Below are 49,133 nucleotides of genomic sequence, written 5' to 3' on the forward strand. Positions count from 1 at the left end.
GCTTCTTCTACGGCAACCCCGGCGACACCGCCTTCGTCGCCAACTTCCCCTACACCTACGACGACAACCGCCTCGCCGTGACCGGCAAGGGCGTCGACGCCACCATCACCGGTGACGGCATCGGCATCCGCCGCGTCCTCGGCTGACCCTCTGGGTGACGCCGCCGGGCACCCCGCGGGGATGACCCCGGCACCGCAGCACTGAACGACTGGGTCCCCGCCCGGACCTCACAGGTCCGGGCGGGGGCCCAGTCGTTCGCCCACCCAGGCGCCCCGGTACGGCCGACACGCGCGGCCAGATCCGCCTCAGGCGGCCTCGTTACCCTCGACCGCGAGCGCTGCGGACGCGCATCGACGGGGGTGGGGTCAGGTCATGCGCGGGAGAGCCGCTGCGGTGCTCGGCGTCCTCGCGCTCCTCCCCGCGTGCACCTCGTCGAACGGCTCCGAGCCGGCCGCCGAGCCCGCCGGCACGGCCGCCGCGCCCTCGCGGCCGGAGCCCCCGGTGGTCGTCGTCTACGGCGACAGCTACGTCGGCCCCGGCGTGGGGGCGGACCTGCCGAGCGGCTGGCCGGCCCTCGTCGCGGCCGACCTGAACCTCGAGCTGGTCAACCACGGCCACTCGGGGTCCGGGTACACCAACTGGGAAGTGGGCTGGTCCTACCCCTACACCGTCGCCACGGAGACCCCGCCGGAGAACGCCGACGTCGTCGTCGTCTTCGGTGGGTTCAACGACGCCACACTCGACCCGGAGGCCGTGCGGCAGGACGCCGTCGCGACGTACGCCCTCCTCGAGGCGGCGGCCCCGGAGGCGGAACTTCTCGTCATCGGTCCGGAGTGGCCGAGGCAGGAACCGACCGCCGCGCTCTACACCCTGCGCGACGCCCTGGCCTCGGCCGCCGGTGAGGCGGATGCGACCTTCGTCGACGCGAGCGGCTGGCTGCTGGGGCGTCCGGAGCTCATCGCGTCGGACGGGCTGCACCTCAACGAGGCCGGCCACGCCGTCTTCGCCGCGCAGATCGCCCCGACGCTCGCAGGGCTGCTCCCGGACCGCTGAGCAGGCCCCGGGCGGCCTCGCGGTGGGTTTGGGGAGGGGAGTGGCGCCGACGCGCCCGGTTGGTTCCCCGGGCCCCAGCGATCGGAGGGGGCGCCACAGCCGGGGCCCGGGTACCAGCGCGTCCCGGTCGGCGAACCGAACGGGACAGCGCCCACAGTGCGATGGCGGCGCTGAAGCGCGGACCGGCCGTCGTGAACTGGGGACGTGCACACGCTATGCCCTCGGGGGGATCAACCGTCGGAGGTGACCGCGCGTCGCCGGGGAACGATCTCGGCCCGGTCCCTGCGCCCCCGTCAGCCTCAGCCGACCGGCGTCCAGGTGGCGTCGGACTGCAGCCGCATCATCTGCGCGTCGTCCGGGATGCTGAAGCCGAAGGAACCCTGCACCGGGGTGAACGTGCCGTCGGCCTCCAGGCGCCGACCGTTCACGATCGTGCCCACGGCCAGCTGCACGTCAGCACCGGGCTCGGCACCGAGCACGCCCTCGAGGATGCCGCGCAGCCGGAGCGTGCCGCTGCGGGCGAGCACGTTGCCGCGGACGACCGCCTCGATGTCGGCGTGCCCGTCCAGCCGGACCTCGATGGGGCCGTTGCAGGTCCCGATCAGGTCGAGCGTGCCGGTGACCACGGCGCCGCCATGCAGTGTGCCCTCGATCTCCACCGCGCCGTGGACCTCCAGCGGGCCCTGGACGTTGCCGGTCAGCTTCTCGAACATGCCGTGCTCCCTCCGTCGGCCGACGAGCCTACGTCGGTCCCGGGACGTGCCCCCGACCCGCCGGGCATGCCTCGGGCAGCCGAGCAGGGCGCGCCCTTAGCCTGCAGGGCATGAAGGACTTTGAGGTCGCGGCGGTCGTCTCGGGCGGGGCATCAGGGCTGGGGGAGGCGACCACCCGGGCACTGGCGGCCCGCGGGGCCGCCGTCACGATCCTCGACCTGCAGGAGGACAAGGGGCGGGCGCTCGCCGACGAGCTGGGCGGGCACACCACGTTCGTCCGCACCGACGTCACCGACGAGGCCTCCGTGCAGGCCGCGATCGACGACGCGACCGGCAAGGATCGTCCGCTGCGGATCGCGGTCAACTGCGCCGGCATCGCCTGGGTGGAGCGCACCCTGGCCCGGGACGGCTCGCCGCACGACCTCGCGCCGTTCACCCGCACCGTGATGGTCAACCTGGTCGGCACCTTCAACGTGCTCCGGCTGGCCTCGGCGGCGATGGCGCGCACCGAGCCGGGGGAGGACGGCGAGCGCGGCGTCGTCGTCAACACCGCCTCGGTCGCCGCCTACGACGGCCAGATCGGGCAGATCGCCTACGCCGCCTCGAAGGGCGGCATCGTGGGGCTGACGCTGCCGGCCGCGCGTGACCTCGCGGCGGTGGGGGTGCGGGTCTGCACGATCGCCCCCGGCCTCATCGACACGCCGCTGCTGGCGGCTCTGCCCGAGGAGGCCCGCACGAGCCTGGCGGCCAATATCCCGTTCCCGCGGCGCCTGGGCCGGCCGGAGGACTTCGCGCAGCTCGCACTGGACATCGTCGAGCACCCGTACCTCAACGGCGAGGTCATCCGGATGGACGGGGCGCTGCGCATGGCCCCGAAGTGACCCTGGCCGCCCCTCCCCACGAGGAGGCGCTCTCCGTCACGTGGCGGCCGGACTGGCCGCTGGACGTGCGCCGGGTGCTCTCCCGGGACCGGCGGGGCACCGGCGACCCGACGCTCCGCTACGCCGAGGACGGCGTTTGGCGCACCATGTCCAGCGCGGAAGGCCCGGCCACGGTCCGGCTGCGCACCGTGCCCGACGGCATCCGCGTCGACGCCTGGGGGCCCGGTGCGGCCGCCGTGCTGCCGCTCGTGCCGGCCTGGCTCGGCGCCGAGGACGACCCGTCGGGCTTCCCCGCCGAGGCACACCCCCTCGTGGCGCGGGTGCACCGCAGCACCCCGTGGCTGCGGCTCGGGCGCACCGGCCGGGTGTGGGACGCGCTCCTCCCCGCCGTCCTGGAGCAAAAGGTGACCGGCCTCGAGGCGCACCGCACCTTCCGCGAGCTGCTGCGCCTGGCCGGCGACCCGGCACCGGGCCCGGCGCCGGCCGGGATGCGCGTCGTCCCCTCCGCCGAGCGGGTGCTCGCGGTGACCGACTGGCAGTGGCACGCCTGCGGGCTGGACGGCGCCCGCCGCCGGGCCCTGCGCGCCGTGGCGTCGGTGGCCTCCCGGCTGGAGGCCACCGCCCTCGACGACTGCGCGGACCTGCGGCGGCGGCTGCAGTCGGTGCCCGGCATCGGGGTGTGGACGGCGGCGGAGGTCGCCCAGCGTGCCGTCGGCTGCCCGGACTCGGTCAGCGTGGGCGACTACCACCTGAAGAACCTGGTCGGCTGGTCGCTGGCCGGGCGCAAGACCGACGACGCCGGGATGCTCGAGCTGCTCGAGCCCTTCCGCGGCCACCGGCAGCGCGTCGTCCGGCTGCTGGAGGTCGGCGGGTCGATGCCGCCCAAGCGCGGGCCGCGCATGGCGCCCACCGACTACCGCCGCCACTGACCCGTCCGAACGACGGGCGGTTGACACCCTGTCAACCCCTCGCCGGAATTTGTGGATAGCGCTGTGAGCTGGGGATTCACGCTGCGCCGACCTCGTCGCACCGATAAACTTCGTACACACGTTCGAAGCGGTCGGGAGGTGTCGTGGGCGAATTGCCGTCGGCCCTGGACGCGCTGGCGGCCGAGGACCTGTCCGGCCTGTTCGGCCCGCAGCTGCTGGAGGTGCTCGGTGAGGCGCTGCGCGGCCGCAACCGGCTCGATGCGTTCATCGCCCGGGTGGTGCGGGAGTGTGAGAAGGCGGGGGCGGCGGAGTTCGACGGGCTGAAGACCATGCCGGCCTGGCTGCGCGGGCACGCCCGGCTCTCGCCGAGTGCGGCGGGCCGGCTGGTGCGCTCGGGGCGGGCGCTGGAGCACCTGCCCGCCGTCGCCGAGGCCTTCGCCGCGGGGACCATCACCGCCGACCAGGTGAACGTGGTGGCACCTGTCGCGGATGCTGGCGCGCTGGCGGCGGCCGCCGCGCAGCAGGTCGACCTGGGTGAGGGTGGACACCGCGCTGGCGACCGTGGCCGCGACGCAGCCGCATCAGCGGCTGGGGGAGGTGGTGCACCGCTACCTGGACGCCCTGGACCCCGACGGGCCGGAGCCGGACCCGACCGAGGGGCGGCGGCTGACCATCGCCAGGCACGCCGACGGCAGCATCACCGGCCGGTTCGACCTGGACGCCGTCGGCGGAGAGAAGGTGCAGGCGGCGCTGGAGTCCATCGTGCAGGCATCGAGGCCGAAGGGTGACCTCCGGACCAGGGCGCAGCAGCAGGCCGACGCGCTGGTGCAGCTCGCCGACAACGCCCTCGCCTCGGGCGGGCTGCCGTTCCTGCGCCGGGTCAAGCCGCACGTGATCGTGACCATGCACCTGGCGGACCTCACCGACCCCGCCCGCGGGCCGGGCGCGGCGGAGACCGGGTTCGGCGCCACCCTGTCCGCCGCCCGCGCCCGGTGGGTCGCCTGCGACGCGACGCTGACCCGCCTGGTGCTCAACCCCGACGGGCTGCCCCTGGACGTCGGCCGGGAGCAGCGCATCGTCCCGCCGCACCTGCGCAAGGCCGTCGAGCGGCGGGACCGGCACTGCGTGTTCGCCGGCTGCGGCGCCCCCACCCACTGGTGCGACGTCCATCATCTGCTGGAGTGGATCAACGACGGCGAGACCAGCCTGGACAACTCGGCGTTGCTGTGCGAGCGGCACCACACCAAGGTTCACCACGGGTTCCGGGTCGACCGCGACGACACCGCGCCACCGGGCAGCCGATGGCGCACCTACCGCCCCGACGGCACCGAGATCCTCATCCACCCCCGGATGTAGGCGCGCGTCGTCCGGCTGTTCGAGGTCGGCGGGTCGATGCCGCCCGAGCGCGTGCCCCGCACGGCACCCACCGAGTACCGCCGCATCTGAGCCGGATGAAGGGTGCCCGTCAGCCCGACGAGAGCAGGAAGTCGCGGAGCGCCACGGCGTTGTTGTGCTCGACGTCGCGGGAGCTGTAGAGCAGCGTGATGTCCCCGGCGGCCGCGGCATCGCTCAGCACCCGCCAGGTCTCGGGGTGTTGCCGGAGCTCGTCCCGGTAGCGCTGCTGGAACTCCTCCCACCGCTCCGGCCGGTGGTCGAACCACGTCCGGAGATCGGAGCTGGGGCCGACCTCGGGCAGCCAGTCGGTGAGCCGGAGGGCATCCCGGCGGACGCCGCGCGGCCACAGGCGCTCCACCAGGAACCGCGCGCCCTCCCGCCCGTCGTCCGCGTCGTAGACGCGGGCCAGGTTGATCAGTCCCATGGCGTCGTCGGCCCGGGCAGCGGGTCGGTGTGCGCGGGACCGGTGGAGGAGGGAGGCGTGCCGCGCGGCCGGGGCTGCGCCGCGGGGGCGGGCTGCACCGCCATCGGGGCGCCGACCCGACGGAGGAGGCTGCGACAGACGGGCCTGAGCCGCGCGGTCCGCAGGACTCCCCGGGTCCCCGCACCGAGCACGAGGAGCGAGGCGCCGGCGGCCTCCTGGGCCAGGGCGGTCACCGGATCGGCGCGGAGAACCCGCGTCCGGACCGGTACTCGGGCGAACCGGTCACGCCAGGGAGCCAGCAGCCGCTCGAGCTGTTCCTGGGCCCGGCCCTCGGTGACGGCGGGAGGACAGCACACCCCCTCCAGGTCGGCCGGCGCGTCGCCTCCGCAGGCGTGCACGGCGATCAGCGGCACGTCCCGCTGCGCAGCTGCCGCGAAGGCGAGACCGAGGACCCCCGGGCAGCGACCGGGCAGGGAGACCCCCACCACGACCCGCGGTCCGCGCGAGTCGTGCGGCTCGTCCGGCCGCCGGCGGACGGCGACGACGGGGCAGTGCGCATGCGAGACCAGCCAGCCGGCCGTCGAGCGGCCGAGGAGTCCAGGAGCGCCGGTCGGGCAACCCACGACGAGCAGCGTGGCTGCCCCGCTCACGTCCAGCAGCCGTCGGCCGGGCGCCCCGACGAGCAGCTGCGTGGAGACGTCGAGCTCCGGGGCGACCGACGTGGCCCGGTCCACCGCCGCGCGGAGGACCGCCTCGCCCTGGGTTCGGGCGGAGAACGGGTCGTCAGCCGGCGGGAAGGCCCCGGACGGGTCGACCACGAGAACAGGGCGGACCACGGACACGATCCGGAGAGGACGACGTCGGGCCGCGGCCTCCGCAGCGGCCCACTCGACCGCATCGTCGGAGCGGCCGTCGACCGCCACCGCGACCGGAGCGGGGCCCACCGCCATCACTCGAGCCCCTGGATCCAGCGGAGATACCGGGACTGCCACGCTCCACCCACGCGACGGGGCGATGCGCCGCTCCCCGGTCCCGCCGGCATGCGCACCGGGGCCGTGCCGTCGTCGCGCAACGCGGACCAGTAGTGCCACAGAAGCCAGCCGAGGACGCCGGCGGCACCGATCGCGAGTGCCGCGACGATCGCGCCGGTGACGAACAGCAGGCCGAGGAGCGCGCAGCCGATGGTGGCCGCGCGGATCGCCGCGGGCCTGCCCTGCCTGCGCTGCGGTGGTGGGGTGGACAGGCCGGGCCGGTCCGGCTCGTCGGCCAAGGAGCGCTCGAGTTCCTGCAGCACCTGTCGTTCACGCTCACTGAGCACGGCGGCCTCCCAGGTGGCCTCACCCCGGGCGCAGGTGCTCGGGGCCCTGGCGACAGAAGTATCGTAACACGATAATCTGTCCGGGTGATCAGCGGCCGAGATCCGCGACCGGACGGCGAGAACGGGGGAGGGGAGGAGTCCGCGCCGCTCACCAAGGAGGACTTCGAGGCGCTGGCGCGGTTCCGCTTCGGCATCCGGCGGTACCTGCGGTTCAGCGAGGAGACGGTGCGCCATCACGGCGTGACCCCGCAGCAGTACCAGCTCATGCTTGCGCTCAAGGGCTTCCCCGGACGCGACTGGGCCGTGATCCGGGAGCTGGCCGAACGTCTCCAGCTGCGCCACCACAGCGTCGTCGAACTGGTCACCCGGGCGCAGGCCGAGGGACTGGTCCAGCGGCGTCCCGATCCTGACGACGCCCGGGCCGTCCGGGTGGAGCTCACCGAGGACGGCGAACGGCTGCTGGGCCGGCTGAGCGCGCTGCACCGCGACGAGCTGCGCCGGATGGACGCGATCCTGGCGCTGCCCCGCTGGCGCGACTGACCGCCCACCCGGCCGCGCCTGGGGTCAGCCGGCGGGCACCGCCGGCATAGGCGCAGGGTCCTGCTGGTCGCGGAGCCGGCGCAGCAGGCCGGCCACCGCGGCCGCCGTGCCGACGGCGAACGCGGCGATGAGCAGCCAGGCCGGCAGCGGCGGACGCCAGCCCGGCTCGCCGAGGAACCAGAAGCTGTCGATCCCGTGCACGTACCGGTTGAGGTTGCCGATGAAGGCCACCAGGTGCGCGACCCCCGCCGCCACCACCAGGCCCCGGCAGATCCGCCGACCGATCTCGTCGGGGAACCGATCGGCCAGCACGTAACCGGAGAGCACGGTCAGCCCGGCGCTGAACGCCAGGATGTAGCGCCCCTGCCAGGCGAAGGCGCTCTCCCGGTACGAGGACAGCTCCGACACCACGGGCATGACCACGCTGATCGCCACCACGGCAACGAGAGCCAGGCGCTCGCGGCGGGTCCCGACGGCGGCGGCGAGCACGGCCAGCACGGCCACCGCGCCGATCCAGAGGAGCTGCACCAGGCCCGGCGCGGCGTTGTCCAGCCAGCCGAACACGCCGACCATCTCGGCCAGCTCTCCGTCGAGCTTGGAGACCGACACCAGCGCCGCGTCGGGCACCGGCATGTCCACCGGCCGCGACCACTGGCGCAGCGCGTCCCGGGCCAGCACCCAGACAGCGGTCATCGCGACCAGCGCCCCGACGACCAGCCCGCCGATCAGCACCGAGCGGGTGCGCAGCAGGGCGACGAGGCGGCGGCCGGTCGCCCGGGCGAGCAGCACCACCCCCACGATCAGGCCGAGCCAGACCACCGACAGCGGGCGGATGAGCGCGAGCGCGGCCATCGCGGCCAGGCAGCGGACCACTAGTCGCGGGGCGACCCGGAGGACGGCGTCGTCCCGGGCCCCGGCGGGCCCGGGCGGCGGGAACAGCGCCAGCGCCGACGCCCAGAGCGCGATGCCCGCGGCCAGCTCGGGGCCCTGCGGGTTCACCGCGCCGGTGAAGAACAGCACCATCGGGGTGCACGCCAGCACCAGCCCGGTGAGCGGCCACGGCGACCGCCGCTCGCTCACCGAGAGGAACGCCGAGGCCAGCAGTGCCGCGCACACGAGCACGGTGAGGAACCGCATCAGGTAGATGGCGGTCGCCCCGTCGGTGACGAGCGTGGCCGACCCGGCGAACAGGTAGTAGGCCGGCGGGTACCGCCCGGCGGTGGTCACGACCTCCGCCGTCCCCGGCTGGGCGACGAACAGCTCCGCGCAGCCCGCCGGGACGGTGCCGTCGTAGATGAAGCAGGCCGCGGCCGTGCTCGCGTCGGCGTAGGTGGCGGGCACGGTGACCGTCGTGTCGATCCCGGTGGTGGGCGCCCAGAGCTCGCCGCGGACGGCGGCCGCGGCGTACACGGCGTGGGCCGGCTCGTCCGGGACGCTGAACACCGGGTCGGCGAGCGCCCACAGCCCGCCGAGCAGGCCGAGCAGGGCGAACGCCGTCCACCAGCGCCCGCGCGGCGAGGACGGCCGCGCGGCGACGCCGGTCGCCCCGCCGGTCCGCGGCAGCGGCGCGGTGTGCGGCGTCTGGTCGACCCGGCTCATCGGTCGGTCCCCGTGAGCCGGCGCTCCCGCGCCCGGACGAAGAGCACCAGCGTGACGAGCGAGACCAGGGAGCCGGCGAGGAAGGCCGCGCCCACCCGCAGCTCCAGCTCCGAGGGCACCAGCAGGGCCAGCATGAAGACCGCCGACCCGGCCGCCCAGCCGATCAGCGCGGCGGGGTAGGCGCGCAGCGCGATCAGGGTTTGCGCCATGACCTGGGCGACCATGTACAGCGCGGCGGCGACGGCGAGCGGCACCAGCTCGGTGCGGGTGGCGACGAACTCGTCGCCGTAGAGCAGCCGCAGCGCCAGCGGCCCGATCGCCGCCATCGTGAGGACGAATACCCCGCCGACGCCCGACACCAGCAGGACGACCTGGCGCAGCTGCCGGCTGAACCCGTGCCGGTCGCCCACCGCGGCCAGCCCGGCCAGCGAGGGCAGGAAGGCGGCCTGGACGGCGCCGAAGAAGAACAGCGGGATCCGGGTCAGCACCAGGGCCGAGATGAAGATGCCCGCGGCCTCCGCCTCGTCCGGGCGGGCCAGCACCTGGGCGGCGATCGGCGCGGCGTTGATGATCAGCTGCGAGAGCAGCGCCGCGCCGGTGAGCACCAGCAGGTGCGGCGCGATGTCCCGCCAGAGCAGCGGCGGGCCTGGCTGCCCGAGGGTGCCAGGGCGGCCGGCGGTGAGCGCGGCCGCGAGCAGCGGGGCGAGCACGAGGGCGAGCCCGAACGCGCCGACGTCGTGCGCGGCGGCGAGCACCAGCACCAGCGGGCCCACGATGCGCAGGGCGCCGTCCACGCCCAGCTGCGCGCCGTACCGGGAGAACCGCTCGTTCCCGCCGAACACACCGCGCAGCACGTGCTCCGCGGCCAGCCCGACCAGGCCGAGGACCAGCAGCGGCACCAGGACCCCCGCGCCGTTGAACACCCGGTCGGTGAGCAGCTCGGAGAAGGCCAGCACCAGCGCGCCGACCACCGCGGTCGCCCCGACGGCGTAGCCGACCGCCTTCAGCAGGACCGGCCGGCCGCCCTCCCCGAGCGCCCGCCGCGAGGCCGTGGCGCGGCTGAGCTCCTGCTCGATCGGCTGGAACAGCGCCAGGCCCGCGCCGTTGAACAGCACCCACAGCGTCGCCACGGGGGCGAAGGCGGTAGGCCCCAGCGCGCGCCCGGTCACGCTCAGGTACGCGAACGACCCGAGCCCCAGCACGACCAGCCCGAGCGCCACCGGCCCCAGCTGACCGAGCAGCGGCACCGACCGCCACCGGGTGACCAGGCGGGACGCGACGCCTGAGGAGGCCGCTGGTTCGGTGGACATGACGTCCTCTCTCGAAGCGGCCGCTCGGCGGCCGGTCGGCCCACGGACCGGTCGGGGATCGGCTCGGGACGGCTGACCCACCAGGGGGATCGACCCGGTGCCGCGCGGCGGTCCCGGAGACCAGGGAGAAGGCTAGCTCCCGGCGCGGACCGCCCCGCGCAGGCGGTGGGTTCCCGCAGCACCCCCGGCCCACGGCTCCCACCGGACCCGCCGGGGGCGTCCCAGGTGCCCCACCGGCCACTCACGCCCCGTGCGGCGGGAGGTGCCGCGAGCGCCCTCCTATGGTCGAGGCGATGCCCGTTCCGAACCCCGTCGCCCGAGCGGACGACCTGCCCTCCCTGACCGGGGTCCGGGGCATCGCGGCCGGAGCGGTGTTCGTCGACCACCTCGCGCACCTGCTGGGCGCCACGCCGCTCGCCCCGGGGTGGTCGACGGTGCGGGGGATCGGCATCGACGCCGTCCTGCTGTTCTTCGTCCTCAGCGGCTTCCTGCTCGCCCGGCCGGCCGGCCTGCGGGGCGGCGCGCCGAAGTTCCTGCTCCGCCGGGCCGCCCGGATCTACCCGGTCTACCTGCTGGCCCTCGCGCTCGGCGTCGTCGCCGTGCTGCTCCGGAACCCGGCCAGCACGCTGCTGGACCCGGGCAGCCTGCTCGCCAACCTGCTGCTGGTGCAGAGCTGGGACCCCGCGGGCTCCGGGGTGAGCATCTCCCTGCCCGCCTGGTCGCTCAGCATCGAGGCGCTGTTCTACGTGGCGCTGCCGTTCACCCTGCGGCCGGCGACCCGGCTGTTCCGCCGCAGCCCGGCGTGGTCACTGGCCGGGCTGACCGCGCTCGCGGTGCTCGGTGGGGAGGCGCTGCGGCAGGACTGGGTCTGGGCGACCTTCCCGCCGGCCTACCTGCCGGTGTTCTACCTCGGGGTGCACGCCGCGGTGACGGGGGCGCCGGGGCTGCGGTCCGTGCCCGCCGCGGCGGCGCTGGCGCTCGCGTCGGCCGCCGGCTACCTCGGCTTCTCCAACCTCGCCGTCCCGGCGCTGGGCTTCATGGTGCTCGTGGCGTCGCTGGCCGCCCGCGACCGGCGGGGCACACCGGTGCTCGCCGGCCGGGGCTGGCAGCGCGCAGGGGTGTGGTCCTTCGCCTTCTTCCTGATGCACATCCCCGTCCTGCAGGCGATGGGCGCGCTGCTGCCGGAGCGGCCGAGCACCGTCGTCGCCGGCCTCGGGTGGAGCGCCGTCGCGTTCGGGCTGTCCTGGGTGCTGGCGGCCGTCGTCCACCGCCTGTGGGAGGAGCCGGCCCGCCGGGCGGTGCTGCGCCGGGGCACGCCCCGGCGGGGGCTCGCGACGGCGGGCGTCAGCGCGTGCGACGTGCCGCTGCCTGCCACGCCTCGTCGGTGATCAGCCGGCCGACGACGACCGCGGTCTCCGGCGTCGGGTGGACGCCGTCCTGGTCCGCCCCCGGCGCCCAGTCCCCGTTCACGCTGACCGGGCCCCAGGGGTCGGCGAACCGCCAGCCCTGCTGACTGGCGAGCGCGGCGAGCCGGGCGTTGAAGGCCGTGCGGGCGGGCACCTGGCTGCGGACCGGGGGGATGGCGACCAGGAGCGTGTTCCGCGCCCCGATCGTCGCCGAGATCGCCTTCAGGTTCGCCTCCGTCACCTCCCAGGGGAGGTTGTTCAGGTCGTTGGTCCCGCCGAGCAGGACGAGCACGTCCGACGGCGTGGGGACGACGTTGGCCCGCATGTCGCTCGTCGTCTTCGCCGAGACAGCCCAGCCGCCCGCCAGGACCAGCCGCTCCGCGGTCTCCCCGTTCAGCCACGACGACGCGCCGGGGTTGTGGATGCCGGTCGACTCCCCGCCGGGGATGCCCGAGGTGATCGAGTCGCCGACGGCGGCGTAGCTCCGCGGGCCGATGGGCTCGCCGGAGGCACGGGCCGACTCGGTGAGCGGCGCGGACGGGCCGGCCGCGCGGCGCACCGCGAGGCCGTCGCCGTAGACGACGCGCGTGCCGCCGGCGTCCTCGACGCGGCGGGGGAGCGTCGCGACGAAGGCCGTGTCGGTCGGCTCGCCGTAGGCGAAGGCGTCCCGGGTGCGCAGGCCGAAGCCGCTGCGCTGGCCCTCCGCCGTCCACACCTCGTCGGACTGGAAGTACCGGTTGCCCCGCCGGACCAGCAGCTGGGAGGCGTGGTCACCGGACTCCCCACGGGTCGCCCAGTCGCCGACCAGCACCGTGTCGCCGGGGTCGCCGAAGTAGAAGTCGTACTCCGCGACGCCGGTGCTGGTGTCGTTCTTGACGAAGTAGCGGTTGCCGCGGCGGACCATGAGCGTGTCCGTGGTGACCGGGTACTGCGCGTCCGCGCGGCTGCTGTCCCCGTCCCAGTTGCCCACGAGGACGTCGTCGCGGGGCTCGCCGTAGAAGAAGTCCGCGTCGGCGAACCCGGTGCTGATGTCGTTCTTGACGAAGTAGTGGTTGCCCCGCCGGACGGCGAGGGTGTCGGTCCCGTCGCCGTTCCAGTCCCCGACCAGCACGGTGTCGCCCGGGTCGCCGTAGACGAAGGGGCGCTGCTCGGCGCCGCGGATGATGAACGTGCTGCCCCGGCGGACCATCGGCTCGTCCCGCCCGTCGCTGCCCAAGGCGCCGCTCCCGTCGACGAAGTCGCCGAAGTACATGTCGTCGGCGGGATCCCCGTAGTAGTACGCCTCGGTGGCCCAGCCGGTGGTGTTGCCGGCGCCGGCCAGGAAGTAGGCGGGGCCCGAGCCGCCGACCGGCTCGCCCTGGGCCGAGGCGGACGGCGCGGCGGCCAGCGTGAGGCCCAGGCCCAGCACGGTGGTCACGGTGAGCCGGCGGCGTCTGCCCGGACTCGGTACACCCACGTCGTTCCCCCGTCTTCCCCGTGCCGGAACCGCACGGGTGGTGCTGATGTGGTTCCCGTCCCGCCCGGGTATCGACCGGCCAGGGCGGATCTTGAGCTGGATTCAACCGGACGGCGCAGGTCACCGGCGAATCAGTCGTCACAGCAGCCTCCGGCGGCACGGGTCCGGGCGTGTCCCTCGCGGGCATCCCGTCGCGGCTTCCTAACGTCGGTCCCCGTTCCCGCCCGAGCCGGCCGCATCGAGGAGCACCGTGATCCGCTCAGCCACCCGCTCGACCCTCGGCCTGGCCGGGGTCGCCGGTCTGGTCGGTCTCGGGCTGGCGCTCTCCCCGGCTCTCTCCCCGGTGGCGCCGGCCTCCGCCGACGAGACCTGCCGGACGTCGGACGACCGGACCTCGGTCACCTGCACCTGGTCGGCGACCGGCGCGGAGCAGGCGTTCGTCGTCCCCGACGGCGTCACCGTCCTGCAGGCCACCGCCGTCGGCGGGACGGGCGGCCGCGCCGTCGGTGCCGCGTCGGCCGGGCGACCGGTCGTCGTCACCGGCTCGCTGGCGGTGACGCCGGGACAGACGTTGTTCGTCCGGGTCGGCGGGGACGGCGGGGACGCCGTGCCCGCCGGGCCGACGCTCCCCGCACCGGGTGGCGCGGGCGGCTTCAACGGCGGCGCCCCGGGTGGCGCCGCCGGGCCCGACGGCGACGAGCTGCGCACCTCCGGAGCCGGTGGAGGCGGCGCCAGCGACGTCCGGACGGTCAGCGGTGACGCCGAGGGCTCCCTGGACTCCCGCGTGCTCGTGGCCGCGGGCAGCGGCGGGGCCTCCCTGTCCGACGGCGGCTGGGGCGACCCGACCGCCTGGGACACCGGCGCGCCCGAGACCGCCCTCCCGACGTCGGAGGACGACGACCAGACCACCGTCCCGGCGGGTGACGACCTCCCCGCCGGGACGCAGGACGTGCAGGACACCGCACCCCCCGCCCCGCCGTGGGCGCAGTGGCGCGCCGAGGGCCGCTACGGGCAGGGCACCGGCGGGGCCGCCGCGGACGCCGGTACCGGCCACGGCGGGGGCGGCGGTGGAGGCGGCGTCTTCGGCGGGGCCGGCGGTGCGGCCTGGGTGGCCGGCACCGGCGGCACCTCGCTGGTGCCGCCGGGTGGCACCGCGGACTGGACGACCGACCGGTCGTCGGTGACCCTCACCTACGCGGTGATGGCCGAGACGCCGGCCGAGGCCCCGGCTCCGGTCGAGACGCCGGCTCCTGCCGAGATCCCGGCTCCGGTCGAGATCCCGGCTCCGGTCGAGGCCACGGTCCCGGACGAGACACCTGCTCCGGCGGAGACGCCGATCGAGGCCCCGACGGCGGCGCCCGTCGCCGAGCCGTCGCCGGCCGTGGTGCGCGTGGCCGCGTCCGCGGCGCCGACCCCGCCCGCGACCGGGCCGGCGCACAGCCAGGCGGCCGGCACCCCGCTCACGGTGGACACCGCCGCCTCGGAGCGCCCCGTCGGCGCGCTCGACTCCGACGGTGCGGCCGTGCTCGCCGGCGTGCTGCTCGGCGGGATCAGCGTCGCGGTCGGCGTCGCGCTGGTGGTCGCCGTCCGTCGTCCGCGGAGCTGACGCCCGCCGGGCTCCCGCGGCTCAGGGGCCGTCGAGCAGCCCCAGCAGGTAGTCGCCGTACCCGCTCTTCGCCAGCGGCTCGGCGGCGCTGCGCAGGCCGTCGTCGTCCAGCCAGCCGTTCCGCCAGGCGACCTCCTCGATGCAGCCGATCTTCAGTCCCTGGCGCTCCTCGACCACGGAGACGAACTCGGTGGCCTGGCGCAGCGAGGTGAACGTCCCGGTGTCCAGCCAGGCGGTGCCGCGGTCCAGCGCGGTCACGGTGAGCCGGCCCTGGCGCAGGTAGTGGTCGTTCACCGCGGTGATCTCCAGCTCGCCGCGCGCGCTGGGGGTGATGCCCCGGGCGACGTCGACGATGTCGGGTCCGTAGAAGTACAGCCCGGGGACGGCGTAGGAGCTCTTCGGCCGCTCGGGCTTCTCCTCGATCGACAGCACCTGGCCGGCCTCGTCGAACTCCACCACGCCGTAGGCCCGCGGGTTCGCCACGTGGTAGGCGAAGATGTGCCCGCCGTCGGGCTCGGGCTGCTCGCTCAGCGCCGTCCCGAGGCCGGCGCCGTAGAAGATGTTGTCGCCGAGCACCAGCGCGGCGGCCTCGCCGTCGAGGAAGTCCGCGCCGATCAGGAAGGCCTGGGCCAGCCCCTCGGGCTTCGGCTGGACGGCGTACTCGATCTTCATGCCCAGCCGGCTGCCGTCGCCGAGCAGCCGGGCGAAGGCGTCCCGGTCGTCCGGGGTGGTGATGACCAGCACCTCGCGGATGCCGGAGAGCATCAGCGTGGAGAGCGGGTAGTAGATCATCGGCTTGTCGTAGACCGGCATGAGCTGCTTGCTGACACCGAGCGTGATGGGCCACAGGCGACTGCCGGTCCCACCGGCCAGGATGATCCCGCGCATGGGAGCACCGTAGGCGAGGGTCCGGTGGCCGGCGGTGCCCCCGTGGGGAGGTCCTCCTACCGGGTGAACGGTGTTCGGCCCGGCGATTGGCTACGGTTTGCAGTCATGCGCATGCTCATCACCGGTGGAGCGGGGTTCATCGGCTCGCACTACGTCCGCACCCTGCTCTCCGGGGGGTACCCCGGGTACGAGGACGTCGAGGTCACCGTCTTCGACAAGCTGACCTACGCCGGCAACCTGGCGAACCTCGCCCCGGTGGCCGACGACCCACGCTTCCGGTTCGTGCGGGGGGACATCTGCGTCGCCGCCGACCTCGACGCGGCGCTGCCCGAGCACGACGTCGTGGTGCACTTCGCCGCCGAGTCGCACGTGGACCGGTCGATCTCCGGCGCCTCCGGGTTCGTGCTCACCAACGTGCTCGGCACCCAGCAGCTGCTCGAGGCGGCGGTGCGCCACCGGGTCGAGCGCGTCGTCCACGTCTCCACGGACGAGGTGTACGGCTCGATCGACGAGGGCTCGTGGACCGAGGACCACGTGCTGGAGCCGAACTCCCCGTACTCGGCGTCCAAGGCCGGCAGCGACCTCCTCGCCCGGGCGTACGCGCAGACCTACGGGTTGAACGTGTCGATCACCCGGTGCAGCAACAACTACGGGCCGTACCACTTCCCGGAGAAGGTCATCCCGCTGTTCGTGACCAACCTGCTCGACGGGGCGAAGGTCCCGCTGTACGGCGAGGGCGCCAACGTCCGCGACTGGCTGTTCGTCGACGACCACTGCCGCGGCATCCAGCTGGTGCTGGAGAAGGGTGGCCCGGCCGAGATCTACAACATCGGCGGTGGCCGGGAGCTGTCCAACCGGGAGCTCACCGAGATGCTGCTGGACGCCACCGGCCGGGACTGGACCTACGTCGACCACATCGTCGACCCGCGCGGCGGCGGGCACGACCTGCGCTACTCGGTCGACTACTCGAAGACCGCCGCCCTGGGCTACACCCCGCGGATGTCCTTCGAGGAGGGCCTCGCGCTCACCGTCCAGTGGTACCGGGACAACCGGGCCTGGTGGGAGCCGCTGAAGGCCGCCGCCGGGACGGCCCTGGCGTGAGCGAGGGCACCGCCTGGCTGGTCACCGGGGCCACCGGCCAGCTGGGCACCGAGCTGCGGCGGGTGCTCGCCGGGCAGGACGTGACGGCCCTGGGCCGGGCGCAGCTCGACCTGACCGACGAGACCCAGGTGCGCGGCGTGGTCTCCCGCTGGCGCGATGACGCCGTCGCCCGGGGCGCCCGCCCGGTCGTGCTCAACGCCGCCGCGTACACCGCCGTCGACGCCGCCGAGACCGACGAGGAGACCGCAAACCGGGTCAACGGCCAGGCGCCGGGCTGGCTGGCGGAGGAGCTGGCCGGCACCGGCCGCCTGGTGCACGTCTCGACGGACTACGTCTTCGCCGGGGACGCCACCGCGCCGTACACGGTCGACGACGAACCGGCGCCGCGCACCGCCTACGGCCGGACCAAGCTCGCCGGCGAGCAGGCGGTCGCCGCCGTGGGGGACGACGCGGTCGTCGTCCGCACCGCGTGGGTCTACGCCGCGCACGGCAGCAACTTCGTCCGCACCATGCTCCGGCTCGAGGCCGAGCGCGACGAGGTGTCCGTCGTCGACGACCAGACCGGCAGCCCCACCTCCGCCGCCGACCTCGCCGCCGGGCTGGTCGAGGCGGCGCAGGCGCCGGTGCGCGGGGTCCTGCACGGCACCAACACCGGCAGCACCACCTGGTTCGGGTTCGCCCGGCTGGTGTTCGAGCTGGCCGGCGCCGACCCCGAGCGGGTGCGCCCGACCACCACCGACGCGTTCCCCCGCCCCGCGCCGCGGCCGGCCTGGTCGGTGCTCGACCCGGCGAGCTGGGTCGCGGCCGGGCTCACCCCGCTGCCCGCCTGGCAGGAGTCGGTGCGCGCCTGCGTCGCCACCTTGCGCGGCTGACCCTCCCGGGCCTCAGCCGGCGCGCAGCGCGGCGTAGCGCGCGGAGCACTGCTCCATCGTCGGCAGGAGCCCCTGCTCGCGGGCCTCCTCGAGGGTGGGCGCGGCGCTGTCCTTGGCGGAGAGCTCGAACTCGACGTCGGCGGGCCAGGGCAGGTCCAGAACCGGGTCCAGCGGGTGGATGCCGAACTCCCGCGCCGGCGCGTACGGGGACGACAGCAGGTAGGTGACCGAGCTCTGGTCGGTCAGCGCGATGAACGCGTGCCCGAGCCCCTCGGCGAGGTACATCGCGCGCGGCTGCTCGCTGTCGAGCACGACCGCGTCGTGCGCGCCGAACGTCGGCGACCCCACCCGGATGTCGACGACGACGTCGAGGATGCTGCCGACCGGGCAGTAGACGTACTTGGCCTGGCCGGGCGGCACCTGGGCGAAGTGCACCCCGCGCAGCGCGCCGCGGGCCGAGACGCTGTGGTTCGCCTGCGCCAGGGGGAGCGGGAAACCCAGCTCCTCGGCCAGCGCGTCCGCCCGGTACCACTCGGTGAAGCGGCCGCGGCTGTCGCCGTGCGGTACGAGGTCGAACACGTAGCTGTCTGGGACGGCGAGCTCGCGGATCTGCACGGTCCGACGCTAACGAGTCGCCGGGAACGGCCCCGCGCCGCCTCCGGCCTCACCGGGATCGCCGATCCACACCCGGCCGGCCAGCGAGCTGCCGCCGAGCGTGCTCGCCGGCTCCCACCGGGTCGCCCACCCCTCGGCCCGCAGCTGGACCAGCGCCGCGGCGACCACCGCCCCGAGGGCGAGCGCGGTGGTGGGGGTGATCGGGTCGGCGAGGTGCACGTCGACGACGGGGGAGTCGTCGTCCTCGCTGCCGTAGCGGAAGACCACCGGGAACTCCGGGAGCGCGGCCACCGCGACCCGGAACGCCTCGGCGACCGCGGCCGGCCCGCCGGGGCGGGGGGCGAGCACGGCCGGGACGGTCCGCCCGCCCACCACGTCGCGGCTGCCGAGCGGGAAGAGGTCGCCGGCGCCGAGGCGTACGAGCGGCCGGGCGCCGAGGTCGGGGTCCGGGACGGCCGGGGCCAGGCCGCGGACGACGGCCACCGGGACGCCGGCGAGCTTGCCCTTGACCAGGTCCGCCGCGGCGGCGATCTCGTCGACCACCGCGACCTGGGTGGTCTCCAGCACGTTGCCGTGCGCGTCCACCGCGCCCCGGTGGTCGACCAGGGCGGGGAGCCCGGCCGCGCCGATCGCCACGTCGGCCACGCCGTCGCGCCACGGGCGGCCGAAGGTGTCGCTCACCACCACCGCCACCGTCACGCCGAGCAGCTCCCGGAGGCGCTCGCGGAGCCGCCGGGCCGAGGCGTCGGCGTCGGCCGGCAGCAGGACCAGGGCGTCGGACGCCACGTTGGAGGCGTCGATGCCGGCGGCGGCCACGACCCAGCCGTGCCGGGTCTCCACGATGCGCAGCGGCCCGCGCCGGGCCACGACGCGCACCGTCTCGGCGTCGACGGCCCGCAGCCGGGCGGTCTCCCGGTCGGCGCCCGGCTCGACGGCGACGAGGTTGCCCTCGGTCTTGGCCACCACCTTGGACGTGACGACGACGACGTCGTCGTCGGCCAGCCAGGGGGCGGCGCCGGCGATGGCGGCCGCCAGGTCGTCCCCGGGCACGAACTCGGGCAGCCCCGGCACCGGGTGCACCGAGATCCCCTGCGGAGGCTCGGGCCTAGACACGGGCGGCGTCCAGGGCCGCGCGGGCCAGCGCGGTGGTGGCCGCCGGGTCGGTCATGAGCAGGGGAACCGACCGCACCTCGACTCCGGGGACGTCGGCCGCGTCGCCGGTGTGCACCAGCCACGCGTCGAGCAGCCCGTCGGCGGACCGGGCGCCGTAGTGCCGGCCGACGCCCTCCGCGCTGACCTCGACCCCGACGGCGGGCAGGCAGCGGTCGGCCATGCCGCGCACCGCGGCTCCGCCGACGATGGGGGAGACGCCGACCACCCGGCTGCCGGCGGCCCGCACCGCGTCGCGGATGCCGGGCACGCCCAGCACCGTGCCGATGGACACCACGGGGTTGGAGGGGGCCAGCAGCACCGCGTCGGCGGCGGCCAGCGCCTCCAGGACGCCGGGGGCGGGGCGGGCGTCGTCGACGCCGACCTGGACGAAGCGGTGGGCGTCCAGCGCCGCGCGGTGACGGACCCACCACTCCTGGAAGTGGATCGCCCGGGTCCGGCCGGTCTCCGGGTCGGTCACGACGACGTGCGTCTCCACCCGCTGGTCGCTCATCGGGAGCAGCCGGACGCCGGGCTGCCACCGGTCGGCGAGGGCCGCGGTCACCTCGGACAGCGGGTAGCCGGCGTCGAGCATCCGGGTCCGGACCAGATGGGTCGCCAGGTCCCGGTCGCCGAGCCCGAACCAGGTCGGCTCTGCGCCGTAGGCGGCCAGTTCCGTCCGGACGGTCCAGGTCTCGTCCCGGCGACCCCAGCCGCGGTCCTCGTCGATCCCGTCACCGAGCGTGTACATCACGGAGTCCAGGTCGGGACAGATCCGCAGCCCGTGCAGGGTCACGTCGTCCCCGGTGTTGATCACCGCGGTGATGTCCGCGCCGGGTGCGGCGGCGGTCACTCCACGGAGGAACCGGGCGCCGCCGACGCCTCCGGCCAGGACGACAATGTGCACGCGCCCATCCTGCCCGTCGTCACTTGTGCACGGAGAGCCCCGGGCACCCGTTGATGACCTTGATGAAAGCGCTCCGCAGCGTGGGCAGAAGGTGTCGGACGCACCGGCGTGTCGGGGGCTGCTGTGACCACTGCCGAACAACTTGTGAGTGGTGGGACGGGTGGTGCGGGGCGTTACAGCACCCCAACTTGACCTCGACTCAACGACACGCGTGTAATTCCGACGTTGTCATCAGGCGACGGAGCTCCGGAACCGCCGGGGGACGAACGCTGGGAACGAGCCGGAGAGGACGCATCGTGATGACCGAGGTGTCGTGGTTGAGCGAGTACAAGTCGGCCGCCGCGGGGGCCGCGCCCCCCGGGCCGGCCCGGGACGTCCTAGGCCTGCCGGGTGGGTTCGACGCGGCCCTGCCGGGCCTGGACGACGAGCAGGGGTGGCAGGACCGCGCGCTGTGCGCCGAGACCGACCCCGAGGCGTTCTTCCCGGAGAAGGGCGGCTCCACCCGCGAGGCGAAGAAGATCTGCACCGGCTGCGAGGTGCGCGCCGAGTGCCTGGAGTTCGCGCTGGCCAACGACGAGCGCTTCGGCATCTGGGGCGGGCTCTCCGAGCGGGAGCGTCGCCGGCTGCGCCGCCGCGCCTTCTGAGCTCCTCCGCAGGACCCAGCCGGCGCGCGGGCTGAGCAGCTGCCGCACCGCCCCGGCCGACCGACGACCCACCAGGTCCCCGCGCCGTTCCTCTCCCGGAGCGGAGACCAGCCCCCCGTCCCCGGGCGCACGTGTGGTCGACTGGGGCACGTGTCCATCCGGATCGCCGACGGACGCGCTCGCGTGGTCCGGGAGATCCGGGCCGCCGCGCCCCTGATGTCCCGTCTCGCCGTTCCCCTCACCTCCCGCGGTCCGTGGCTGACCGCCGCGCTGAACGCGCAGCCCGCCCGGGTCCGCGCGCGGGCGGTGGTGGTCGAGCCGCACCTGCAGGGCCGCCCCGACGGGCTCGCCCTGCTGGCCCTCCGCCGGCGCGGGCCGGCCACCGCGGTGACCCTGCTCGGCACCGGGCCCGGCCCGCTGCCCGAGGGCCGGCCGCAGTGCCGGCTGTACGCGCCGGACCCCGAGACCGCCGGCCGGCTCGCCGACGGCGTGCTCGACCTGCTGGCCGGCCTCCGCGGTCCGTGGACGCTCCGGCTGGCCGGTCTCCCCCTGGGCGACCCGACGCTCGGTCGCCTGGCCGCGGGCCTGCCGGACGCCACCACCGCGACCACCCGCAGCCGTCGCCTGGTCGACGAGCTGGACGCCGTCGGCGAGGTCTACCGCAGCACCGACCCCGCGGCCCTCGAGCGGGTCCTCCCGGCGCTGCTCTGCCGGGTCCCCGCCGACCAGCGCTCCTTCGTCCGCGCCGCGGCCCGGCTGCACGCGGCGATCGGCTGGCTGGAGGTCGCCGTCGTGCGCCGCGGCGACGACGTCGCCGCCCTCCTGCTCACCCTGCTGGACCGCGGTCCGGACGGGACCGACCGCTGGCCCTGGTGGGGCTGGAGCGACGGCGGCGGGCTGCGCCGCAAGCTGGGCTCGCCCTGGGCGTCGTTGACCGCCTCCGGCGGTCTGGTGTCGCTGACCCGGCGGGGTGTCCACCGGGCCGGGGTCAGCCGGGGAACTGCAGCAGGTTGACCCCGCGACCGGTGGCGGTCGGCGCGCTGTCCAGGCCGAGGCGGACGACGCCGGTGGCCGGCGCCTGCCCGTTCCGCTCCGCCCCCTCGGCGCTGACCGCCGCGGTCAGCCGGTAGGCCCGCCCGGTGTAGGCCGGCGCCGTCCCGTTGGGGCGGGTGTAGGTGGGGAAGAGGCCGACGAGCTCGATCCGGCCGGCCTCCCGGGTGACCTGCAGGTGGGGGGTGGCCAGGTCGGCGTACTCGGTGATCGAGCGCGCGCACCCGGCGGTGAGCGGGTCGGCGGGGGGTTCGTCGGTCAGGCAGTTGAACGTGGGGAACCGGACGTGGGCCAGGGCCTGCTCCCCGTCGGTGGACAGGCTGACCGCGGGATAGGTGACCGTGAGCCCCACGGCCCGCTGCTCGAGCAGCACGCCGTCGAAGACCACGCTGGCCGCCACGCCGTCCTCCCCCAGGGGCACCGAGGCGAAGGCCAGGTCGCCGGCGGCGGTCCCGGTCGCGGTCGGCGGCGCGGCCGTCGTCGCCACCGGCGCGTCCGGCTCCGGGGTGGCGGAGCCGGACGGCGTGAAGGGTGCGGCTGCCGGCGCGGGGGCGGCGGACCTGTCGCGGCCGACCGCGACCGCCAGCGCGACCGTGCTGAGCACGAGGGAGGTCACGACCGCGGCGCCGACGGCCCGGCGGCCGAGCAGCCCGGAGGTGGGCCGGTGGCCGTTCGCCGACTCCGGCGGCCGCGGCGCGGGCACGGTGGCGGGGACCAGGACGGGGGGCGCCGGCGCGGCCGCGGGTGGGGACCCCGGCGGGTTCTCCAGGAAACCGGGCAGGTCGTCGTGCAGGAACGCGCCACCGGCTCCCGGCTCGACCGCCGCGGGCTCCTGCGTAGGCGTGGGCGGGGGAGGGGCGCCCGGCCCGCGTCGGCCCGTCGCCCGCGCGACGACCGCCGCCGCCAGCCCGCTGACCAGGGCGAGCAGCAGCCCGCCGATGGTCCAGGGCACCCGGTCGGGGTGGGTGTCGGCCCGGCCGGCCGACGCCTCGGCGCCCGGGTCGACATCGACCAGCTCCTCGTCCGCGCCGGTCTCCACCAGGGCGCTGACGACGGCGTTCGCCGCGGCGGCCGCCGCGTCGGCGTCGGGCAGCGTCACCCGCACGGTGATCGTCGCGCCGGCCGGGCTCCGTTCCACCTCCGTGCCCTCCGCCAGCCGGCCCACGGGGACGGCGGCGAGCGCCGGCTCGCGTTCCTGCGCCGCGCGCAGCGTGTCCGTGGCCCCGGCCAGGGTGGTGTACCGGTCCGCGAGCAGCAGGGCGGCGTCCGCGCCGTCCGCCGAGCGGGGGGTGACGGTGAGGCTGGCGGCGGCCGTGGCGCCGCCGGGTCGCAGTGCCCAGGCCAGGGCCACGACCGCGAGGACGAGCGCCGCGACCGCAGCCCCCACGACCCACGGCCGGCGTGCCCCCAGGCTGTCGATCGGTGCGCTCATCTCGCCACCCAATATGTCAGTGGCGCCGGAACGGCCCCCTCGCCCCCGGGGTCAGGTGGGGTGGGACGGCCCGGCCGCCGGGTCCTACCGCGGTCCGCGCTGCGAGTGAGCAGTTGTGACCGCCACGTACGGCGTGCCGGCGCGTGTCGCTGACCGCACCTGCGCATTCAGCACCCGCGAGCGGAGTGAGCAGGACGGGGGTCCTTCTCGGGGAGGAGCAGGTCCTTCCTCAGGTGGGGTCGATCTCCTCCGGGTCCCGCCCGAGCAGCACCGCCACCTGGTCGACGACGACGTCGCGGACGAGGTCGGCGAGGTCCTCGCGGTCGGCGGCCCGGATCTCCAGGGGACGCCGGTAGACCACGATCCGCGCCGGGTGGTCCTGGCCGTCCTCGCGGTGCGCGGGCAGGACGCGGGCGAGGGGCACGCTGCCGTCGTCCAGGACGTCGGAGTCCAGCACCACCTCGTCGGGACTGCTGTGATCCACCCACGGCACGTCCTCGACCGCGAACTCCACGCCGGCCAGCTCGCGCTCCCAGCGGCGCTCCAGGTCCTCGACCGCGTCGAGCACCAGGTCGTCGAACTGCTCGGCGCGGCTGCGGGACAGCGGCAGGGTCGGGGGCACCAGGCGCCCACGGAGACCTCGGCCGTGGCGGTCGCGCCGGCTGCGCCGGGCGCGGGGAGGAGGACGGTCCATCGCGCAGGCAGCCTACGTCTCCCCGGCTCCCGCGGCGGACCGCCGGGCGCGTCCGGCGGGCCCGTTCGGTGCGCCTCCTCCCGGAGAGGCGCATTGGCCGTTAGTGTGCCCGGCGTGAGGAACCGGTGGTGAGGCAGTCACGTCGCTGCTCGCGCAGCGGCTGCGCGCAACCGGCTGCGGCGACCCTGACCTACGTGTACGCGGAGTCCACGGCCGTCGTCGGCCCGTTGGCGACCTACTCGGAGCCGCACAGCTACGACCTGTGCGAGTTCCACGCCCAGCGGCTGACCGTGCCGCGGGGGTGGGAGGTCGTGCGTCACGAGATCGACGCCGAGGACACCGGGCCGACCGGTGACGACCTGCTGGCGCTGGCCGACGCGGTCCGCGAGGCCGCGCGTCCCGAGCCCCCGCGCGACCCCGCCGACGACGGCCGGGGCACGCGCCGCGGGCACCTGCGGGTGCTCCCCGACCTCACCTGACCCGGACGAGCGGCACGGACCGGCTCGGCGCGCTGCGCTCCGGTCCCCGCCACTAGGGTCGCGTGCGTGCCGGTCCCGGCGCGGCGAGCGCGAGTGTGAGGGTGTGCAGTTGTCCGACCTGACGTCGATCATCAAGGCCTACGACGTCCGTGGGCTGGTCCCCGAGCAGTGGGACGAGTCCGTGGCCCGGGCCATCGGGGCGGCGTTCGCCGAGTTCGTGCACGGCGAGACCGGCGCGACCGCGGTCGTGACCGCGCACGACATGCGGGACTCCTCGATCCCGCTCTCCCGGGCCTTCGCCGAGGGGGTGCTCGCCTGCGGCCTGGACGTCGTCGAGGCCGGGCTGGGCTCCACGGACATGCTCTACTTCGCCGCCGGCTCCCTGGAGCTGCCCGGCGCGATGTTCACCGCCAGCCACAACCCGGCCCAGTACAACGGCATCAAGCTGTGCCGCGCCGGCGCCGCCCCCATCGGCCAGGACTCCGGGCTGGTGGAGATCCGCACGTGGGCCGAGCAGGAGATCGACGAGCCCGGCAGTGCCTTCTCCCGGCAGCCCGAGCGGGTGGGCACGGTCACCAGCCGCGACCTGGTCGCCGAGTACGCCGCCTACCTCAAGCAGCTGGTCGACCTGTCCGGCATCCGCCCGCTGAAGGTCGTCGTCGACGCGGGCAACGGCATGGGCGGCTTCACCGTCCCGGTCGTGCTCTCCGGGCTGCCGCTGGAGATCGTGCCGATGTACTTCGAGCTCGACGGCTCCTTCCCCAACCACGAGGCCAACCCGCTGGACCCGGCGAACCTGGTCGACCTGCAGGCCGGCGTGCGCGAGCACGCGGCGGACATCGGCCTGGCCTTCGACGGGGACGCCGACCGGTGCTTCATCATCGATGAGCGCGGCGAGCCGGTCAGCCCGTCGGCGATCACCGGGCTCGTCGCCGTCCGCGAGCTCGCCAAGGGCCACGGGACGACGATCATCCACAACCTGATCACCTCGCAGGCGGTCCCGGAGATCGTGCGGGAGCACGGCGGGCAGCCGGTGCGCACCCGGGTGGGGCACTCCTTCATCAAGGCGGAGATGGCCCGGACCGACGCGGTGTTCGGCGGTGAGCACTCGGCCCACTACTACTTCCGCGACTTCTGGCGCGCCGACACCGGCATGCTCGCGGCCATGCACGTGCTCGCGGCGCTGGGGGAGCAGTCCCGCCCGCTCTCGGACCTGACCGCCGCCTACGAGCGGTACGTCGCCTCCGGGGAGATCAACTCCACCGTCACCGACCAGGCCGGGCGGGTCGAGGCGGTCCGCAAGACCTACGGCGAGCGGGAGGGCGTGACCTTCGACGAGCTCGACGGGCTGACCGTGACCCTGCCGGACGGCGCCTGGTTCAACCTCCGGGCCAGCAACACCGAGCCGCTGCTCCGGCTCAACGTGGAGGCGCCGGACGCGGCCCGCATGCAGGAGCTGCGCGACGAGGTGCTGGAGCTGGTGCGGGCATGAGCGGCGACGAGACGCTGGGCATCGACCCGAAGCTGCTGGAGATCCTCGCCTGCCCGGACACCCACCACTCGCCGCTGACCGTCGACGTCGAGGCCGGTGAGCTGGTCTGCCCCACCTGCTCGCGGGCCTTCCCGGTGCGCGACGGGATCCCGGTGCTGCTGCTGGACGAGGCGCGCCGGCGGCCGACGTGACGTCCCCGGAGCTCGCCGAGCAGGTCCTCAACGACCTGGACCTGCTGCGGCAGCGGGACCCGCAGGAGCTGCTGCCCGCGGTTGCCGGCGCCGGGGCCCAGGTCCGGGAGACCGCGCGGCTGACCCAGGAGGCCGACCTCCAGCGGGCGACGGCCGGTGGCCGCCCGCGCGGGCTGGTCATCGTCGCCCGCCGGGAAGGGGCGGTCGCCGCCGAGGTGCTGCGCGCGTTGCTGGGGTCCTCCAGCCCGGTCACCGTGGACGTCGTCCCGGGTCCGGCGCTGCCGGTCTGGCTGGGGCCGACGGACATCGCCGTAGTGGCCACGCGCACCGGCGCCGGCCGGTACGCGGTCACCCCCGCCTACGAGGCCGCCCGCCGCGGGGTCGCGCTGGTCGGCGTCGGCGCCGAGGACGCGCCGCTGCGGACGGTGTGCGCGAGCGCCCGCGCGCCCTACGTCGCGCTGCCGAGCTCCCGGGTGCGGCACACGACCCTGTGGTCGCTGCTCACGCCGATGCTGCTGCTGGCCACCGACCTCGGCCTGCTCGCCGAGGGCGTCGCGGACACCGAGCTGATCGCGGCGGCACTGGACGAGGTGGCCAGCCAGTGCGGGCCGGCCCGGGAGTCGTTCGTGAACCCGGCCAAGACGCTGGCGCTGGAGCTGCTGGACGCGCTGCCGGTCATCGCCGCGGAGGGGCCGCTCGCCGGTGCCGCCGCCGGCCGGGTCGCCGACCAGCTGGCCACCCTGGCCGGCCTGCCGGTGGCCGGCTTCCGGCTGCCCGACCAGCGCGTCGCCGCCCGCACCGTGCTCGCCGGCCCGCTGGCCGCCCCGGACGGTGGGGACGACTTCTTCCGCGACCGGGTGGACGACGGCGGCCGGCGACTGCGGCTGCTGACCATCCGGGACGCCGACGGCGGCGGCCCCGACGGCGGCGAGCGCGAGCCGCGGTCGGCCGAGGAGGCCATGCAGGAGCTGCTGCGGATCGCCGCGGCGCACAACGTCCCGGTCAGCAGCCTGGCCGAGCAGACGGAGGCCACGCAGGAGCCCCGCCTGGTCCGGCTCGCGCGGCAGCTGGCCGTCGCCGACTTCAGCGCCGTCTACCTGGCGCTGGCCCTGGACCACGAGCGGGCGCTGCGCCCGTGAGCGCCGCCACTGCCCCTGCCGGGTGACCCGGCGGCGTCCGGAGACCTCGGACAGGTCCCGCGTGACCTATCAAGGACGGGTGACCGCCACCCCGCTAGCCTCGTCCGTGATGTGGCAGCTCGACAGTCCCGTGCGGCACTACCCGTGGGGTAGTCGCACGGTGATCCCCGACCTGCTCGGCCTGCCCTCCCCGGCGGAGGTGCCGTACGCCGAGCTGTGGATGGGGGCCCACCCGGATGCCCCCTCCCGGCTCGCCGACGGCACCGGTCTGGACGTGGCGATCGCCGCCGACCCCGACCTCCTGCTGGGGCCGGTCGTGCACCAGCGGTTCGGCGCCCGGCTGCCCTTCCTGATGAAGGTGCTGGCCGCAGACAAGCCGCTGTCACTGCAGGCGCACCCGACCAGGGCGCAGGCCGAGGCGGGTTTCGCCGCCGAGGAAGCAGCCGGCATCCCGCGGGACGACCCGACGCGCACCTTCAAGGACACGTGCCACAAGCCGGAGATCCTGGTCGCGATCACGCCCGTCGAGGCGCTGTGCGGGTTCCGGCCGGTCGAGGAGTCCCTGCACTGCCTGGCCAAGCTGCAGCTGCCGGAGCTGAAGCCGACGATCGCCGCGCTCGCCCGCGGTGGCCTGCGGGCCGCGATCCCGCAGCTGCTGGCGCTGTCGGCCCGGCGCCGGGACTCACTGGTGACCGCGGTGGCGCACCGGGCCGCGGAGTTCGTGGCCGCGCACGACCCCGAGTTCATCAACACCTACCGGTGGGCGGCCGCCCTGGCCGAGTCCTACCCCGGTGACCCCGGCGTCGTCATCTCCCTCATGTGCAACCACCTGAAGCTGGCCCCGGGCGAGGCCGTGTTCCTGCCCGCGGGCAACCTGCACGCCTACCTCAGCGGCGCCGGCGTGGAGGTCATGGCCAGCTCCGACAACGTGCTGCGCGGCGGCCTGACCACCAAGCACGTCGACCTTGCCGCGCTGATCGAGGTGCTGGACTTCAGCGACGGCAAGGTTCCCGTGCTGCACCCGGTGCTCGGCCCCGGCGGGTTGCGCTACCGGGTGCCGGTCGAGGACTTCGAGCTCACCCGCTGCGACGTCGGCCAGGACCCCGGGGTGCTGACGACGTCCGGACCGCAGGTCGTGCTCTGTGCCGCGGGCACCGCGGTGCTGGCCGGCCCGGACGGGGAGCTGGTCCTGGAGAAGGGCAGTTCGGCGTTCGTGCCCGCCGGGTCGCCGGTGAGCGCGCGCGGCCCGGCACTGCTCTACCGCGCAACCACAGGACGACTGGTCCGCTGACCCGGCGGCCCCAGCGGGACCGCGCGCCCACGGCCGAGGCCGCTCGTCCGGTAGCGGCGTTATCCTTGCTTCGGCACGAGCCCCGCCGAAGCCTCGGCATGCTCGCTCTCTTCGATACATCCCGACTGAGAGCGCTCGCCCCTGAGGCTGGGCGCGGACGTGGAGCGACATGACTGCCAGCACCGGCACCCGTGTACTGACCGACGGCGACTTCAAGGTCGCCGACCTCTCCCTCGCCGGCTTCGGTCGCAAGGAGATCACCCTCGCCGAGCACGAGATGCCCGGCCTGATGGCGCTGCGCGCGGAGTACGGCGACGCGCAGCCGCTGGCGGGCGCCCGCATCGCCGGCTCCCTGCACATGACCATCCAGACCGCCGTCCTCATCGAGACGCTGGTCGCGCTCGGCGCCGACGTGCGCTGGGTGAGCTGCAACATCTTCTCCACCCAGGACCACGCCGCCGCGGCGATCGTCGTCGGCGACGGCACCGCCGAGCAGCCCACCGGCGTCCCGGTCTTCGCCTGGAAGGGCGAGACGCTGCAGGAGTACTGGTGGTGCACCCAGCGGCTGTTCGAGTTCCGCGACGAGGCCGGTGAGGTCGTCGGCCCGAACATGGTGCTCGACGACGGCGGCGACGCGACCCTGCTGGTGCACCTGGGCACCCGCTTCGAGGCCGACGGCGTCGTCCCCGACACCACCGACGCCGACTCCGAGGAGTACGGCGTCATCCTCGACGTGCTGCGCGGCACCCTGGCCACCGACGGGCAGTACTGGACCCGGATCGGCCAGGCCATCAAGGGCGTCACCGAGGAGACGACCACCGGCGTCCTGCGGCTCTACGAGCTCGCCCGCGAGGGCAGGCTGCTGTTCCCGGCGATCAACGTCAACGACTCGGTCACCAAGAGCAAGTTCGACAACCTCTACGGCTGCCGGCACTCGCTCATCGACGGCCTCAACCGGGCCACCGACGTGATGATCGGCGGCAAGGTGGCCGTGGTCTGCGGCTACGGCGACGTCGGCAAGGGCTGCGCGGAGTCGCTGCGCGGCCAGGGCGCCCGGGTGATCGTCACCGAGATCGACCCGATCAACGCGCTGCAGGCCGCGATGCACGGCTACGAGGTGACCACCCTCGACGAGGTCATCGGCAAGGCCGACATCATCATCACCGCGACCGGCAACAAGGACATCATCACCGCCGAGCAGCTCGGGATGACCAAGCACCAGGCGATCGTGGGCAACATCGGCCACTTCGACAACGAGATCGACATGGCCGGCCTGGCCCGCACCCCGGGGATCACGAGGACCACCATCAAGCCGCAGGTCGACGAGTGGCGGTTCGCCGACGGCCACACGATCATCGTGCTCTCCGAGGGCCGGCTGCTGAACCTGGGCAACGCCACCGGGCACCCCAGCTTCGTGATGAGCGCGTCGTTCTCCAACCAGACGCTGGCCCAGATCGAGCTGTGGTCCAACCGGGCCGCCTACGAGGGGCAGACCCCCGGCGTCACCGTGCTGCCGAAGAAGCTCGACGAGCACGTCGCCCGGCTCCACCTCGACGCCCTCGGCGTCAAGCTGACCGAGCTGACCAAGGTGCAGGCCGACTACCTCGGCGTCTCCGTCGAGGGTCCGTACAAGAGCGACCACTACCGCTACTGAAAGGACCCGCCTGCCCCCCACCCTTCGCAAGCTCAGGGCGGGGCCCTGCAGGCGGGCCGTTCGAGCACGTCACCAGGCTCGCGGTGGTGCCCTGCAGCGGGGCCGCTCCAGCACGCCGCGACGCCCCTCTCGGGGGAGTTCTCCGGGCGGGGCGGGCGTGGTGGTGGCGGGCGTCGCGCACAATGGCGCCGTGCCACCTTCCGCACCCACCACGGGGCCCAGCCGAGGCCGTGTCCTGGTCGTCGACGACGACGCCGCACTCGCCGAGATGCTCGGCATCGTGCTGCGGCGTGAGGGCTACGAACCAGCCTTCGTGTCCGACGGTGCCCGCGCGCTGGCCACCTTCCAGCAGCTGCGGCCCGACCTGGTCCTGCTGGACCTGATGCTGCCCGGCCGCAACGGCATCCAGATCTGCCAGGACATCCGGACGCAGTCGACGGTCCCGGTCATCATGCTGACCGCCAAGGGCGACACGATCGACGTCGTCCAGGGGCTGGAGGCCGGCGCCGACGACTACGTCACCAAGCCGTTCAAGCCCGTCGAGCTGGTCGCCCGCGTGCGGGCCCAGCTCCGCCGCGGGGAGAACGGCCAGGCCGAGACGCTGGCGATCGGCGACGTCCAGATCGACGTCCCGGCCCACCAGGTCTTGCGGGACGGCATGTCGATCGCGCTGACCCCGCTGGAGTTCGACCTGCTCGTGGCGCTCGCCCGCAAGCCGCGCCAGGTGTTCACCCGGGAGCTGCTGCTCGAGCAGGTGTGGGGCTACCGGCACGCAGCCGACACCCGGCTGGTGAACGTGCACGTGCAGCGGCTGCGCGCGAAGGTCGAGCGCGACCCGGAGAAGCCCGAGGTCGTGCTGACCGTGCGCGGGGTGGGTTACAAGGCGGGCCCACCGTGAGCGGACAGGCCCGTGAGCATCGCAGCGAGGAACGAGCGAGGAGCGGAGCGGGCCGCGGGAGCGAGCAGATGGGCACCGTGAGGTGGAGCTGCTCCCGCCCGTGAGCACCGTCAGCACGTCGTCCGGGAGCCCCGCGACCGGCGCACCGGTCCCCCCGGTCGCCGCGCCGCAGCCCTCAGCCGAGCCCGGGCCGGGCCGCCGGCCGCGGACCACCCGGCTGCGGCGCCGCCTGCGCCGGGCCCGGCGCCGCGCCCTGGTGACCAGCGTCCGGCTCGGCCGCCGGGCGCTGCACCTGTGGCGCTCCTCCCTGCAGCTGCGGGTCGGGGCGATCACGATGCTCGTCGCCGGCCTCCTGGTCGTCGTGGTCAGCCTGGTGCTGTTCCGGCAGATCAGCGACCAGCTGCTCGGCGCCAAGCGCCAGGCCGCCGTCGACCAGGCGCTGCGCGGTGTGCAGTACGCGCAGTCGGAGGTCAGCGGCATCGCCACCGGTGACGCGGCGAGCATCCGAACCACGCTGACCCGCACCGTCGCCGGGCTGCAGTCCCGCGGCGGCTCCGCCGGGGACTTCGACGTCGTGATGGTCTACCGGTCCGGGGACGACGAGCGCTCCGCGGTGAGCCGCTCGGAGGTCTATCCCGCGCTGCCCGGCGACCTGCACGCGGAGGTCGCCGACGGCGCGCAGGCCTACCGGTACGCGCTGGTCCCCGACGCGGCGGGCGAGGAGGTCCCCACCCTGCTCGTCGGTGCCCCCGTGCCCACCGACGCGCGCAGCGGGGAGAGCGTGCAGGTGTACTTCGCGTTCCCGCTGGACCAGGAGCAGGAGAGCCTGGAGGGGATCCGGAGCACCGTCGTCGTCACCTGCGCCGTCCTGACGCTCTTCGTCGCCGGGATCGGCGTGCTGGTGACCCGGCTCGTGGTCGACCCGGTGCGCCGGGCCGCCGGCGGCGCCCAGCGGCTCGCCGAGGGGCACCTGGAGGAGCGCCTCGTCGTGCGCGGCGAGGACGACCTGGCCCGGCTGGCGTCCAGCTTCAACGCGATGGCCGACAGCCTGCAGAAGCAGATCACCCAGCTGGAGGCCCTCTCCCAGCTGCAGCAGCGGTTCACCTCCGACGTCTCGCACGAGCTCCGCACACCGCTGACGACGGTGCAGATGGCCGCCGACGTGCTGCACGAGGCCCGCGCGGACTTCGACCCGGCGGTGGCCCGGTCCGCGGAACTGCTGTGCGAGGAGCTGGACCGCTTCGAGGTGCTGCTGTCGGACCTGCTGGAGATCAGCCGCTACGACGCCGGCGCCGCCGTGCTGGACGCCGAGCCGCAGGAGCTGCGCGGCCTGGTGGACCGGGTGGTCGGCGGGATGACCGCGCTGGCCGCCCGGCACGCTTGCGAGCTCGTCGTCAGCGCGCCGGGTGCCCCGGTGGTCGCCGAGGTCGACGGACGGCGGGTGGAGCGGGTGCTGCGCAACCTGGTCGGCAACGCCATCGAGCACGGGACCGGCCAGCCCGTCGAGATCACCCTCGCCGCCAACCGCACCGCCGCGGCGATCACGGTCCGCGACCACGGCGTGGGCCTGAGCACCGCCGACGCGCAGCACGTCTTCGACCGGTTCTGGCGGGCCGACCCCTCGCGGGTGCGCACCGTGGGCGGCAGCGGGCTGGGCCTGTCGATCAGCCTGGAGGACGCCCGGCTGCACGGCGGCTGGCTGCAGGTGTGGGGCATGCCGGGCGCGGGCGCGCAGTTCCGGCTCACCCTGCCGCTGGAGGGCGGCGCGGACCTCATCAGCTCGCCCCTGCCGCTGCGGCCGGTGAACCTCCGCCTGCCGGGGAGCGAGTCGTGACCGCCCGCCGCGGGCTGCCCGCGCTGGCGCTGCTGCTCGCCCTGGTCAGCGGCTGCAGCACCGTCCCGAGCAGCTCGGCGACGGTGCAGATCACCCAGGTCGCCGAGCTCCCGGGGGACGACGTCGGCATCGAGCCGCTCGGCCCGGAGCAGGGCGCCACGCCGGAGGAGGTGGTCCGCGGGTTCATCGACGCCAGCTCCAGCACCGCCCGCAACCACCCGGTCGCCCGCCAGTACCTGGACGGCGAGGACGCCGCCTCCTGGTCCGACAGCGACGGGGTCACGATCATCAGCTCGGACTTCGCGCCGGTGCAGACCCGGTCCGGGACCGTCGAGGTGACTGCGGCGCTGGTCGGCACGGTCGACGAGCGCGGCGTCTTCACCGTCGCCGACGGGCAGGTCTACACGCACACGTTCACGCTGTCCCACGAGTCGGGGGAGTGGCGGATCACCGACCCGCCGGACGGGCTGCTGCTGCTCGAGCCCGACTTCGCCCGCACCTACGACCAGCTCGACGCCTACTTCCTCGATCCGACCGGGAGCCGCGTCGTCCCCGACCCCCGCTACCTGGTCTCCGGCCCGGCCCAGCCGAACGCGCTCGTTGAGCGGCTGATCAGCGGACCCTCGGCGGCGCTGGCCGCCGGTGTGGTGAACCCGCTGTCCGGCGCCCGGCTGCGCAGCACGGTGCGCGTCGCCGGGCAGAACGTGACCATTGACCTCTCCTTCCCGGCGGACGTCACCGACGCCACCGCGCAGGCCGCCGCCGGACAGCTGGTCTGGTCGATGCAGCAGCTGTCCCTGCGCCGGGTGACGGTGCTGCGCGACGGTCAGCCGCTGGGCGTCGCCGGCACCCCGCTGGAGCAGAGCACCGACGACTGGGTCTCGCTGGACCCGGACTACGCGCCGGTGGACGCCGTGGGCCACTACGTGCTGGACGGCGCGCTGCGGCGGGCCGCCGACGCCAGCCCGGCCCCCGGCCCCGCCGGCAGCGGGGTGTACGGGCTGGTCTCGGCCGGCGTCTCGGTCGACCCGCGCACCAGCGGGCTGGGGCTCATGGCCGGGGTGTCGACCACCGTCTCGCCGTCCGGGGCGCCGGCGACGCTGTTCGCCGGCCCCTACGGCGGGGACCTGGCCCCGGTGCTGGCCGGCCGCAGCTTCACCACGCCGACCACCGCCGGCACCCGGGCGGAGGTGTGGACGGTGCGCGACGGCAGCGAGGTGGTGCGGCTGCCCGCGGGCGGCACCCCGCAGACCGTCAACGTCACCACGCTGGCCGGCCTCGGCCGGGCCACGGTCTTCCAGCTCAGCCCAGACGGTGTGCGCGCCGCCCTGGTCATCGAGGGCCCGAACGGCGGCCGGCTGTTCGTGGGCACGGTGGCCCGGGACGAGGACGCGGTCACCGTGCGGGACCTGCGCTCGGTCGCGCCCAGCGTCGAGCAGGTCGTGGACGTCGCCTGGCGCAACTCGGGCCTCCTCATGGTGCTCGCCGGTGACCCGAGCGAGGAGCGCACCGTGCCGTACACGGTGGACGTCGACGGCTGGGACCTCACCCCGGTGATCACCTCGGGCCTGCCGGGCCAGCCGACCGCGGTCGCCGCGGCACCGGGCCGGCAGCCGCTGGTCACCGCGGGGCGCACGCTGTGGGAGCTGGGCGGCGGTACCTGGGTGACGCTGGTCCGCGGCGCCGAGCCGGTGGCGGGGGAGGAGCCCTTCTACCCGCTCTGAGCCGGGTCGGGGCGGTGTCGTCCCCAGCCGGGCCGCGGGTCCCCAGCTCGCGGCAACGGTCCGTCGGGGCGGGGTCCGGCGGGCACGCTCGGTCGGTGGACAGGGCGCGCGCGTACCCGGCGGCGCTGCTGGGCGACGGTGGACGGGCGCTGGCCGACCTGGTGCTGCCGCGCACCTGCGGGGGCTGCGCGCTGCCCGGGGCGGTGCTGTGCCCGCGCTGCCGGTCGTGGCTGGCGCACCCGCGCGTGGCCCAGCCGCGCCGGCACCCGCCCGGGTTCCCGCCCACGGTCGCCGCCGGTCCGTACGCCGGGCCGGTGCGGCCGGCGGTCCTCGCGTTCAAGGAGCACGGCCGCGCCGAGCTCGCCGGCCCGCTCGGGACTGCGCTGGCCCTCGCGGTCGCCGCGGTGCTGACCGCGCTCCCGCCGGACGGCGGTGGGCCCGTGCTGCTGGTCCCGGTGCCCAGCTCGGCAGCGGCGGTGCGGCAGCGGGGACGCGACCACGCCCGCGAGCTGGCCGGGCGGGCGGCGGCGGAGCTGCGCGCCGCGGGGGTGCCCGCCCGGCCCGCGCCCCTGCTGCGGCGGGCCGCCGGGACCCGGGACTCCGCCGGGCTGACCGCGCACGAGCGCTCGGCCAACCTGGCCGGCCGGTTCACCCCGCGGCGCTGCGCGCGGTGCCCGCCCGGCGCGCGCCTGGTGCTGGTCGACGACGTGGTGACCAGCGGGGCGACGCTGGTCGAGGCGGCCCGGGCGCTGCGTGCCCTGAGCGGCCCGGGAGCGCCACCGGTGCTGGCCGCGGTGGTGGCCGCCACCCCGCGGCGGGGTCGGACGCCGGTTCCCGACCCCGGGGGAGCGACCTTCACGGTCCGCCGGTGAGAGCGCTCGCATCGCCGTGGAGATCGACTGTCGGGACGCCCGGAAGGCGTCTAGCGTCGGTTCGATCACAGCCCCGCTCAACCGGGAGGTCCCATGGAGATCGTGGTCCGTGGTCGCAACGTCGAGGTGCCCGAGCACTTCCGCCAGCACGTGGAGGACAAGGTCGGGCAGCTCGAACGCTTCGACGGCAAGTTGATCCGCATCGACGTGGAGTTGCTGCACGAGAAGAACCCCCGCCAGTCGGCCATGTGCCAGCGCGTGGAGATCACGCTCCGCGGCAAGGGCCCGGTCGCGCGCGCGGAGGCGAGTGCCCCGGACTTCTACGCGGCCCTGGAACTCGCGGCCGACAAGGTCGAGAACCGCATGCGCCGCGCCAACGACCGCCGGCACGTCCACCACGGCCGGCGCACCCCACCGAGCGTCCGGCTGGAGGGTGCCGCCACCGGGCTCCCCACCACCGAGCTCCCCGCCGAGCCCCCGGCGGACGCGAGCGCCCCACCAGCCGACCTCGACGCGACCCTCACCGGCGACGCGCCACTGGTCACCGATCTCGACGAGCACCTGCCCGGGCAGATCGTCCGCGAGAAGGTGCACCCCGCCACCCCGATGCACGTCGACCAGGCGCTGTACGAGATGGAGCTCGTCGGGCACGACTTCTTCCTGTTCCTGTGCGCCGACACCGGGCGGCCCTCGGTGGTCTACCGCCGGCACGCCTTCGACTACGGCCTGATCCGTCTCGACGTCCAACTGCCCGTGGAACCGACCGTGGTCGCGCAGGACACCGTCATCACCGACCAATCCAGCGGGGACACCGTCGGAGCCGCTGCCGAGCCGCGGCAGCCCGCCACCGTCTGAAGAAGGACCTCCCTGCCCCCCACCACTCGCAAGCTCGCGGCGGGCCCCTGCAGGGAGGCCGACGGCGGGTCGGCTCCCGACTGGGAGCCGACCCGCAGTCGAAGGTCCTTCTTCAGTCGGTGGGCAGCCGGGAGAACAGTGCGGCGTCGCCCCGGCTGCCGTCCCGGTACGCCAGTCCGGACCGCAGCACGCCCTCCTGCGTGAACCCAGCCCGCCGCGCCACCGCGAGCGACGCACCGTTGCGCACGTCGGCGACCAGGTGCACCCGCGGCGCGCCCAGGCCGAGCGCCCACTCGGCCAGCGCGTGCGCCGCCTCGGCGGCGTACCCGTGCCCACGTCCCCACGGGGCGATCCAGTAGCCGATGGCCGGACCGAGCACGCCCGCGGTGAACTCCACGCCGCTGGAGCCGACCAGCTCGCCGCCGGCCTCGACCGCGACCGGCATGCCCCGGCCCTCGGCCCGCTCCCGCGGCGCCAGCTCGCACACCCACTCCCGGGCCACCGCCCGGGTGTAGGGCGAGGGGATGACGGTGTTCCAGTACTGGATGTCCGGGTCCTGGCAGGCGCGCAGGACCAGCTCCTCGTCGTCCGGACGGTAGGGCCGGAGCACCAGCCGCTGCGTGCGCACCACCTCGGTGGTCAGGTCGATCGCGCTGAGGTCCACCCCGGCATGCTCATACGTTGCCGAGGACCCTGTCGACGGAGATCTCGAGGACGACGCGGTGCGGGTTCGGCCGCGGCTGCCGGTAGCGCTGCGCGTACCGGGCCTCGGCGTCGGCGACCGAGGCGGCGTCGTCCCGGAGCACCGCCGTCCCCTCCAGCGTCGCCCACCGACGTCCGTCCACGGTGCACACCGCCACCCGCGACCGTCCGTCGCGGACGTGCCGGGCCTTCACCGAGGTGCCCGAGGTGATCACCCGGGCGGTGCCGGTGGCGGCGTCGAAGGTGACGCCGACGGGCACCACGTGCGGGGTGCCGTCGGCGCGCAGCGTGGTCAGCGTCGCCAGGTGCCGTTCGGTGAGGAGGGTCACGAGGCCGGGCCCGAAGGCGGGGGACGCGGGAGAGGACACGCCCGGGAACGGTACGGACCGCACCGGCCGGGGCGGGCACGTCCGCCGCGCCGTGACCGCATCCCGGCGCCGCCGCCTACGCTGGGGGCGTGGTGCTCTCCAGACTCCTGCGTGCCGGCGAGGGGAAGATCCTCCGCCGGCTGTCGAAGATCGCCGACGCGGTCGATGCCCTCGAGGTCGACATGGTCGACCTCACCGACGCCGAACTGCGCGCGAAGACCGACGAGTTCAAGGAGCGCTACGGCGAGGGCCAGTCCCTCGACGAGCTGCTGCCCGAGGCGTTCGCCGTGGTCCGCGAGGCATCGACGCGGACGGTGGGGCAGCGCCACTACCGCGTGCAGATCATGGGCGGCGCGGCGCTGCACCTGGACAACATCGCCGAGATGAAGACCGGTGAGGGCAAGACCCTCACCGGGGTGCTGCCGGCCTACCTGAACGCGCTGTCCGGGGACGGCGTCCACGTGATCACGACCAACGACTACCTGGCCCAGCGCGACGCCGAGTGGACCGGTCGCGTGCACCGGTTCCTGGGGCTGTCGGTCGGCACGATCGTCTCCGGTCAGCCGAACGACGTCCGCCGGCAGCAGTACGCCGCCGACATCACGTACGGCACGAACAACGAGTTCGGCTTCGACTACCTGCGCGACAACATGGCCTGGAGCAAGGCCGACCTGGTGCAGCGCGGGCACCCCTTCGCCATCGTCGACGAGGTCGACTCGATCCTCATCGACGAGGCGCGCACCCCGCTGATCATCAGCGGCCCGGCCGAGTCCAGCGCCCGGTGGTACTCAGAGTTCGCCCGGATCGCCCCGCTGATGAAGCGCGACCGGCACTACGAGGTCGAGGAGGGCAAGCGGACGGTCGCCATCACCGAGGAGGGCGTGGAGTTCGTCGAGGACCAGCTCGGCATCGACAACCTCTACGAGGCGGCCAACACCCCGCTGATCAGCTACCTGAACAACGCCCTCAAGGCCAAGGAGCTGTTCAAGCGCGACCAGCAGTACATCGTCAGCAACGGCGAGGTGCTCATCGTCGACGAGTTCACCGGCCGCGTGCTGGCCGGCCGCCGCTACAACGAGGGCATGCACCAGGCCATCGAGGCCAAGGAGAAGGTGCAGATCAAGGACGAGAACCAGACGCTCGCCACGATCACCCTGCAGAACTACTTCCGCCTGTACGCCAAGCTCTCCGGGATGACCGGCACGGCGCAGACCGAGGCCGCCGAGCTGCACCAGACCTACAAGCTGGGCGTCGTCCCGATCCCGACCAACCGCCCGATGGTCCGCGAGGACCGCGCCGACGTCATCTACAAGACGGAGGAGGCGAAGTTCACCGCGGTCGTGGAGGACATCGCCACGCGGCACGAGAACGGCCAGCCCGTCCTGGTGGGTACCGCGAGCGTCGAGAAGTCCGAGGTGCTGTCCAAGTTCCTGGTGCGCAAGGGCATCAGGCACGAGGTGCTCAACGCGAAGAACCACGCCCGTGAGGCCGCGATCATCGCGATGGCCGGGCGGCTGGGTGGGGTCACCGTGGCCACCAACATGGCCGGCCGCGGCACGGACATCCAGCTCGGCGGCAACGCCGAGTTCATCGCCGACGAGACCCTGCGCGCCCGCGGCCTGTCGCCGGTGGAGACGCCGGAGGAGTACGAGGCCGGCTGGGACGCGGCGCTGACCGCGGCCAAGGAGCAGGTCAAGGCCGAGCACGACGAGGTCACCGAGGCCGGCGGCCTGTACGTGCTGGGCACCGAGCGGCACGAGAGCCGGCGGATCGACAACCAGCTGCGCGGGCGGTCCGGCCGTCAGGGCGACCCGGGCGAGTCGCGGTTCTACCTGTCGCTCGGTGACGACCTGATGCGCCGGTTCAACGGCCCGATGCTCGAGTCGATGATGACGACGCTGCGCGTGCCCGACGACCAGCCGATCGAGTCGAAGATGGTCAGCCGCGCGATCCGCTCCGCGCAGACCCAGGTCGAGCAGCAGAACTTCGAGGTCCGCAAGGACGTCCTCAAGTACGACGAGGTCCTCAACCGGCAGCGCACCGTCATCTACGACGAGCGCCGCAAGGTGCTCGACGGCGAGGACCTGCACCTGCAGATCCGGACGATGGTGGACGACGTGGTCAGCGCCTACGTCGACGGCGCCACCGAGACCGGCTACGCCGAGGACTGGGACCTCGAGAAGCTGTGGACCGGGCTCAAGGCCCTGTACCCGGTGGGCCTGGACCTGCGGGACCTGCTCGACCGGGTCGCGGACGGTGACCAGTCCGCGCTCACCGCCGACGTGCTCAAGGCGGAGCTGCTCGCCGACGTGCACACCGCCTACGAGACCCGCGAGGAGACGCTGGGCGCGGAGGTCATGCGCGAGCTGGAGCGACGGGTGCTGCTGAGCGTCCTGGACCGCAAGTGGCGCGAGCACCTCTACGAGATGGACTACCTGCGGGCCGGCATCCACCTGCGCGCCATGGCCAACCGGGACCCGGTCGTGGAGTACCAGCGCGAGGGCTACGACATGTTCAAGGCCATGCTCGACGGCATCAAGGAGGAGTCCGTCGGGTTCCTGTTCAACCTCGAGGTCAAGACCAAGGAGCAGCAGGAAGCCGAGGCCCGCCAGAAGCAGGCGCAGGCCGAGGCCGAGGCGCTGGCCCGCGCCCAGGCGGGCACCGAGCGGGTGCTGGCCAGGCAGGCCGAGCAGCGGGCAGCGGCTCAGGCGGCGGCGGCTCAGGCGGCGGCGGCTCAGGCGGCGGACCGGGCGGCGGCGGAGAAGGCCGTGCTCGACGGCATGGTCCCGTCCGGCCCCGCGGTGACCCCGGACGGCAACGGCTCGGCGTCGGCCCCGTCCGGTACGGCCGCGGCGACGACGGGCTCCGCCCGGCGGACGGCGAGGCCGGCGGCGGCGACCGCCGCCCCCGAGGCGCCGGCGTCCTCGGGCACCGGCCCGGAGCTGGCGGTGAAGGGCCTTGATGCGCCGAAGCAGCAGCAGCTGAGCTACAGCGCCCCGAGCCTGGACGCCTCGGCCAAGGACGACGGCCGGGCGAAGGCGGCCAAGACCGCCACCGTCACCGGTACCAAGGCACCGGCCCGCAACGCACCCTGCCCCTGCGGCAGCGGCAAGAAGTACAAGTACTGCCACGGCGTCGCGAACTGAGCCGACAGCCCGATCGACCGACCGCGCCGGTGCCCGCATCAGCGGGCACCGGCGCGGTCGTGTCAGGAGCCGACCAGTCGTCACCGGGGCGGTACGCAGGGTGGCCACCGAGGTGGGCTGTGCGGAAAGTCACGTCGGCCCCTTGAACCCCCGTGCGTCGTCTGGTTCCCTCTTGCGAAGCGCGTCTCACATAGCGCAACTCGATAGGGGACTGTCATGGAGCCACCGCGTCGCGAGCAACCTCCGCCCAACCGTCCGCTGAGCAGCCGGCCGGAGGCGGAGACCCACCCGGCGATCGCCGAGCCGCCGCCGTGTGTCGCCGATCGGCACTGGGCGGTGGACCGCGTCCTGTTCGCCATCGCTGCGGCCATGGCGCTGGGCTTCGTGGCCTGGGGCTTCGCCAGCCCCACCGGCCTGGGCACCGCGAGCGGATCGGTCCTCAGCTGGGTCACCGGCAACCTGGGCTGGATGTTCGTCCTGCTGGCGTCGGGCTTCGTCGTGTACGTGATCTGGCTGGCGGCCGGCAAGTACGGGCGGATCCCGCTGGGACGGGACGACGAGCGGCCGGAGTTCCGCACCATCTCGTGGATCGCGATGATGTTCAGCGCCGGCATGGGCATCGGACTGATGTTCTTCGGGGTCGCCGAGCCGCTCTCGCACTACGTCTCACCGCCGCCGCTCACGACCGAGGCCGAGTCGTCGCAGGCCATCCAGACGGCGATGGCGACCACGCTGTTCCACTGGACGCTGCACCCGTGGGCGATGTACGCCGTCGTCGGGCTGGCCATCGCCTACGGCACCTTCCGGCGGGGCCGTCGTCAGCTGATCAGCTCGGCCTTCGTCCCGCTGCTCGGCGAGCGGCGGGCTGCCGGTCCGGCAGGCCGGGTCATCGACGTCCTGGCCATCTTCGCCACCCTCTTCGGGTCGGCGGCCTCCCTCGGCCTGGGCGCCCTGCAGATCGGGAGCGGGGTGGAGATCCTCGGCTGGGCCGGCGACGTCGGGAGCGGCGTCCTGGTCGGGATCATCGCGGTGCTGACCGCGGCTTTCGTCGCCTCGGCCGTCTCCGGCATCGCCCGCGGGATCCAGTGGCTGTCCAACATCAACATGGTCCTGGCGCTCACGCTGGCCGTGTTCGTCTTCGTCGTCGGCCCGACGGTCTTTATCCTCAACCTCCTCCCCGACGCCCTCGGCAGCTACTTCTCCGACCTCGGCGAGATGGCCGCGCGCACGGAGGCCACCGGCGGTGACCCGATGGCCGCCTGGCTGCGCGGCTGGACGGTCTTCTACTGGGCCTGGTGGATCAGCTGGACCCCGTTCGTCGGGCTGTTCATCGCCCGGATCAGCCGTGGCCGGACCATCCGGCAGTTCGTCACCGGCGTGCTCCTGGTGCCCAGCCTGGTCAGCCTGCTGTGGTTCGCCGTCTTCGGCGGAGCGGGCATCGCTGCGCAGCGCGACGGCGTCGACGTCGCGGGGCAGGGGACCACGGAGGGGCAGCTGTTCGCCGTCCTCCAGCAGTACCCCCTGGCTACCGTCGCGACCGTGGTCGTGATGCTGCTCGTCGGCATCTTCTTCGTGTCCGGTGCGGACGCGGCCTCGATCGTGATGGGCTCGCTCTCGCAGCGCGGCACCCTGGAGCCGAGCCGCTCGGTCGTCGTCTTCTGGGGCGTGGTGATGGGCTCCGTCGCAGCGATCATGCTGCTGCTGGGCGAGGACGGCGCGGCGCTGACCGGGCTGCAGAACCTGACGATCATCGCGGCGCTGCCGTTCGCCCTGGTGATGGCCGCGATGGCGGTGAGTCTGGTCAAGGACCTCCGCCGCGACCCGATCGTCCTGCGCGGCAACTACGCCGCGCTGGCGATCGAGAAGGCCGTCGTCGACGGCATCAGCCGCCATGGCGACGACTTCGTGATCGTCGTGGAGGAGACTCCCGGCCCCGCGGCGGACACCCGGGACGTGGTGGCGGGGACGACCACGGCGGGCGCGGAGCCGGATGACCGGAGATCGGTGAGCCCGGACGGCAACTTCGTGGCGTCGGCGGGAGCCCGGTCCCTCCCCGCCCAGAGCCAGTCGCCCGCGGCGGAGGCGATCGGCCGGCCGATGGACCCCCGTCCCTAGGAGCGCCCTGCTCCCTCGGAGCACACCGCCTCTCGGAGCACACCGCCCCTCGGCGCACCCGCCGCGCGGTGAGAGCCTCCCGGCACCGGGACTGCTGAGCAGTCGTCCCGGTGCCGGGAGGCTCCGTGCTGTCGCGGTGCGCGCGCACCGGGCCGCCGTCGATGAGTCGGCCGGCCCGGTCCACCTCAGCGGCCCGGTCCACCTCAGCTGCCCGCCGGGACCGTACGGGCGACGGCGCTGGGGCACGTGCGGGTCGGCGACCTGCTGCGGACCGTGGACCACCGGCGACGGGGCGGTCAGTCTGGGGTGGGGCCGGCCGGCGACGGGTCGGTCAGCCGGCAGCGGGCGCGAGCCTGTGCTGACGGGCCGCGCGGTGTCGGCACGCACGACGACCTCGACGCCGGGCCCCGGTGGGGTCCGGCGTCGAGGTCGAGACGGGTGGCGCGGCCGGCGGTCCGTGCCGGACCGGTGGTCAGGACGGCGTCGGCACCGCGGAGCGGAGCTGCCGGCGCCACCGCGTGAACAGGCGGGGCTGGTTCATCCCGAGCACGGCGACGGGCGTGCCCTCGCGCTCGTAGACCACCAGGAAGCTGCGGTCGGCGCAGCTGCCCTCCACGACGCGTGCGACGTCGTCCTCGCGGCGCGAGCCCGCGAACTGGATGCGGGCGCCGTACTGGTCGGACCAGAAGTAGGGGACCGAGGTCGGCACCGCGCCCTCGGCGCCCAGCAGGGTGGCGACCGCGGTGGCCGGCTGCTCCAACGCGTGCGTCCAGTGCTCGATGCGGACGTGCCGCTCAGCGGAGACCGACCACGCCGCTGCGCAGTCGCCGACGGCGACCACACCCGGGATGTTGGTGACTCCTCGGGCGTCGGTCAGGACGCCGTTGCCCAGGGCCACGCCGGAGTCGGCCAGCCACTCGATGTTCGGGATGGCGCCGATGCCCACGACCACCACGTCGGCCGGCAGGCGGGTGCCGTCGGTCAGCTCCACGGCCTCGACCCGGCCGGTGCCGACCAGCCCGGCGACCCCGGTGCCGGTCAGCAGGCGGGTGCCGTGATCGGCGTGCAACTCGGCGCACACCGCTCCCATCTCGGTGCCCAGGGGGCCGGCGAGCGGAACGGGCATGGCCTCGACGACGGTGACCTCGAGCCCGAGCGTGCGGGCCGTGGAGGCGACCTCCGCCCCGATGAAGCCGGCGCCGATCACGACGAGACGTCGGGCGGAGGCCAGGTCCTCCCGGAGGGCGACGGCGTCGTCCAGGGAACGCAGCACGTGCACACCGGCCAGTCCCTCGGTGCCGGGCAGGCGCCGGGCGCGGGCGCCCGTGGCGAGGACGACCCCGTCCGCCCGGACCTCGCTGCCGTCGCTCAGCAGCACCGAGCGGCTGACCCGGTCCAGGCCGACCGCCGTGGTGCCCAGCCGCCACTCGAGACCGAGTTCCTCGTCGTCGGGCGTGCCCAGGGTGACGTCGTCCAGCGAGGCCTTGCCGGCCAGGAACTCCTTGGACAGCGGCGGGCGGTCGTAGGGAGCGTGCGCCTCGTCGCCGATGACCACGACGCGGCCGTCGAAGGACTGGTCCCGGAGCGCGCGGGCGGCCGAGAGGCCGGCCAGCGAGGCCCCGACCACGGCGACGGTGGGGCTCACGCGGCACCGTCCGCGGTGATCCCCGGCTGCACGTAGACCATGCCGTCCTGGACGACGACCCGGTGCGTGCGGACCGGCGTCTTGGCCGGCGGGCCGGACACCTTCCCGGTGCGCAGGTCGAAGCAGGAGGCGTGCAGCGGGCACTCCACGGAGCAGCCGTCCAGCCAACCGTCGGCCAGTGAGGCGTCCTGATGGGTGCAGGTGTCGTCGATGGCGTAGAAGTCGCCGTCGACGTTGAAGACCGCGATGGGCTCGTCGGCCTCGACTCGGGTCGCCTCGCCGGGCGGCAGCTCAGTCGTGGGACAGACCGGGATCATGGGCGCTCCAGGGCCATTGTTGTTGCGCGGACCGCAACTCCTCGCCTATAGCGCAACAGCATGGCTCAGCACTCCTGGCACGTCAAGGGAGTCCGCCGCATGTACCGGTGTGCCACCTACGCTGAGGACATGAGTGGGCCCCAGGTCGGGAACGGAGAGCGCAGCTCGGTCGCTGCGGTCCAGTCCGTGGACCGTGCGTTGAGCGTGCTCGAGATCCTGGCAGCGCACGGGGAGGCCGGCGTCACGGAGGTGGCCGCCGAGCTGGGCGTGCACAAGTCCACGGCGTTCCGGCTGGTCGCCGTGCTGGAGAGCAGGGGCTTCGTCGAGCAGCTGGCCGACCGGGGCAAGTACCGGCTTGGTTTCGGGGTCGTGCGCCTGGCCGGCGCCGCCGCCGCGCAACTGGACATCGCCCAGGAGGGGCGGCCGATCTGCGAGGCGCTGGCCGCCGATCTCGAGGAGACGGTGAACATCGCCATCCTGGACAGCGACCGTGCCGTGAACGTCAGCCAGGTCCGCGGGCCGGCGGCGCTCAGCACGCACAACTGGGTGGGCCAGGGCACCCCCCTCCACGCCACCTCGAGCGGCAAGGTGCTGCTGGCCCATGCTCCCGAAGCGGTCCGCAAGGCGCTGCTGTCCCGGGAGATGCCGCGCTACACGCCCAGCACGATCACCGATCCGGAGCTCCTGCAGCAGCACCTCGACGGCATCGTCGAGCGGGGCTGGGGTTCGACCGTCGAGGAGTACGAGGTCGGTCTCAGCGCTGTCGCTGCGCCCGTGCGCGACGCGGACGGCAGCGTGATCGCGGCCCTCAGCGTCTCGGGGCCGTCCTTCCGGATGGACGCGGAGGACTTCCCGAAGATCGCCCGTCGGCTGCTGGCGGGTGCCGACGAGCTGAGTCGGCGGCTGGGCTTCTTCGGCTGATCCCGCTGACCCCCGTGGCGTGCCGCCGGTGGTGGGTCCTGGAAGGCGCGTCGGCTGTGTCGGGGGCGCCCTCGCAGCTTCCGTGCCGTCCTGATCGCCGTGATCGAGCGACTCGGCGGTCGTGACGGGCCATCTGTCGCTTTTCCGGTGTTCGCGTGGGCGAAGTTGTTGCGCTCTGCGCGACGCTCTCTGTAATGTGCAACACATCGGTCGTCGACGAGGTCTGTGACGGACGACGACCGTGGTTTGTCGCAGACCTACGCTGTCCGACTTCCCGGCGTCCCACATCGCCCGACGGAACCCCGAGGTGCCGTATGACCACCACCGACCTGCCCGCGAGCCTCATCTCCACGCTGCCGGGCCAGTACTACACCGACCCGGCCATCTTCTCGCTGGAACAGAGCCACATCTTCGAGAGCATGTGGTTCTGCGCCGTGCGGTCGAGTGACCTGCCGACCCCCGGTTCGTTCAAGAAGATCCAGGTGGGGAGGGAGAGCGTCCTCGTCGTCCGCAGCCGGGACGGGCAGCTGCGGTCGTTCCTCAACATCTGCCGGCACCGCGGTGCGCAGATCTGCACGGAGGACTCGGGTCAGGTCAACCGGGCCTTCCAGTGTCCCTACCACGCGTGGACCTACGGCCTCGACGGCAAGCTCGTCGCGGCGCCGAACCTGACGAAGATGCCCGACATCGACCGGGTCGAGTACGGCCTCGTGCCGGTGGCGCTGCGCGAGTGGCTCGGCTACGCGTGGGTGTGCCTGGCGAAGGAGCCCCCGTCCTTCGAGGACGAGGTCATCGCCGACGTGGTCGAGCGACTCGGGGACGTGAAGTCGATCGAGTCCTACGACCTCGACTCGTTGAAGGTCGGGCGCCGGATCACCTACGACGTCAAGGCCAACTGGAAGCTCATCATCGAGAACTTCATGGAGTGCTACCACTGCGCGACGATCCACCCGGAGCTCACCGAGGTGCTGCCCGAGTTCGCCGACGGCTACGCGGCGCAGTACTTCGTCGGGCACGGCGCGGAGTTCGGGGACGACGTCAAGGGCTTCACCGTCGACGGCAGCGAGGGCTTCGACAAGCTCCCGGGCGTCGACGAGGATCACGACCGGCGCTACTACGCCATCACCGTCCGGCCGACCGTGTTCATCAACCTGGTGCCGGACCACGTGATCTTCCACCGCATGTTCCCGGTCTCGGCCGATCGGACGATCGTGGAGTGCGACTGGCTGTACACGCACGAGGTGGTCGAGTCGGGCAAGGACGTGACCCGGTCGGTCGAGCTGTTCCACCGGGTCAACGAGCAGGACTTCGAGGCCTGCGAGCGGACGCAGCCGGCGATGTCCTCCCGCGCCTACGCCAACGGTGGCGTGCTCGTGCCCTCCGAGCACCACATCGGCGCCTTCCACGAGTGGCTGACCCAGCGCCTGGCGCGCTGATCTCGGAGCGCCGCCGTCGCGTGGGTCCGGGCCGGGAGGACGTCGTCCTCCCGGCCCGTCGCACGTGTCCAGAGCCGGCGGGCGGCGCCGTCCGTCACACCGCGACGTAGCCGTCGGGGGTGGGGACGACGAGCCCCTGGCGCTCCAGTCGGTCCAGGTGCAGGACGGCGGTCCGACGTTCGACCGCCTCGGCGAACGGCTGCTGGACGTGCGGCCGGTACACGAGCCGGTGCGCGACGACGTCCGCCAGCGCCCGCGGCTCGCGGAGCAGGTGCAGCAGAGTCTCGTCCCTGCGGTCGATCACCGCGGCGAAGCGGTCCAGGGCATCGAGGAACTGCCGCCGGTCGTCGAGCACGCCGACGTGGTGGGCGGTCCCGAACCAGCGGGCGTCCATGTCGCGGAGCCGCTCGAGCGACGTGACGAAGTCCTCGAGGCTGCTGGAGAGGTCGCCGTAGTAGGGGCCGAAGGACGTCAGGTCGATGTCCCCGAGGAACAGGAACCCGTCGGGCTCGACGAGGAGGCCGCAGTGTCCGGCGGTGTGCCCGGGCAGGTGGACGATCGTCACGGACCGCCGTCCGAGGTCGAACACCGCGCCGTCGCCGGCGGCGTCCACGTGCCGGTGGCCGGTCACGTGGAAGGTGTCGCGCAGTTGGTGGCGGACGGCGTCCGCGTCGGCGTCTGCCATGCCGGAGCCGGCCAGGAGCGTCTCGGGATCGCGGACGGCGGCGACCTCCGCGGGGTGGGCGACGACCGGCACCTCCGGGAACAGGCGGAGCCCCGCGACGTGGTCCTCGTGCGCATGGGTGACGGCGATGAGATCGACGTCCGCGCCCGGTCCACCCCGTCGGTCGACCTCGAGGGAGGGGTCGATCAGGACGGTGCCCTCCGTTCCGCGGATGAGCAGCGAGTTGCTGGACGGGTAGCGGCCGCCCTCCGGGGAGCCGAGGAGCGTCACGCCTCCGTACCGGACGTCGGGCCCGTGCATGCCGTCCTCCCCGTCGTGGCGACCGCCTGCCGCTACCTCGTCCCCGCGTCGGACAGGCGGGCCAGCCAGTCCTGTCGCCACGCCTCCGTCCGCGCCACCTCGTTGAACGTGAAGAGGTGGAAAGCCCGCAGGTCGTGCGCGGGATCCCCGAGGGTAGGGGCGAGGCGTTCGACGAGCCGGTCCGGTCGGTAGCCGTGGGGCAGGAAGAAGCGCCAGAACATGCTGTGCTGCTTGGCCAGGAAGCGGGCGGACTGGCCGAGCCCGAGACCGGCCGAGATGCGCACCAGCTTCTGGCGCGTCACCGCACCGGGGAGTCCGATCCGGACCGGTAGGTCCACGCCCCGCGACCTGATCTGTCGAGCCCAGGCCACCGTAGTCGCGGGGTGGAAGCACAGCTGGGTGATGACGTGGGTTGCGTGCGGGGCCTTCCGCTCGAGGGCGCGCTCGATCAGCTCGGCGCTGATGTGCCCGTGTCCTTCGGGATGGCCGCCGATGCCCACCTCCCGGAACTGGTGACCGCCGGCCTCCAGCGCTTCGAGCAGGGACAACGCGTCGGGGAACCGCCCCGCGGGCTGGGCGGCGTCACCCCCGATGACGAACACGCCGTCCACCCCCGCGGCACGCAGCTGTGCGGTGACGTCGGCCAGGTGTGCCTCGTCGCGGACCAGCCGCGCGGCCAGGTGCGGTGTGGCCGAGAACCCGTGCCCGGACAACCGCTCGGCCAGCTCGACGGTCGGTGTCAGGCCCTTGGCCTCGGTCACCGTCACGGTGAGCGGCACGGTCCGGGGGACGTGCTCGACGACGGACTCCTCCGTGCCCCGCAGCGGCAGGACCTCGTAGCTCACGCCCCGCAGCGCCCGTTCCAGGGCGAGCCGGGTCTGCCGCCGCGTCGGCCGACCCTCGTCCCCGGGGGCGGAAGTGGCCACTTCCGCCCCCGGGGACTCAATCGACACGGCCGACCTCCGCACCGATGGTGGTGTCCTCCCCGTGCCCGGTCTTGACCACGGTGTCCACGGGCAGGGTGAGCAGCCGGGCCCGGATGGAGGTCAGGATGGTGGGCTTGTCGCTGTAGGAGCGGCCGGTCGCG

General features: G+C 74.3%; 45 protein-coding genes and 1 pseudogene. 27 read left to right on the forward strand and 19 right to left on the reverse strand.

The window, feature by feature from the left end; all coding sequences use genetic code 11:
* The first annotated feature begins 372 nt into the window (after positions 1-372).
* On the forward strand, positions 373-1,053 hold the full coding sequence (locus tag HK417_RS20405) for an SGNH/GDSL hydrolase family protein (RefSeq protein WP_222270563.1): 681 nt from the start codon (positions 373-375) through the stop codon (positions 1,051-1,053).
* Positions 1,054-1,352: 299 nt separating this feature from the next.
* Here HK417_RS20405 and HK417_RS20410 read toward each other — a convergent pair whose 3' ends face one another.
* Positions 1,353-1,766 carry a hypothetical protein gene (locus HK417_RS20410; protein ID WP_222270565.1) on the reverse strand — a complete coding sequence of 138 codons (414 nt, stop codon included), beginning with the start codon at positions 1,764-1,766 and terminating at the stop codon, positions 1,353-1,355.
* A 110-nt stretch (positions 1,767-1,876) separates the two neighbouring features.
* Between HK417_RS20410 and HK417_RS20415 the strand changes: the two genes are divergently transcribed.
* The 4 genes and pseudogenes from HK417_RS20415 to HK417_RS20425 all read left to right on the forward strand — a co-directional run bounded on the left by HK417_RS20415 (position 1,877) and on the right by HK417_RS20425 (position 4,932).
* Positions 1,877-2,647: a 3-hydroxyacyl-CoA dehydrogenase gene (locus HK417_RS20415; protein WP_222270567.1), complete on the forward strand. Its 771-nt coding sequence runs from the start codon at positions 1,877-1,879 to the stop codon at positions 2,645-2,647.
* Positions 2,644-3,576, forward strand: coding sequence for a DNA-3-methyladenine glycosylase family protein (locus HK417_RS20420; RefSeq protein WP_308123728.1), 933 nt, complete (start codon positions 2,644-2,646; stop codon positions 3,574-3,576). The genes HK417_RS20415 and HK417_RS20420 overlap by 4 nt, the downstream gene beginning before the upstream one ends.
* Before the next feature lie 278 nt (positions 3,577-3,854).
* A pseudogene (locus HK417_RS26610) lies at positions 3,855-4,028 on the forward strand (DUF222 domain-containing protein); the annotation flags it as partial.
* 82 nt (positions 4,029-4,110) lie between these two features.
* Complete coding sequence (locus HK417_RS20425) at positions 4,111-4,932, forward strand: HNH endonuclease (protein ID WP_308123729.1); 822 nt, start codon at positions 4,111-4,113, stop codon at positions 4,930-4,932.
* Positions 4,933-5,041: 109 nt separating this feature from the next.
* On the opposite strand, the gene HK417_RS20430 is transcribed toward HK417_RS20425, so the two are convergent.
* From HK417_RS20430 to HK417_RS26615, 3 genes are read right to left on the reverse strand one after another with little or no spacing between them, the layout of a single operon-like run.
* The gene (locus HK417_RS20430; protein ID WP_261327446.1) at positions 5,042-5,395 is read right to left on the reverse strand and encodes a DUF488 domain-containing protein; all 354 of its coding nucleotides are present in this window, start codon (positions 5,393-5,395) and stop codon (positions 5,042-5,044) included.
* On the reverse strand, positions 5,386-6,345 hold the full coding sequence (locus tag HK417_RS20435; RefSeq protein WP_222270578.1) for a universal stress protein: 960 nt from the start codon (positions 6,343-6,345) through the stop codon (positions 5,386-5,388). Before HK417_RS20435 ends, HK417_RS20430 begins: the two co-directional genes overlap by 10 nt.
* On the reverse strand, positions 6,345-6,713 hold the full coding sequence (locus tag HK417_RS26615) for a DUF3040 domain-containing protein (RefSeq protein WP_222270580.1): 369 nt from the start codon (positions 6,711-6,713) through the stop codon (positions 6,345-6,347). The genes HK417_RS20435 and HK417_RS26615 overlap by 1 nt, the downstream gene beginning before the upstream one ends.
* 84 nt (positions 6,714-6,797) lie before the next feature.
* Between HK417_RS26615 and HK417_RS20445 the strand changes: the two genes are divergently transcribed.
* Positions 6,798-7,253, forward strand: a complete 456-nt coding sequence (locus HK417_RS20445; protein WP_308123730.1) for a MarR family winged helix-turn-helix transcriptional regulator — start codon at positions 6,798-6,800, stop codon at positions 7,251-7,253.
* Positions 7,254-7,277: 24 nt separating this feature from the next.
* On the opposite strand, the gene HK417_RS20450 is transcribed toward HK417_RS20445, so the two are convergent.
* Positions 7,278-8,852 (reverse strand): DUF2142 domain-containing protein, encoded by a 1,575-nt coding sequence (locus HK417_RS20450; protein WP_222270589.1) that lies wholly within the window; start codon positions 8,850-8,852, stop codon positions 7,278-7,280.
* A complete protein-coding gene (locus HK417_RS20455) occupies positions 8,849-10,162 on the reverse strand; it encodes a lipopolysaccharide biosynthesis protein (protein ID WP_222270591.1) in 1,314 nt (437 codons plus the stop codon). The genes HK417_RS20450 and HK417_RS20455 overlap by 4 nt, the downstream gene beginning before the upstream one ends.
* Positions 10,163-10,455: 293 nt before the next feature.
* Between HK417_RS20455 and HK417_RS20460 the strand changes: the two genes are divergently transcribed.
* Entirely contained in the window at positions 10,456-11,550 is a 1,095-nt protein-coding gene (locus HK417_RS20460) for an acyltransferase family protein (protein ID WP_222270594.1), read from the forward strand.
* Here HK417_RS20460 and HK417_RS25780 read toward each other — a convergent pair.
* Entirely contained in the window at positions 11,507-13,024 is a 1,518-nt protein-coding gene (locus HK417_RS25780; RefSeq protein ID WP_222270597.1) for an SGNH/GDSL hydrolase family protein, read from the reverse strand. The two genes, HK417_RS20460 and HK417_RS25780, sit on opposite strands and share 44 nt — an antisense overlap.
* 250 nt (positions 13,025-13,274) lie before the next feature.
* On the opposite strand from HK417_RS25780, the gene HK417_RS20470 reads away from it, so the two are divergent.
* A complete protein-coding gene (locus HK417_RS20470; protein ID WP_222270599.1) occupies positions 13,275-14,630 on the forward strand; it encodes a glycine-rich protein in 1,356 nt (451 codons plus the stop codon).
* Between the two features lie 21 nt (positions 14,631-14,651).
* Here HK417_RS20470 and rfbA read toward each other — a convergent pair whose 3' ends face one another.
* A complete protein-coding gene (gene rfbA, locus HK417_RS20475) occupies positions 14,652-15,518 on the reverse strand; it encodes a glucose-1-phosphate thymidylyltransferase RfbA (protein WP_222270601.1) in 867 nt (288 codons plus the stop codon).
* A 105-nt stretch (positions 15,519-15,623) separates the two neighbouring features.
* Between rfbA and rfbB the strand changes: the two genes are divergently transcribed.
* Entirely contained in the window at positions 15,624-16,619 is a 996-nt protein-coding gene (rfbB, locus tag HK417_RS20480; RefSeq protein WP_222270603.1) for a dTDP-glucose 4,6-dehydratase, read from the forward strand.
* Positions 16,616-17,491 carry a dTDP-4-dehydrorhamnose reductase gene (gene rfbD, locus HK417_RS20485; RefSeq protein WP_222270605.1) on the forward strand — a complete coding sequence of 292 codons (876 nt, stop codon included), beginning with the start codon at positions 16,616-16,618 and terminating at the stop codon, positions 17,489-17,491. The genes rfbB and rfbD overlap by 4 nt, the downstream gene beginning before the upstream one ends.
* A gap of 12 nt (positions 17,492-17,503) precedes the next feature.
* Here rfbD and HK417_RS20490 read toward each other — a convergent pair whose 3' ends face one another.
* The 3 genes from HK417_RS20490 to cofD are packed head-to-tail and all read right to left on the reverse strand — an operon-like array spanning position 17,504 to position 20,162.
* The gene (locus HK417_RS20490; protein ID WP_222270607.1) at positions 17,504-18,106 is read right to left on the reverse strand and encodes a dTDP-4-dehydrorhamnose 3,5-epimerase family protein; all 603 of its coding nucleotides are present in this window, start codon (positions 18,104-18,106) and stop codon (positions 17,504-17,506) included.
* Between the two features lie 9 nt (positions 18,107-18,115).
* A complete protein-coding gene (locus HK417_RS20495; RefSeq protein ID WP_222270616.1) occupies positions 18,116-19,219 on the reverse strand; it encodes a coenzyme F420-0:L-glutamate ligase in 1,104 nt (367 codons plus the stop codon).
* Positions 19,212-20,162: a 2-phospho-L-lactate transferase gene (gene cofD, locus HK417_RS20500; protein WP_222270619.1), complete on the reverse strand. Its 951-nt coding sequence runs from the start codon at positions 20,160-20,162 to the stop codon at positions 19,212-19,214. Before cofD ends, HK417_RS20495 begins: the two co-directional genes overlap by 8 nt.
* Positions 20,163-20,461: 299 nt before the next feature.
* Between cofD and HK417_RS20505 the strand changes: the two genes are divergently transcribed.
* Positions 20,462-20,806, forward strand: coding sequence for a WhiB family transcriptional regulator (locus tag HK417_RS20505; protein WP_261327448.1), 345 nt, complete (start codon positions 20,462-20,464; stop codon positions 20,804-20,806).
* A 150-nt stretch (positions 20,807-20,956) separates the two neighbouring features.
* Complete coding sequence (locus HK417_RS20510; RefSeq protein ID WP_222270622.1) at positions 20,957-21,820, forward strand: hypothetical protein; 864 nt, start codon at positions 20,957-20,959, stop codon at positions 21,818-21,820.
* Here HK417_RS20510 and HK417_RS20515 read toward each other — a convergent pair.
* The gene (locus HK417_RS20515; protein ID WP_222270624.1) at positions 21,795-23,288 is read right to left on the reverse strand and encodes a hypothetical protein; all 1,494 of its coding nucleotides are present in this window, start codon (positions 23,286-23,288) and stop codon (positions 21,795-21,797) included. The genes HK417_RS20510 and HK417_RS20515 overlap by 26 nt on opposite strands.
* A gap of 229 nt (positions 23,289-23,517) precedes the next feature.
* Positions 23,518-23,982, reverse strand: a complete 465-nt coding sequence (locus HK417_RS20520) for a metallopeptidase family protein (protein WP_222270626.1) — start codon at positions 23,980-23,982, stop codon at positions 23,518-23,520.
* Positions 23,983-24,110: 128 nt separating this feature from the next.
* On the opposite strand from HK417_RS20520, the gene HK417_RS20525 reads away from it, so the two are divergent.
* The 11 genes from HK417_RS20525 to hpf all read left to right on the forward strand — a co-directional run bounded on the left by HK417_RS20525 (position 24,111) and on the right by hpf (position 36,411).
* Positions 24,111-24,461 carry a DUF3499 domain-containing protein gene (locus tag HK417_RS20525; protein ID WP_308123731.1) on the forward strand — a complete coding sequence of 117 codons (351 nt, stop codon included), beginning with the start codon at positions 24,111-24,113 and terminating at the stop codon, positions 24,459-24,461.
* 103 nt (positions 24,462-24,564) lie between these two features.
* Complete coding sequence (locus HK417_RS20530; RefSeq protein WP_308123732.1) at positions 24,565-25,953, forward strand: phosphomannomutase/phosphoglucomutase; 1,389 nt, start codon at positions 24,565-24,567, stop codon at positions 25,951-25,953.
* Complete coding sequence (locus tag HK417_RS20535) at positions 25,950-26,144, forward strand: Trm112 family protein (protein ID WP_261327449.1); 195 nt, start codon at positions 25,950-25,952, stop codon at positions 26,142-26,144. The genes HK417_RS20530 and HK417_RS20535 overlap by 4 nt, the downstream gene beginning before the upstream one ends.
* Positions 26,141-27,283: an SIS domain-containing protein gene (locus tag HK417_RS20540; protein ID WP_222270633.1), complete on the forward strand. Its 1,143-nt coding sequence runs from the start codon at positions 26,141-26,143 to the stop codon at positions 27,281-27,283. Before HK417_RS20535 ends, HK417_RS20540 begins: the two co-directional genes overlap by 4 nt.
* Before the next feature lie 109 nt (positions 27,284-27,392).
* Positions 27,393-28,574: a mannose-6-phosphate isomerase, class I gene (gene manA, locus HK417_RS20545; RefSeq protein ID WP_222270635.1), complete on the forward strand. Its 1,182-nt coding sequence runs from the start codon at positions 27,393-27,395 to the stop codon at positions 28,572-28,574.
* A gap of 169 nt (positions 28,575-28,743) precedes the next feature.
* Complete coding sequence (gene ahcY / locus HK417_RS20550) at positions 28,744-30,228, forward strand: adenosylhomocysteinase (protein WP_222270644.1); 1,485 nt, start codon at positions 28,744-28,746, stop codon at positions 30,226-30,228.
* A 190-nt stretch (positions 30,229-30,418) separates the two neighbouring features.
* Positions 30,419-31,126 carry an MtrAB system response regulator MtrA gene (mtrA, locus tag HK417_RS20555; protein WP_222270646.1) on the forward strand — a complete coding sequence of 236 codons (708 nt, stop codon included), beginning with the start codon at positions 30,419-30,421 and terminating at the stop codon, positions 31,124-31,126.
* A 100-nt stretch (positions 31,127-31,226) separates the two neighbouring features.
* Complete coding sequence (gene mtrB, locus HK417_RS20560) at positions 31,227-32,960, forward strand: MtrAB system histidine kinase MtrB (protein WP_222270656.1); 1,734 nt, start codon at positions 31,227-31,229, stop codon at positions 32,958-32,960.
* The gene (locus HK417_RS20565) at positions 32,957-34,684 is read left to right on the forward strand and encodes an LpqB family beta-propeller domain-containing protein (protein ID WP_222270666.1); all 1,728 of its coding nucleotides are present in this window, start codon (positions 32,957-32,959) and stop codon (positions 34,682-34,684) included. The genes mtrB and HK417_RS20565 overlap by 4 nt, the downstream gene beginning before the upstream one ends.
* A 95-nt stretch (positions 34,685-34,779) precedes the next feature.
* On the forward strand, positions 34,780-35,556 hold the full coding sequence (locus HK417_RS20570) for a ComF family protein (RefSeq protein WP_222270668.1): 777 nt from the start codon (positions 34,780-34,782) through the stop codon (positions 35,554-35,556).
* 93 nt (positions 35,557-35,649) lie between these two features.
* A complete protein-coding gene (hpf, locus tag HK417_RS20575) occupies positions 35,650-36,411 on the forward strand; it encodes a ribosome hibernation-promoting factor, HPF/YfiA family (RefSeq protein ID WP_222270670.1) in 762 nt (253 codons plus the stop codon).
* A 112-nt stretch (positions 36,412-36,523) separates the two neighbouring features.
* On the opposite strand, the gene HK417_RS20580 is transcribed toward hpf, so the two are convergent.
* Both HK417_RS20580 and HK417_RS20585 read right to left on the reverse strand, forming a co-directional pair.
* Positions 36,524-37,075, reverse strand: a complete 552-nt coding sequence (locus HK417_RS20580) for a GNAT family N-acetyltransferase (protein ID WP_222270672.1) — start codon at positions 37,073-37,075, stop codon at positions 36,524-36,526.
* A gap of 10 nt (positions 37,076-37,085) precedes the next feature.
* A complete protein-coding gene (locus HK417_RS20585; RefSeq protein WP_222270682.1) occupies positions 37,086-37,481 on the reverse strand; it encodes a PPOX class F420-dependent oxidoreductase in 396 nt (131 codons plus the stop codon).
* Positions 37,482-37,570: 89 nt separating this feature from the next.
* Here HK417_RS20585 and secA point away from each other — a divergent pair, with 89 nt between their 5' ends.
* A complete protein-coding gene (gene secA / locus HK417_RS20590; RefSeq protein WP_222270693.1) occupies positions 37,571-40,627 on the forward strand; it encodes a preprotein translocase subunit SecA in 3,057 nt (1,018 codons plus the stop codon).
* A gap of 216 nt (positions 40,628-40,843) precedes the next feature.
* Complete coding sequence (locus HK417_RS20595) at positions 40,844-42,742, forward strand: BCCT family transporter (protein WP_222270695.1); 1,899 nt, start codon at positions 40,844-40,846, stop codon at positions 42,740-42,742.
* Positions 42,743-43,214: 472 nt separating this feature from the next.
* Here the strand turns inward: HK417_RS20595 and HK417_RS20600 are convergent, their stop codons facing one another.
* Both HK417_RS20600 and HK417_RS20605 read right to left on the reverse strand, forming a co-directional pair.
* The gene (locus HK417_RS20600) at positions 43,215-44,387 is read right to left on the reverse strand and encodes an NAD(P)/FAD-dependent oxidoreductase (protein WP_222270697.1); all 1,173 of its coding nucleotides are present in this window, start codon (positions 44,385-44,387) and stop codon (positions 43,215-43,217) included.
* Positions 44,384-44,704 (reverse strand): bifunctional 3-phenylpropionate/cinnamic acid dioxygenase ferredoxin subunit, encoded by a 321-nt coding sequence (locus HK417_RS20605; protein WP_222270699.1) that lies wholly within the window; start codon positions 44,702-44,704, stop codon positions 44,384-44,386. The genes HK417_RS20600 and HK417_RS20605 overlap by 4 nt, the downstream gene beginning before the upstream one ends.
* Before the next feature lie 129 nt (positions 44,705-44,833).
* On the opposite strand from HK417_RS20605, the gene HK417_RS20610 reads away from it, so the two are divergent.
* A complete protein-coding gene (locus tag HK417_RS20610) occupies positions 44,834-45,625 on the forward strand; it encodes an IclR family transcriptional regulator (protein WP_222270725.1) in 792 nt (263 codons plus the stop codon).
* Between the two features lie 314 nt (positions 45,626-45,939).
* Positions 45,940-47,061 (forward strand): aromatic ring-hydroxylating oxygenase subunit alpha, encoded by a 1,122-nt coding sequence (locus HK417_RS20615; protein WP_222270727.1) that lies wholly within the window; start codon positions 45,940-45,942, stop codon positions 47,059-47,061.
* 94 nt (positions 47,062-47,155) lie between these two features.
* Here HK417_RS20615 and HK417_RS20620 read toward each other — a convergent pair whose 3' ends face one another.
* Together HK417_RS20620 and HK417_RS20625 are read right to left on the reverse strand one after the other, a co-directional pair.
* Positions 47,156-48,046: an MBL fold metallo-hydrolase gene (locus tag HK417_RS20620; RefSeq protein ID WP_222270737.1), complete on the reverse strand. Its 891-nt coding sequence runs from the start codon at positions 48,044-48,046 to the stop codon at positions 47,156-47,158.
* A gap of 32 nt (positions 48,047-48,078) precedes the next feature.
* A complete protein-coding gene (locus tag HK417_RS20625) occupies positions 48,079-48,972 on the reverse strand; it encodes a methylenetetrahydrofolate reductase (RefSeq protein WP_308123733.1) in 894 nt (297 codons plus the stop codon).
* Positions 48,973-49,133 lie beyond the last annotated feature (161 nt).

Origin of the sequence: Modestobacter marinus (genome assembly GCF_019799945.1) — a bacterium.
GTDB classification, from domain to species: domain Bacteria; phylum Actinomycetota; class Actinomycetes; order Mycobacteriales; family Geodermatophilaceae; genus Modestobacter; species Modestobacter marinus_B.

What these genes read in the sequence shown, in the direction of transcription:
- rfbB (WP_222270603.1), top strand. Translation starts at nt 15,624, where the DNA reads ATGCGCATGCTCATCACCGGTGGAGCGGGGTTCATCGGCTCGCACTAC.
- manA (WP_222270635.1), top strand. Translation starts at nt 27,393, where the DNA reads ATGTGGCAGCTCGACAGTCCCGTGCGGCACTACCCGTGGGGTAGTCGC.
- HK417_RS20460 (WP_222270594.1), top strand. Translation starts at nt 10,456, where the DNA reads ATGCCCGTTCCGAACCCCGTCGCCCGAGCGGACGACCTGCCCTCCCTG.
- HK417_RS20415 (WP_222270567.1), top strand. Translation starts at nt 1,877, where the DNA reads ATGAAGGACTTTGAGGTCGCGGCGGTCGTCTCGGGCGGGGCATCAGGG.
- HK417_RS20405 (WP_222270563.1), top strand. Translation starts at nt 373, where the DNA reads ATGCGCGGGAGAGCCGCTGCGGTGCTCGGCGTCCTCGCGCTCCTCCCC.
- HK417_RS20595 (WP_222270695.1), top strand. Translation starts at nt 40,844, where the DNA reads ATGGAGCCACCGCGTCGCGAGCAACCTCCGCCCAACCGTCCGCTGAGC.
- HK417_RS20615 (WP_222270727.1), top strand. Translation starts at nt 45,940, where the DNA reads ATGACCACCACCGACCTGCCCGCGAGCCTCATCTCCACGCTGCCGGGC.
- HK417_RS20515 (WP_222270624.1), bottom strand. Translation starts at nt 23,288, where the DNA reads ATGAGCGCACCGATCGACAGCCTGGGGGCACGCCGGCCGTGGGTCGTG.
- HK417_RS20435 (WP_222270578.1), bottom strand. Translation starts at nt 6,345, where the DNA reads ATGGCGGTGGGCCCCGCTCCGGTCGCGGTGGCGGTCGACGGCCGCTCC.
- HK417_RS20610 (WP_222270725.1), top strand. Translation starts at nt 44,834, where the DNA reads ATGAGTGGGCCCCAGGTCGGGAACGGAGAGCGCAGCTCGGTCGCTGCG.
- rfbA (WP_222270601.1), bottom strand. Translation starts at nt 15,518, where the DNA reads ATGCGCGGGATCATCCTGGCCGGTGGGACCGGCAGTCGCCTGTGGCCC.
- HK417_RS20535 (WP_261327449.1), top strand. Translation starts at nt 25,950, where the DNA reads ATGAGCGGCGACGAGACGCTGGGCATCGACCCGAAGCTGCTGGAGATC.
- HK417_RS20505 (WP_261327448.1), top strand. Translation starts at nt 20,462, where the DNA reads ATGACCGAGGTGTCGTGGTTGAGCGAGTACAAGTCGGCCGCCGCGGGG.
- HK417_RS20605 (WP_222270699.1), bottom strand. Translation starts at nt 44,704, where the DNA reads ATGATCCCGGTCTGTCCCACGACTGAGCTGCCGCCCGGCGAGGCGACC.
- ahcY (WP_222270644.1), top strand. Translation starts at nt 28,744, where the DNA reads ATGACTGCCAGCACCGGCACCCGTGTACTGACCGACGGCGACTTCAAG.
- HK417_RS20430 (WP_261327446.1), bottom strand. Translation starts at nt 5,395, where the DNA reads ATGGGACTGATCAACCTGGCCCGCGTCTACGACGCGGACGACGGGCGG.
- HK417_RS20410 (WP_222270565.1), bottom strand. Translation starts at nt 1,766, where the DNA reads ATGTTCGAGAAGCTGACCGGCAACGTCCAGGGCCCGCTGGAGGTCCAC.
- HK417_RS20520 (WP_222270626.1), bottom strand. Translation starts at nt 23,982, where the DNA reads ATGGACCGTCCTCCTCCCCGCGCCCGGCGCAGCCGGCGCGACCGCCAC.
- hpf (WP_222270670.1), top strand. Translation starts at nt 35,650, where the DNA reads ATGGAGATCGTGGTCCGTGGTCGCAACGTCGAGGTGCCCGAGCACTTC.
- HK417_RS20620 (WP_222270737.1), bottom strand. Translation starts at nt 48,046, where the DNA reads ATGCACGGGCCCGACGTCCGGTACGGAGGCGTGACGCTCCTCGGCTCC.
- HK417_RS20450 (WP_222270589.1), bottom strand. Translation starts at nt 8,852, where the DNA reads ATGAGCCGGGTCGACCAGACGCCGCACACCGCGCCGCTGCCGCGGACC.
- HK417_RS20455 (WP_222270591.1), bottom strand. Translation starts at nt 10,162, where the DNA reads ATGTCCACCGAACCAGCGGCCTCCTCAGGCGTCGCGTCCCGCCTGGTC.